Source organism: Pseudomonas sp. 5.2, assembly GCF_059025405.1.
Map to the genome: position 1 here is coordinate 1 of NZ_JBYBHH010000003.1, position 55,076 is coordinate 55,076.

Sequence of the window (55,076 nt, forward strand, 5' to 3'; positions counted from 1 at the left end):
CACACCCCTCAAGCCATGCACCTCCCAGCCCCGCCCCCCTTCACTGCTGCGCCACCTTCTCCGACTTACCGTCATACCGCTTGCGCCACTCGGCCAGAATCTCGTCACGGTGCTTCGAGGCCCAGGCAAAGTCGTTCTTGATCAACCGCTGCTCATAATCAGCCGGCAACTCGGTCTGCGGCTTGGCAATACCCGGCGCGGCAAGCACCGCGAAGTTCTCCTTGTACAACGCCATGGCCGCAGGGCTGGCCGAAAAGTCTGCCAAACGCTTGGCCGCATCGGCCTTTGGCGTGCCTTTGATCACCGCCGTCGCCTCGATCTCCCAGCCCAGGCCCTCCTTGGGCAGCACGATGTCCAGCGGCGCGCCTTGGCGCTTGAGCTGCACAGCGGGGTATTCGAACGAGATACCGATCGGGAACTCGCCCGCCGCCGCCAGCTTGCACGGCTTGGAGCCGGAGTGAACGTACTGGCCGATGTTCTGGTGCAAGGCGTCCATGTAGGCCCAGCCCTGAGGCTCGCCAAAAGTCTGCAGCCAGGCGCTGACATCCAGGAAGCCCGTGCCGGACGAGGCCGGGTTGGGCATGACGATCTTGCCCTTGTACTCGGGCTTGGTCAGGTCTTGCCAGCTCACCGGCTTGCTCAGGCCCTGCTTCTCGGCCTCGATGGTGTTAAAGCAAATGGTCGCGGCCCAGACGTCCATGCCCACCCAAGCCGGTGGGTTGGCTGCGTCGCGGTAGTTTGCCGAGATCTTGCCCAGGTCCTTGGGCGCATAGGCTTCGAGCATGCCGTGCTGGTCAAGCACGGCCAGGCTGGAGGCCGCCAACCCCCACACCGCATCGGCTTGCGGGCGGTCTTTTTCAGCCAGCAGTTTGGCGGTAATGATGCCCGTGGAATCGCGCACCCACTTGATCTCGATGTCTGGGTTGGCCTTTTCGAAGGCCTGCTTGTAGGTCTTGAGCTGTTCGGCTTCCAGCGCGGTGTAAACCGTCAGCTGAGTGCCGGCGGCCGAAGCCTGCAGGCTGAACACGGCAGAAACGGCAGCAGCAAGTGCAAGGTGCTTGAACATGGTGGGGTTCCTTACAGGTCAGGCAGCCGCGGCGCGTTGGCGCCAGGCTTGGGAGCGGCGCAACAGGCCGCGTGAGGCTGCAGCCAGCAGCAATGAGGCGCTGGCGCTGGTCAGCAGAATCAAAGTCGACATGGCGGCGGCACCGCCAACGTTGCCCGCGTCGTCCATGTTCAACACGGCAACGGCGGCGAGGATGGTGTCGGGGCTGTAGAGGAAGATCGCCGCCGACACGGTGGTCATCGCCGAGACGAACAGGTAGCGGATGATGTCCAGCAGCGCCGGTAGGCAGATCGGCACAGTTACCCGCAGGAAGTGCCGATACAGCGGCGCCTTGAGCGACAATGCGGCGGCCTCGAACTCGCCGTCGAGCTGGCGCAGTGCGGTGGTGGCGGTCATCTGCGCAGTGGTCAGGTAATGGGCAATGGTGCAGATGACCAACAAGCCCATGCTGCCGTACAGCACATGCAAGGGGTTGCCGTTGAGGTTGAAGAAGAACACGTAGCCCAGGCCCAGCACGAGGCCCGGCACCGCCATGGGGATGAAGCTGAGCAGGCGCAGCGACTGGTTGAGCAGGCGTTGGCCCTGGGTCTTTTCCATCAGGTAGGCACCGCAGAAAATCACCACGCTGCCGATCAGCGCCGTGCCGATCGCCATGGTCACGCTATTGCGGTACGCCAGCCAGCCTCCGCCGGCGGTGTCCTCGAACAGGTAGTGCTTGAGCGACAGCGACAGGTTGTAGGGCCAGAAGGTGACCAGCGACGAATACACGGCCATGCCGATCACCAGCAACAGCACCGCGCAGACCATCAACACGACCGCCAGGAAGCAGGCATCACGGCGGTGCGAGGGCTTGGGCTCGAACACCTGCGCCCGCCCACTCATGGCCTCGCCCTGGCGGCGACGCAACCAGGCATCGACAGCAAAGCTCAGCAGTGCCGGCACCAGTAAGACCATGCCAATCAGGGCGCCGCGGCCAAATTGCTGCTGGCCAACGACGGCCTTGTAAGCCTCCAGGGCCAGCACCTGATAATCCCCCCCGACCACAACCGGGACGCCGAAGTCAGTGATGGTCAGGGTAAACACCAGGCAAAAGGCGGCGAATACCGCCTGGCGCGTGGCGGGCCAGGTAATGCTGGAGAACGCCCGCCACGGCCCGGCGCCCATGCTCGACGCAGCATCGAACAGGCGCGCATCGGCCAGCGACAGGGCCGACAGCAGAATCATCAATGCATGCGGGAAGGTGTAAATGGCCTCGCCGAGCACGATCCCCCAGAAGCCGTAGATGTTGTCGCTCAGCAGCCCGCGCAACAGGCCCTGGTTACCGAACAGGTAGACCAGCGCGATCGCCGGCAGCATCGACGGCGCCAGCAGGGGCAGCAACGAGATGCCCCGCCACAGGCCCTTGGCCGGGATCAGCGTGCGTTGCAACGCATAGGCGAACAGGTAAGCCAGTGGGATAACGATGGCCGCAACGGTGAACGCCACCGACAAGCTATTGCCGAGCAGCCAGTGGAAGTTCTCGCTGGCGAACAGCGCCCGGGCAGCCGCCAGGCCGCCGCCCTGGCCGGCGTCACCGCTGAAACCACGCCAGAAGATCGCCAGCAGCGGCATCAGCACCGCCAGTACCAGCAGCATCAACAGCAACCACTTCCCACCGACGACGAACAGCCGGTCACCCAAGGCAACGCCGTGGCGCGACGCGGCCTTGGCCGGGTTCAGCGGCAGGGACATTGGCGCGGCCATCTTAGGCGAACACCTGCAGGCTCTGCGGTGGCAGCGCCACCCAGATGTCCTGCGAGCCCAGCCGCGGCATGGCCTCGGGGGCCAGTTCGGCCAGCAAGGCATGGCCCGGCAAGGCTTTGAACTCGAAGCTCATGCGGCAGCGATTGCCGAGGAACGTGATCTCGCGGACCTTGGCCGGAAACAGGTTTTCTTCATGCACCGACGGGTTGACCGTGATCGCCTCGGGGCGGCAGAACAAGCGGCCGCTGCTGGCCCGCGCCGAGCCAGGCGACAAACGCATGCTCATGCCGCCGACCTGGGCCTGGCTGTCACCGCTGCGCTGGAACGGCAGCCAGTTACCCTGGCCAACGAACTCGGCAACGAAGGGCGTGGCTGGCTGGTCGTAGATGGCCTGCGGCGTGGCGTACTGCTCGACCTGGCCGTTGTTCATCACGGCAATGCGGTCGGCCATCAGCATGGCCTCGTCCTGGTTGTGGGTAACCATCAAGGTGGTGATACCCAGCTGGCGTTGCAGCTGGCGCAGCTCGGTGCACAGGTGCTCGCGAACCCGCGCGTCCAGCGCCGACATCGGCTCATCGAGCAACAGCAGCGAAGGCGCCGGCGCCAGCGCGCGGGCCAGGGCCACGCGCTGCTGCTGGCCACCGGAAAGCTGCCCGGGGTACTTTTTTTCGCTACCGGACAAGCCGACCAGCTGGAGCATTTCGGCCACCCGCTGGCGGGCCTGTTCGCGGCCGCTGCCGGTCAGGCCATAGGCGATGTTGGCTTCGACGGTCAGGTTGGGGAACAGCGCGTAGGACTGGAACAGAATGCCGTAGTCGCGGGCCTGGGGTGGCAGCGCCGAGACGTCGCGCTCGCCGATGTACAGCTCACCGCGGTCCTGGCGTTCGAGGCCGGCGATGCAGCGCAACAGCGTGGTCTTGCCGCACCCGGACGGGCCGAGCAAGCACACCAGCTCGCCGGCGGCGATGTCCAGGGAGACATCGTTGAGCGCTGTGAAGGCGCCGAAGCGTTTGTGGATGTTGCGCACTTTCATCTGTGCGCCTGGGGTGGCGTTGTTCATGGCACGGCCTCATCGAAGAGATGGGGCCATGCTAGGAAGGCTGTGCGACGGTTCTGTGGCTTTCAGGCAAAAGCGCGCGATAGTGGTATAGGCAGATTTTGTAGTACCCCACCTGCCACCACGGTTCTTGGTAGGAGCAGCCTTGTGCTGCGAAGAGGCCCTGCTCGGCGATGCACATGTATGAGGCGCACCGGCCTCTTCGCAGCACAAGGCTGCTCCTACAAGGGATGATTCAGAACTGTGAGCCGGCCACTTCCTGCGCAACCCCCAGAAACGCCGCTGGCAAACGCGCCTGGCGCCGCTCCTTCAGGCAATACAGGTACTCATGCATCACCGGTGCAGCCTCCAGCGCCAGCACCCGTAATTCGGGGTTGTGCGGCACTTCATGGCGGGCAATCACACTGATGCCAATGTTGCGCAGGACCGCTTCGCGAATCGACTCACGGCTACCAATTTCCAGCAACGTGCCGGCCTTCACACCGGCCTCCTGCAGCATCTGCTCGGTCAGCTTGCGTGTGGTCGACCCCGGCTCGCGCATCAACAGGCAATGCCCGGCCACCACGTCGATGGACACCACCTGACGATGCGCCAAGGGATGGTTGCGGTGCACAGCCACCACCAACGGGTCGGTGCCCAATACCCGGCGCACCAACCGGGCATCCTCCACCAATTGCGACGAAGCGGCGATATCGACCCGGTAGTCCTCGAGCATTTCCAGCACCTGCTGCGAGTTGCCGATCTCCACTGCAACGTCGACCTGGGGCAGGCGCTCGCGGAAGACCTTCACCAGATCGAGGATGTAGTAAGGCGCGGTGGCCGCAATGCGCAGGCTGCCCTGGGCCTGGCCACTGTTGCGCAGTTCGAACTCGATGTCGGCCTCCTGCTGCAGCAGCGCCTTGACCCTCGGCAGCAGGCGCACGCCCTCCTCGCTCAACACCAGGCGCCGCCCGCCACGGTAGAACAGCTCTACTGCGTACTGGCTTTCCAGGTTGCGGATCTGCGTGGTCACGGTGGGCTGGCTGAGCCCGAGCTTCTTCGCCGCCAGGGTGATGCTGCCCAGGCGGGCCACCATGTAGAAGGCTTTGAGCTCGGAACTCAGCATGCACGTCCTCTATTTGCGCAAAAGGCGCAAGCCGTTGAACACCACCAGCAGGCTCACGCCCATGTCGGCGAACACCGCCATCCACATGGTCGCCATGCCGGCAAAGGTGATCGCCAGGAATATCGCCTTGATGCCCAGGGCCAGAATGATGTTCTGCCTGAGAATCGCCGCACTTTGGCGCGACAGCCTGACGAAGGCCGGGATTTTGCGCAAGTCGTCGTCCATCAACGCCACGTCGGCCGTCTCGATGGCCGTGTCGGTGCCCGCGGCCGCCATGGCAAAGCCGATCTCGGCACGGGCGAGGGCCGGTGCATCGTTGATACCGTCGCCAACCATGCCCACCCGATGGCCTTGGGCATACAGGGCCTCGATGGTCTTCAGCTTGTCGGCCGGCAGCAGGTTGCCTTCGGCGCGATCGATGCCGACCTGGGCGGCGATGGCCTCGGCGGTATGGGGATTGTCGCCGGTAAGCATGACCGTCTTGATACCCAGTTCATGCAATTCGGCAATCGCCTGGCGGCTGCTCTGCTTGAGCGTGTCGGCCACGGCGAACAGGGCCAGCGGGCCACTGCGGTCGAGCAGCAGGACCACGGTTTTGCCTTGACGCTCCAGCGCATCCAGTTGCGCCTCCAACTCAGGCGAGCACAGGCCCAGTTCCTCGACCAGGCGGTGATTGCCCAGGTGGTAAAGCTCACCCTCGATCACCCCCCGCACACCGCGACCGGCCAATGCGGCGAAGTCGTCGACTGCGCTCAAAGCCAAACCTTGCGCCTTGCCGAACTGGGCGATGGCACGTGAGACCGGGTGGTCCGAGCGCTCGGCCAAGCTGGCAGCCAACGCCTGGGCCCGGCCTTCGAACAGGGGGTCCAAGGCCTTCGCATCGGTCTGCACTGGCTTGCCGTGGGTCAGGGTGCCGGTCTTGTCGAGGGCCAGGAAGTCCAGCTTGCGCCCGCCTTCCAGGTACACCCCACCCTTGATCAGGATGCCCTTGCGCGCGGCTGCAGCCAGGCCACTGACGATGGTCACAGGGGTTGAAATGACCAAGGCGCACGGGCAGGCCACCACCAACAGCACCAAGGCGCGGTAGACCCAGTCGAACCAGGCGCCTGCCATGAACAGCGGCGGGATGACCGCTACCGCCAAGGCCACGGCGAACACCACGGGTGTGTAGATGCGCGAGAATCGGTCGACAAAACGCTGAGTCGGCGCACGGGCACCTTGGGCCTCTTCGACGGCCTTGATGATGCGCGCCAGCGTCGATTGCCCAGCGCCGGCAGTGACGCGAAACTCCAGCGCACCGGCCTGGTTGATGGTGCCGGCGAATAGTTTGTCGCCCACGGCTTTTTCCACTGGCAGGCTTTCACCGGTGATCGGCGCCTGATCGACGCTGGATTGGCCACTAGTCACTTCGCCATCCAGGCCGATGCGCTCGCCCGGCCGTACCCGCACCAAGGCACCGATGGCCACCTCCCGCACTTCCACTTCGCGCCACTGGCCATCGGCTTGCAGCACTGTGGCCCTGTCAGGGGTGAGCTGCATCAGGCCGCTGATGGCATTGCGAGCACGGTCCAGGGACCGCGCTTCGATCAGCTCGGCGACCGTGAACAACACCATCACCATGGCCGCTTCCGGCCACTGGCCGATCAGCACAGCGCCAGTCACGGCAATGCTCATCAGCGCGTTGATGTTGAGGTTGCGGTTTTTCAGGGCAATCCAGCCCTTCTTGTAGGTGCCCAGGCCGCAACCCAGGATCGCCGCCAAGGCCAGCGCCGCCACCAGCCATTGGGGTGCAAGCCCGGTGAAATGCACGATTTCGGCGGCGATGGCCGCGACACCGGATAACGCCAGCGGCCACCAGCGGGTTTTGCTGGGCGGGGCAGCGTTCGCGGCGGCCTCGTCCCCTTCGATGAGGGGCTCGGCCTTCATGCCCAGGCTGTCGATAGCCCGCTCGATCTCGGCGGTACCCGCCAGCGTGTGGCGCACGCCAAGCACGCGGTTGATCAGGTTGAACTCCAACTGCTCGATGCCCGCCAGCTTGCCCAGCTTGTCCTGGATCAGCGTTTGCTCGGTGGGGCAGTCCATGGCCTCGATACGGAAGCGGCTGAGCTGTGCGTCGCCGCTGGCTTTTTCGCTCAACTGCACCAACGCCGGGGCGGCCGCGCTGCCGCAGCAGCTGTGGGCGTGGTGGTCATGCTTGTGGTGGGGGCTGGCAGGCTGGTTCATTGGGTCATCCTTAAAGTGAGCCTGTTGCCAAGTGAACACCCTGTAGCCACTATAGGGTCAAGCCATCCGCTGGAGATTTCGCGATGAAGATTGGAGAACTGGCAAAAGCCACCGACTGCGCCGTGGAGACCATCCGCTATTACGAGCGCGAGCAACTGTTGCCGGAGCCGGCGCGCACCGACGGCAACTACCGGCTCTACACCCAGGCCCACGTCGAGCGGCTGACCTTCATCCGCAACTGCCGGACCCTGGACATGACCCTGGACGAAATCCGCAGCCTGCTACGCCTGCGCGACAGCCCCGAAGGGTCGTGCGGCAGCGTCAATGCGTTGATCGACGAGCATATCGTCCATGTACAGGCGCGTATCGATGGTTTGGTGGCGTTGCAGGAGCAGTTGGTGGAGCTGCGACAGAGGTGCAGCGCGCCGGGGAGTGAATGCGCGATCTTGCAGCAACTGGAGGTGAACGGGGCGGTATCTGTACCGGAAGGCGATCATTCGCATGTGGGGCGAAGCCACGGGCATTGAGATTGCTGGGGGGCTGCAAGGCAGCCCCGGCAACCTAGAAAATCACACCGCCATCGGCGCCGTCATCGGCGCATGATGCTCATACCCTTCCAGGCTGAAATCACTCGGCTCGATCTTCTCCAGCCACTCCGGCTCATACTTGCCGGTGTCGGCAAACGCCGGCACGCGATCGCTGATCACCAGCTTCGGCGCCTCGAGCGGTTCGCGCTTGAGCTGCTCGTTGAGCATGTCCAGGTGGTTTTCGTACACATGGGCATCACCAATGAAATACGTGAACCAGCGCGGGGTGTAGCCGGTCAGGCGGCCGAACAGCGACAGCAAGGCCGCCCCCTCGGTGAGGTTGAACGGCGTGCCCAAGCCCAGGTCGTTGGAGCGAATGTACAGGGTCAGGGAAATTTCCCGAGTCTCGGCATTCGGGTGGAACTGGTACAGCAGGTGGCACGGCGGCAGGGCCATTTCATCCAACTGGGCGCAGTTCCAGCCATGGAACAGGATGCGCCGGCTGCCCGGGTCATTGGCGATGGTGTCCAGGCACTGGCGCACCTGGTCGATGGCCTTGTACAGGACGACAAACGCCTGGCCGTCCTCCTGGTCCTGGGCAATCTTGCGGAAACCCTGTTTCTCGGCCATCTCAATGGCCGCCGGGTTGCTCAGCGGGATGCGTTTGTAGCCCGGCCATTGGCGCCACTGAACGCCGTAGATCTCGCCCAGGTCGTCATGCCCCTGGCGGAACGGGTTGGCCAGCCATTGGGCGTTTTCGTTGGCGTTCTGGTCCCAGACCTTGCAGCCCAGCTCACGGAATTCACCCGCGTTTTTCACGCCCCGCAGAAAACCGACCATCTCGCCGATGGCCGACTTGAAGGCCAGCTTGCGCGTGGTGATGGCCGGAAAGCCCTTCTGCAGGTCGAAACGCAGCATGGCGCCCGGCAGGCTGATGGTGCGGATGCCGGTACGGTTTTCCTGAAGGGTGCCGTTTTCGATGACGTCACGGACCAGGTCCAGATACTGTTTCATGGCTTACCTGTAGCAAGAACGGCAGAGGGATCACCCCTGCCGTTGGAAGTCAGATGGCGGGTTTCGCCGTAGGTTTGCGATTATAAGCCCACCAGATCAATCCGAGGCCGGCCAGAATCATCGGGATGCAGAGTATCTGACCCATGGTCAGCCAACCCCAGGCAATGTAGCCCAGCTGGGCATCTGGCACGCGGACGAACTCGACGATGAAGCGGAAGATCCCGTAGAACAGGGCGAACATGCCGGATACCGCCATGGTCGGGCGTGGCTTGCGCGAATACAGCCACAGGATCAGGAACAGCGCCACGCCTTCCAGGGCGAACTGATACAGCTGCGAGGGGTGGCGCGGCAGCTGGGCAGGGTCGCTGAACGGTGGGAACACCATCGCCCACGGCACGTCGGTCGCCTTGCCCCACAGCTCGGCATTGATGAAGTTGCCGATACGCCCGGCACCCAGGCCGATCGGCACCATTGGCGCGACGAAGTCCATCAGCTCGAAGAACGACTTGTTGTTGCGCTTGCCGAACCATACCGCCGCCATCATCACGCCGATGAAGCCGCCGTGGAACGACATGCCGCCCTTCCACACCTCAAAGATCAGCGTCGGGTTGGCCAGGTAGGCGTGCAGGTCGTAAAACAGCACGTAACCCAGGCGGCCCCCGACGATCACCCCCATCGATAGCCAGAACACCAGGTCGGACAGCTTTTCACGGGACCAGGTGGGGTCGAAGCGGTTCAGCCGACGCGAGGCGAGCAGCCAGGCGCCGCCGATGCCGACCAGGTACATCAGGCCGTACCAGTGGATTTTCAGCGGCCCGAGGGCCACGGCCACGGGGTCTATCTGCGGGTAAGGCAGCATGGATATTCCTCTAGTTTCAAATCAGCGAGCTAAATCAAAAAGCTGAGGCCGACGCAGAACAGCAGCGCGGCGAACAAACGCTTGAGCAGGCGTGGCGACAGTTTGTGCGCCAGGCGCGCGCCGAAGCGGGCGAAAAACATGCTGGTCACGGCAATGCCGACCAGCGCAGGCAGGTACACGTAGCCCAGGCTGTGGGCCGGCAAGTGTTCTTCGTGCCAGCCAAGCCACATGAAGCTCAGGGCACTGGCCACGGCAATGGGTAGGCCACAGGCCGAGGACGTTGCCACTGCCTGCTGCATGGGCAAGCTGCGCCAGGTCAGGAACGGCACGGTCAGCGAGCCGCCACCAATACCGAATATCGCCGAAGCCCAGCCAATCACCCCACCTGCTGCGGTCAGCGCGGGCTTGCCAGGGATGCCGCGGCTGGCCTTGGGTTTGAAGTCCAGGGCCATTTGCGCAGCAATGATCAGGGCGAACACACCGATGATCTTCTGCAGCAGCGGGCCCTGGATCAACGAGGCGGTCTTGGCGCCGATACCAGCGCCAATCAGGATGCCCAGGGTCATCCAGGCGAAGATCGGCCACTGCACCGCACCCCGCCGATGGTGTTCGAGCACCGCGTTGATCGAGGTGAAGATGATGGTTGCCAACGACGTGCCGACAGCCAGGTGGGTCAATACCGAGGGGTCGAAGCCCTGCAAGGTGAAACTGAACACCAGCACCGGCACGATGATGATGCCACCGCCAACGCCGAACAGCCCGGCCAGCACGCCGGCACATGCACCTAACAGCAGATAGAGTACGAACTCCATTCGTTGCCCCTGAGAAAATCAATCCGGCATGGTAACGGAAGCCGGCCCTGAGGCTCTAGTGAACTTCGTGACAGGATGGATCAGCACCGCCGCAGTGGGTAGAGTGGCAAAAAACACAGAGGCCCAACCGATGTGCCTGATCGTATTCGCCTGGCGGCCGGGGCATGCCCTGCCGCTGATCGTGGCGGCCAACCGCGACGAGTTCTATGCCCGGCCCACGCAGGCCCTAACCGCCTGGGAGGATGCCCCTGGCGTCTATGCCGGGCGTGACCTGGAGGCTGGCGGTACCTGGCTGGGCGTGGGGCCGCAGGGGCGCTTTGCGGCGCTGACCAACATTCGCGACCCTGGGCAAGCCTTGGGCGTGCGCTCGCGCGGGGAGCTGGTGGCGGGGTTTCTGCAGGGTGAGCTTGGCGTGGAAGCCTATCTTGACCAGGTGGCCAGCCGCAGCCGCCAGTATTCGGGGTTTAACTTGCTGGTGGGTGATGGGGCGCAGTTAGGCTTTCTGCACGCCCGAGACGCCGCGCCGCGCTTGCTGGAGCCTGGGGTCTATGGGTTATCCAATGCCGGGTTGGATACGCCGTGGCCGAAGCTGGTGAAGGCGCGCAGCGGGCTGGAGGGGTTGCTTGAGTCAGCAGACCCGCAGCGCTTGCTAGGGTTGCTGGCCGATGGTGAACCGGCAGCCGAAAGCGAGTTACCGGAAACGGGCGTGGGGTTGGCGACCGAGAAGCTGCTGTCGAGTGTGTTTATTGCCAGCCAGAATTATGGGACGCGGGCGAGTACTGTGCTGATCGTGGATGATCAGGGGAGAAGACGGCTGGTTGAGCGCAGTTTCGGGCCGCTTGGGGGGCATTTGGGAGAAATTGAGATTATGGCTTGAGGGCCAGGGGGCTGCTTTGCAGCCCTTCGCAGCACAAGGCTGCTCCTACAAGGGATTGAACGGCGCGCCTGATGTTGAACACCCGTCCATAATCTGGGGCTCAGCTCAATCGCCTTGTAGGAGCAGCCTTGTGCTGCGAAGAGGCCGGTACAGGTCAGAGGGTCTTGTTCGCCCCAGGCCCGATCATCCGCGCCAACCCTAGGTTCTTCAGCGCCAATTGCAGCGAGCTGTGGATAACCTGCGGGTTGTCATGGCTCATGGCTTCGGCCAGCAGCTCCTTGGCCTTGCTCATGTTGATCTGGCGCAGCATCCACTTCACCTTGGGCAGGTTGGTGGCGTTCATCGACAAGCTGTCGAAGCCCATCGCCATCAACAGCACCGCTGCCGCCGGGTCACCGGCCATCTCGCCGCAAATGCTGACCGGCTTGCCCTCGCCATGGGCATCGCGCACCACCGTGTTCAAGGCTTGAAGCACGGCCGGGTGCAGGTAATCGTATAGGTCGGCGACCCGTGGGTTGTTGCGGTCGACCGCCAGCAGGTACTGGGTCAGGTCGTTGGAACCGACCGACAGGAAGTCCACCTGCCGCGCCAGCTCCTTGGTCTGGTACACCGCCGCAGGGATCTCGACCATCACGCCAACCGGCGGCATCGGCACATCGGTGCCTTCGTCACGCACCTCACCCCACGCGCGGTGGATCAGGTGCAGTGCCTCTTCCAGCTCGTGAATGCCAGAAATCATCGGCAGCAGGATGCGCAGGTTGTTCAAGCCTTCGCTGGCCTTGAGCATGGCGCGGGTCTGGACCAGGAAGATTTCTGGGTGGTCGAGGGTAACGCGAATGCCGCGCCAACCCAGGAAGGGGTTTTCTTCCTTGATCGGGAAGTACGACAGCGCCTTGTCCCCGCCGATATCCAGGGTACGCATGGTCACTGGCAGCGGGTGGAAGGCCGCCAGCTGTTCGCGGTAGATCGCCAGCTGCTCTTTCTCGCTGGGGAAGCGCTGGTTGATCATGAACGGCACTTCGGTGCGGTACAGGCCTACCCCTTCGGCGCCACGCTGCTGGGCACGGGCGACGTCGGCCAGCAGGCCGGTGTTGACCCACAGCGGCATGCGGTGGCCATCCGGGGTGACGCAGGGCAGCTCGCGCAGCGCATCCAGGCCTTGCGCCAGCTGGCGCTCCTCCTCGACCACTTCGCTGTACTGCTTGCGCAACACGTCGCTGGGGTTGGTGAACACCTCGCCCTTGTAGCCGTCGACGATCAGCTCGATGCCATCGACCTTGGAATACGGTAGGTCGACCAGGCCCATCACAGTCGGAATACCCATGGCGCGGGCCAGGATCGCGACGTGGGAGTTGCCCGAACCCAATACCGACACCAGGCCGACCAGCTTGCCCTCCGGCACTTCGCCCAGCATCGCTGGCGTCAGTTCTTCGCTGACCAGGATGGTATTGTCGGCGTACACCAGCGATTGCGAGCGAGCCTCCTGCAGGTAGGCGAGCAGCCGGCGGCCAAGGTCCTTGACGTCCGAAGCGCGCTCGCGCAGGTAGTCATCGTCCATCAGCTCGAAGCGGTTGACGTGCTCGCCGACCACTTGGCGCAAAGCGCCCTGGGCCCACTGGCCGGTCTTGATGACCTCGGTCACCTCGCCGCCCAGGGCGGCGTCTTCGAGCATCATCAGGTACACGTCGAACAACGCGCGCTCTTCGGGCCGCAGCTGGGTGGCCAGCTTGGCCGACAGCTTGCGCATGTCGGCGCGCACGCCTTCAAGGGCGTTCTGGAACAGTTTGAGTTCGGCGTCGATGTCTTCGACAGTCTTGTCCGGCACCACTTCGAGGTCGGCCGGCGGCAACATCACCACTGCGCGGCCAACGGCGGCGCCTGGCGAGCCCGGCACGCCGACGAAGCGAGCCTCCTGAATGCCCTTGCCCTGGCGGCCCAGGCCACGGATCGAGCCGGTCGCCTCGGCGTGGGCGATAACCCCGGCGAGCTGGGCACTCATGGTGACCAGGAAGGCTTCTTCGCCCTCATCGAACTGGCGGCGTTCCTTCTGCTGGATGACCAGCACCCCGACCACCCGACGGTGGTGAATGATCGGTGCACCCAGGAAGGAGGCGAATTTTTCTTCACCGGTTTCGGCAAAGTAGCGATAACGCGGGTGATCGGCGGCGTTTTCCAGGTTCAGCGGCTCTTCCCGGGTACCGACCAGGCCGACCAGGCCCTCGTTGGGGGCCATGCTGACCTTGCCGATCGAACGCTTGTTCAGGCCCTCGGTGGCCATCAGCACGAAGCGGTTGGTTTCCGGGTCAAGCAGGTAGACGGAGCAGACCTGGCTGCCCATGGCCTCCTTGACGCGCAAGACAATGATCCCCAACGCCGTCTTGAGATCTTTGGCGGAGTTCACTTCCTGGACGATCTTGCGCAGCGTATTGAGCATGGCTCGGGGTCGAACTCCGTCGTCAGTCGCGCGTCAGAAGACGCGGTGCTAGCTCTTTCAGGGCGCGACGGTAGACCTCGCGCTTGAATGTCACAACCTGGCCCAGCGGGTACCAATAGCTGACCCAGCGCCAGCCGTCGAACTCCGGCTTGCCCGTCAGGTCCATCCGCACCCTTTGTTCGTTGCTTACCAGACGCAGCAGGAACCACTTCTGCTTCTGGCCAATGCACAGCGGCTGGCTGTGCGTACGCACCAGACGCTGGGGTAAACGATAACGCAACCAGCCACGCGTGCAGGCAAGAATTTCCACATCGTCGCGTTCAAGGCCAACTTCTTCGTTCAGCTCGCGGTACAGGGCATCTTCCGGCGTCTCGTCAGGGTTGATGCCACCCTGGGGAAATTGCCAGGCATCCTGGTTGATCCGTCGAGCCCATAGCACCTGCCCGGCATCATTCGTGAGAATGATCCCGACATTGGGGCGAAAACCATCCGGGTCGATCACGGCAGCAACCTCGCAAACGCATGTCACCGCATTGTTCCACAAAGCCTGCGAGCGCAGCAACGCGCCCGCCAAGCTTATGTGCAGCGAGGTGAAAACTCCGTATTCTGCGGGCCTACCTTGTAGCTGATGCGAGTGAACGCGATGCGCCTGGCTTTATTCGACCTGGACAATACCCTCCTCGGTGGCGACAGCGACCATGCCTGGGGTGACTATCTGTGCGAGCGCGGCATCCTCGACCCGGTCGCCTACAAACAACGCAACGATGCCTTCTACCAGCACTACCTGAACGGCACCCTGGACTTGCAGGCCTACCTGGCCTTTTCCATGGAGATTCTGGCGGCAACGCCTATGGCCCAGCTCGACGCGTGGCACCGCGATTTCATGCGGGACTGCATCGAGCCGATCATCCTGCCTAAGGCCCTGGCGTTGCTGCAGCAGCACCGCGAGGCGGGCGACAAGCTGGTGATCATCACCGCCACCAACCGTTTCGTGACCGCGCCAATCGCCCGCCGTTTGGGCGTGCGTACCCTGCTGGCGACCGAATGCGAGACCGAAGCTGGCCGCTACACCGGGCGTAGTACCGATATAGCGTGTTTCCGTGAAGGGAAAGTGACGAGGTTGCAGCGCTGGATGCTGGAAAACGGCTACGACCTTGAAGACAGCTATTTCTACAGCGATTCGATGAATGACCTGCCGTTGCTGCAGCAGGTGACGCATGCGGTGGCGGTGGACCCGGATCCGAACCTGCGGGCGGAAGCAGAACAGCGTGGGTGGCCGGTGATTTCGCTGAGGGATTGAGATTTTGGGGCCGCTTCGCGCCCCATCGCAGGCAAGCCAGCTCCTACAGGTGCTGCACAGGTTTCAGGCCTTGTGCACGACCTGCCATCAGACTGGCTTGGCACCCATCAAGCCGGCAATGGACAAGAAGCAAACCCCGCTGAACACCGCCAAGGCCAAGGTAAGGCGCAGCCCTACCACCTGCGCCTTGCGCAGCCGGTTCAAGCGCACCAGCAGCCACCACACGGCAAACGCACCCAGCGTATAGATGACGCTGGATGCCAGCACCCAGGTCTGCCCCAGTGGCCAGCCGACCAGGTGCACCAGCCACCAGCCAGTGACCGGCATGCTCACCAGGCACACGCCCATGACCAACCAGACGAACACCAGCGGCCGGCGCAGCAATTTGCCGTAGGCCTCGGCATCGCCCAGCCGGCGGGCGCGAACTGTCCAGATCACCAAGCCCAGCGCGCCCAGAAGCAGCAGCGCAGTGGCGGTGATGTGCAAGGCCTTGAGCATCGTCAGGTGTTCCATGTCTTCATATCCATGCGCGATGAGCCAAGCTTAGTCGCTCAACCCAAAAACAACCGGTAAGCCGGGTTATCGGTCTCGTCCCAGTACGGGTAACCGATCTTGGCCAGCGCCGCTGGCACCAGGTGGCGTTCGTCTTCCGGTACCTGCAAGCCCGCCACCACGCGCCCGTCGGCGGCGCCGTGGTTGCGGTAGTGGAACATCGAGATATTCCAGCGCCCGCCCAGCTTGTTGAGGAAGTTGAACAACGCACCCGGCCGCTCGGGGAACTCGAAGCGCAGCACGATCTCATCACTGGCGCCGGCCGAATGGCCACCCACCATGTGACGAATGTGCAACTTGGCCAGTTCGTTGTCGGTCAGGTCGGTAACCGGGAAGCCCTGCTCGGTCAGTTGCTGCACCAACACCGCACGCGGGTCGTTCTCTGGGTGGGTCTGCACGCCGACGAAGATGTGCGCCTCGTCGGAGGTGTGCTTGCGGTAGTTGAATTCGGTGATCTGGCGCTTGCCGATCGCCTCGCAGAACGCCTTGAAGCTGCCCGGGCGCTCGGGGATGGTGACGGCGATGATGGCTTCGCGTTTTTCACCCAGTTCGGCACGCTCGGCCACATGGCGCAGGCGATCGAAGTTGACGTTGGCACCCGAATCGATGGCAACCAGGGTCTGGCCGGTCACGCCATACAGCTCGACATACTTCTTGATGCCGGCAACCCCCAGCGCGCCAGCAGGTTCGGTGATCGAGCGGGTATCGTCGTAGATATCCTTGATGGCTGCACAGATCTCGTCAGTACTGACAGTGATCACTTCATCCACGTGCAGGCGACAGATGTCGAAGGTGTGCTGGCCAATCTGCGCCACCGCCACACCGTCGGCGAACAGCCCGACCTGCGGCAACACCACGCGCTCACCCGCGGCCATGGCGGCCTGCAGGCAATTGGAGTCGTCCGGCTCGACGCCGATCACTTTGATTTCCGGGCGCAGGTACTTCACGTAGGCCGCGATGCCGGCGATCAGGCCGCCGCCGCCGACCGGCACGAAAATCGCGTCCAGCCGGCCCGGGTGCTGACGCAGGATCTCCATGGCCACCGTGCCTTGCCCAGCGATGGTGTGCGGGTCGTCATAGGGGTGGATATAGACGAAGCCCTTCTCATCGACCAGCTTGAGCGAGTAGGCCAGCGCCTCGGGGAAGGTGTCGCCGTGCAATACCACCTTGCCGCCCCGCGAACGCACGCCTTCGATCTTGATCTCCGGGGTGGTCTTGGGCATCACGATGGTTGCCTTGATACCCAGCTCACGCGCCGCCAGGGCCAGGCCCTGGGCATGGTTGCCGGCCGAGGCGGTGACCACGCCGCGGGCCAGCTCTTCTGGGGTCAGTTGCGCCAGCTTGTTGTACGCCCCGCGAATCTTGAACGAGAACACCGGCTGCAGGTCTTCGCGCTTGAGCAAGATCTGGTTGCCGAGGCGTTTGCTCAGCTGCCCGGCGCTCTGCAGCGGCGTTTCGACGGCGACGTCATAGACGCGCGAGGTGAGGATCTTCTTGACGTACTGTTCGAGCATCGGGAAAGCATCACTGGCCGCGGGACAAGGGCTGCGAGTCTACCCCAGCGCTACGTCGGGCGACCACAGCAAAGCCGCGCAAGCCGCTATACTAAGCCCCTTTGAAACCCAGCCCCTTTGAAAACCTCCCCGCCCCTCTCGGAGCCCGCATGACCCAGGACCAACTCAAACAGGCCGTCGCCCAGGCCGCTGTCGACTTCATTCTGCCCAAGCTGGATGAAAAGAGCGTCGTCGGCGTCGGTACCGGTTCGACCGCCAACTTCTTCATCGACGCCCTGGCTCAGCACAAGACCGCCTTCGATGGCGCAGTCGCCAGCTCCGAGGCTACCGCCCAGCGTCTGAAGGGTCATGGCATCCCGGTCTACGAGCTGAACAGCGTCAGCGAGCTGGAGTTCTATGTGGACGGCGCCGACGAGAGCGACGCGCACCTGAACCTGATCAAGGGCGGCGGCGCGGCCCTGACCCGCGAGAAGATCGTCGCGGCCGTGGCCAAGACCTTCATCTGCATCGCCGATGCCAGCAAGCTGGTACCGGTGCTGGGCGCCTTCCCGCTGCCCGTCGAAGTGATCCCGATGGCCCGCAGCCACGTGGCGCGCCAGCTGGTCAAGCTGGGCGGTGACCCGGTGTACCGCGAGGGTGTGCTGACCGACAACGGTAACGTGATCCTGGACGTGTACAACCTGCAGATCACCAACCCGGTCGAGCTCGAAGCGCAGATCAATGCGATCGTCGGCGTGGTGACCAACGGCCTGTTCGCGGCACGCCCGGCGGACTTGCTGCTGCTCGGCACCGCTGAAGGTGTGAAAACCCTCAAGGCCGAGTAACCCAGGCCTATAAGCGTTGTTCTAGCCCTGCGCTGTCCAGGTAGGAGCAGCCTTGTGCTGCGAAGAGGCCGGTGACTACACAGTGAATCTGCGCTGCTGTTACCGGCCTCTTCGCAGCACAAGGCTGCTCCTACCTGCATCGCGCAGGGCCGCATTTAATCTGCCGGCTGTTTGAACACGTAAAACAGGTTCGGCTCACTGACCAGGTAAATGGTCCCTGCCTCATCCATCGCAATCCCTTCCGCCTGCGGCACCGTCTTCTTCAACCCCTGGTACCCCTTGCGCAGCGACAAGGTACTGAGCGGCTTGCCCTTCACATCCAGTTCCAGCACCAGCCGCGATTCATCCGACAGCGCCAACAAATGGCCGCTGCGCTCGTCGAACTGCAAACTCGACAGGTCCCGCACAAACAAACGCGAGTCACGCTTGCGGTCCTGCACCACATGCACGGCATAAGGCTGCTCGGGGTTGTCATGCGGGAAGCCATGCACCTCGTAGATCAGCATCGGGTCGCGCTCCTTGGCCACGAACAGGCGCTTGCCGGCCGAGTCGTACGCCAGCCCCTCGAACCCCTTGTTGCCGTTCAGGCCAATGCCCAGGGTCAACTGCTCGGCATCGCCGGCATCGAGGAACAGCGTATCGTCGTCCAGGCGCACACGAATCAGCCGTTGCTGGCGCTCATCGGTGATCACATAGCTGTTGGGGCCCACGTATTCCACCGCCTCCGGGTCGCCAAAGCCGGTCAGCGGCACGCGCCGCAGGATGCGCCCGTCCAGCGACAGCTCGATCAGCTCCGAACGTGCATTGGTCACGGTGAACAGGGTCTTGCGGTCTGGGTCGTAGGTCAGCGCCGAAATGTCATCGTCCAGCCCCTCGACAGGCTGCGCCTCGACCACCACACGATAACGGTCCAGGCCGATCCCCTGTTCGGCTGGCTGCCACCAGGTTTTCAGGTTGAACCAGCCGCGCTCGAACAGGCGAAACTCCTGCCCGGCCCAGCCGAGCAAGAGCAAGCCAATAAAGGCAGGAATCAGTGACAGGCGAAGATAGCGACGCATTTGGGGACAGACTCGACGTAAGGGTGGCGAATCTAACCATGAACAACTGAATCAAAGCTTAATGCCAGCATCCGACAAGTCTGATGTTGCTGTCAGTTTTTCTTGAACCGATAGAAAAGCGCCGGCTCACTGACCATGTACAGGTTGCCCTGGTCGTCCATGGCCACGCCTTCGGCACGCGGGATGGTGTGCTCAAGGCCGTTGAAACCGCCCAGCAAGGTCATGAAGCTGACTTGCTGGCCCTGCTCATCCAGCTCCAGCAGCATGTTGGAGTCCGCCGACAATGCCAGCAAGTGCCCGGTACGCGGGTCGACGCCGAGGGCCGACAGGTTGCGCAGGTCGAGTTCATCATTGGGCAACAGCTGTTTGTCGCCCTTGAGCGGGCTACGGCCATCGGTGCTCCAGGTGTACAGCTTGGGCGGGCGCTCTTCGCCGATCACCAGGCGTTGACGCATCGGGTCCCAGGCCACGGCCTCGAAGCCCTTGTTGCTCTTCACCGACTTGCCCAGGTCGTAGCTCGGGAAGTCGCCATGGTTAAGCGACGTGGTGTGCGCATCCACCTTGACAACAGTCAGGTCGTGCAGCCGTTCGTCGACGATTGCCAAGTGCCCGTCATCCATCACGGCCAGCCCTTCCGGGTTGTTCCAGCCATTCAATGGAATCTGGCGCAGCACGTTGCCGTCCAGGCTGAGCTCGACCAGGAACGGGTTCTTGCCCATGACGGCGAACAAGGTGCGGGTTTGCGGGTTGAAGGCCACGTCCGAGGCTTCGTCATCGTCCATGCCGGGCAGCGGTTTGGCGTCGATATCGGCCTGATAGGCCGGAAGCCAGACGCTCTCGCTTTGCTCGGCGGTGCTTTCAAAGCTTTCCTTCACCCACAGTGCCCCGCGGTCATCCCAGTGCATGGCCACGGATACGCCATAGCCGATCACCGCTGCAACCGCCAGGCCGAACGGCCAGCGCAAGTAGAAGCGACGCTTGGGAGTTGCCGGGGCGCTGGAGCGAGATGGCATACGTGGATCCTGGGAAAATGGGCGTAGGTCCGCGCATTATCCAGATAAGGTGTGAAAAATCGGTAAACAGTGCCGGCCTCTTCGCGGGCAAGCCCGCTCCCACAGGCATTTCACAAGCTTCAAGTTTTATGCAGTCCCTGTGGGAACGGGCTTGCCAGCTCCCACAGGTATTTCACAATGTCAGGTCTTGTGCAGCCCCTGTGGGAGCGGGCTTGCCCGCGAAGAAGGCAACGCGGTTCCGGTTCAGAGCACCCGGCTTTCGAAGCGGCTCACACCCGGCAACTCAATCACCAGCTCATCACCCACATTGAACGGCCCTACGCCCGCCGGGGTACCGGTCAAGATCACATCGCCCGCCTGCAGCGAGAAATGCGCCGCCATGTACTGGATCATCGGCACGATCGGGTTGAGCATCAACGCGCTGTTGCCGTCCTGCACCACTTGGCCGTTGAGGGTCAGGCGCACCGGGATGTCGGTCACATCCTCGAAACTGGCCGCCGAAACGAACGGCGGCAGCACGCAGGCGCCGTCAAAGCTCTTGCACAGCTCCCAGGGCAGGCCCTTTTCCTTGAGCTTGGCCTGCACGTCGCGCAGGGTCAGGTCGAGCGCCGGGGCGTAACCGGAGATGGCGTCCAGCACCTCTTCTTTGGTTGGCTTGGTGGACAACGGCTTGCCCAGCAGCACAGCAATCTCGGCCTCGTAATGCACAACGCCACGGTCGGTCGGGATCTTGAAACCACCTTCCAGCGGCACCACACAACTGCCCGGTTTGATGAACAGCAACGGCTCGCTGGGGATCGGGTTGTCCAGTTCCTTGGCATGCTCGGCATAGTTACGGCCGATGCACACCACCTTGCCCAACGGGAAGTGGATGCGCGTGCCGTCTACGTACTGGTGCTGGTAACTCATGGCCGACTCCTCTGCATACTGCTTATTATTCAGGAGCAAAGATCTTACCCGGATTCATGATGCCGTTAGGGTCGAAGACGGCCTTTATTGCCTTCATGCAGGCGATTTCTTCGGCCGAGCGGCTGTAGCCGAGGTAGTCACGCTTGGTCATGCCCACGCCATGCTCGGCCGAGATCGAGCCGTTGTAGCGCTGGACGATTTCGAACACCCACTTGTTGACCTTGGCGCAGGAGGCAAAGAAGTCATCTTTGCTCATGGCGTCGGGCTTGAGGATGTTCAGGTGCAGGTTGCCATCGCCGATATGGCCGTACCAGACCACCTCGTAGTCCGGGTAATGCTCGCCGACGATGGCATCGATGTCGCGCAAAAACGCCGGCACCTTGGAAACGGTGACAGAAATGTCGTTTTTGTACGGGGTCCAGTGGGAGATGGTTTCGGACAGGTACTCACGCAGCTTCCACAGGTTTTTCAGCTGGGTTTCGCTCTGGCTCATCACCCCGTCCAGCACCCAGCCCTGCTCGACACAGTGCTCGAAGGTGGCCAAGGCTTCGTTGGCGACCTCTTCGGTGCTGGCTTCGAACTCCAGCAGGGCATAGAACGGGCAATCGGTCTCGAAAGGCGCCGGCACATCGCCACGGCCCATGATCTTGGCCAGGCCCTTGTCGGAAAAGAACTCGAAGGCCGTCAGGTCGAGCTTGGCCTGGAAGGCATGCAGCACCGGCATGATCGAGTCGAAATCCGGCGTGCCCAGCACCATCGCGGTGAGGTTGCGCGGGGCGCGGTCAAGGCGCATGGTCGCTTCGACCACAAAGCCCAGCGTGCCCTCGGCACCAATGAACAGCTGGCGCAGATCGTAGCCGGTGGCGTTCTTGATCAGGTCTTTGTTCAGCTCCAGCAACTCGCCCTTGCCGGTAACCACTTTCAGCCCGGCAACCCAGTTGCGGGTCATGCCGTAGCGAATCACCTTGATGCCGCCAGCGTTGGTGCCGATGTTACCGCCAATCTGGCTGGAGCCGCTGGAGGCGAAGTCCACCGGGTAATACAGGCCTTGCTCCTCGGCATAGGCCTGCAATTGCCGGGTAATCACCCCCGGCTGGCACACCACCGTGCGGTCGAACGCATTGAAGTCGAGAATCTGGTTCATGTAATCGAACGCGACCACGACCTCGCCATTGGCCGCCACGGCACCGCCCGACAGCCCGGTACGCCCACCGGACGGCACCAGCGCGACCTGATGGCGGTTGGCCCAGGCAACGATGGCCTGCACCTGCGCGATGCTCTTGGGGAACACGATGGCCGTGGGCGCTGGCGGGTAATGCTTGGTCCAGTCCTTGCCGTAGGCTTCGAGGGAAACGGCGTCAGTCAGGACCTTGCCAGGGTCGACAAGGGTCATCAGTTCATCAATAACAGCGGGGTGGGTCATCGCTGGAACTCTCGACTTATTCATAGTCACCCTGAGCACTCTTCACCTGTCGGGATAAGCTCAGATTGTGTCGCGTATGCTAGCATAGCCCTCCCGCTGTTCATGCTAAGGCCGACGCCGCGCCTAGCATCACCCCTCGCCATTTTTTCTCCGGGATACAGGTTTACGCAGATGAGCAAGACTTCTCTCGACAAGAGCAAGATCAGGTTCCTTCTTCTTGAAGGTGTGCACCAGAACGCGGTCGATACCCTCAAGGCTGCCGGCTACACCAACATCGAATACCTCACTGGTTCGTTGCCGGAAGCCGAGCTGAAGGAAAAGATCGCCGATGCCCACTTCATCGGCATCCGCTCGCGCACGCAACTGACTGAAGAGATCTTCGACTGCGCGAAGAAGCTGGTTGCGGTCGGCTGCTTCTGCATCGGTACCAACCAGGTCGACCTGGAAGCGGCCCGCGAGCGCGGTATCGCCGTATTCAACGCCCCGTACTCGAACACCCGTTCGGTCGCCGAACTGGTGCTGGCCGAGGCCATCCTGCTGCTGCGCGGCATCCCCGAGAAGAACGCTTCGTGCCACCGTGGTGGCTGGATCAAGAGCGCGGCCAACTCCTTCGAGATCCGCGGCAAGAAGCTGGGCATCGTCGGCTACGGCTCGATCGGCACCCAACTGTCGGTGCTGGCTGAAAACCTAGGCATGCAGGTGTACTTCTTCGACCCGCTGACCAAGCTGCCATTGGGCAACGCTGTACAGGTCGCCAGCCTGCACGAGCTGCTGGGCCTGGCCGACATCGTCTCGCTGCATGTGCCTGAGCTGCCATCCACCCAGTGGATGATCGGCGAGAAGGAAATCCGTGCGATGAAGAAGGGCTCGATCCTGATCAACGCCGCCCGCGGTACCGTGGTCGAGCTGGATCACCTGGCTGCCGCGATCAAGGACAAGCACCTGATCGGCGCCGCCATCGACGTGTTCCCGGTCGAGCCGCGCTCCAACGACGAAGAGTTCGAAAGCCCGCTGCGCGGCCTGGACAACGTCATCCTGACCCCGCACATCGGTGGCTCCACCGCCGAGGCCCAGGCGAACATCGGCCTGGAAGTTGCCGAGAAGTTGGTCAAGTACAGCGACAACGGTACCTCGGTGTCTTCGGTCAACTTCCCGGAAGTTGCCCTGCCGGCGCACCCAGGCAAACACCGCCTGCTGCACATCCACGAAAACATCCCTGGCGTGCTCAGCGAGATCAACAAGGTCTTCGCCGAGAACGGCATCAACATCTCCGGTCAGTTCCTGCAGACCAACGAGAAAGTGGGTTACGTGGTGATCGACGTTGACGCCGAGTACTCGGACCTGGCGCAAGAGAAACTGCAGCACGTAAAGGGCACTATCCGCTCCCGCGTTCTGTTCTAAGTTTCAGGGCGGCATGAAAAAGGGAGGCCCTGGTGGCCTCCCTTTTTCGTGGGTGCTTACTTCACCTCGACGGTGATCTTTTTCGATTCGACGCTCGGTTTGAACGGCACGTGGTACTTGTCGCCCAATACCAACTGCAAGGTGTGCTTGCCTGGAGTCAGGGTAATGGTCGCCTCGGTTTGTGCCTTGCCGAAGTGCAGCACTTGCGGGCCGGCCGGCAGCGGCACGTTGTTCTCAGGCATCAGGCTGGTTGGCAGGGGCATGTCGGCCACCGGCTCTTTGTCGACGTCCACCAGCAGGTGGTGATGCCCGCTATGCGGGGTCTGGTCACCCGCAGGCTTGAGCGCCATGCCCTCGATGCCGAACTTGACGGTGAAGGTCTTGTCGACCGTTGCGCCATCGGCGGGGGAAACGATGACGACCTTGGCATCCTTGGGCGGCTCCTGGCTCTTCAGGGCATCCGCGGCACTGGCGAACACCGAGGCCCCCATCAGCAGACCGGCTACGGCAGCACGCGAAAATAGGCTGTTCATTCACTTCTCCTGTGATTCACTTAAAGACCACTGCCGTTAAAACGTGCGACAGCGGTAGATCACCATAGCCCACAAAGAGAAATATTTCAGTTAGGGTTAAACCTCGCCAAGGCTTCAAGGTCATAGGCTGCGCTCGACCACGACGAGGAAGAAAGCCGTGGCGAATGAAATTCATCTGCCGAATAAAAAAGGGGCATTCATGCGTTCGACCCTAGGCGTACTGCTTGCAGTACTGATCAGTCCATTGGCCCAAGCCGAGCTGATAGACGACATCAACGACCGCGGCGAACTGCGCATTGCCGTGCAGTCCGATACACCGCCCTATGTATTCAGGGAAAACGACCACCTCACGGGTTTCGAGATCGAGTTCGGGCAAATCCTGGCCAAGGAACTGGACCTGCGGGCTGCATTCATTGAAACGCCAGCTGAAGAAGTTCTGCCGGGCGTGGAGAGTGGCAAGTACGACATCACCTTGAATGAACAGAACACCAGTAAACAGTTGGACGTGAGCCAGCCTTATGGTGAGAAGAAACAGGTCATTCCGTTCCAGAAAGACAACCCGGCGTTCGAGAGCGCGGTGAACAACGCCCTGCAACGGATCAAGGACGATGGGCGCCTGGCAGAGCTGGAGCAGAAGTGGTTCAAGGGTACCCAGGAGACAGCTGCAGGCCAGTAGATGTTTATTGCCTGCCCCGGCCTCTTCGCGGGCAAGCCCGCTCCCACAGGTACTGCACGGCTCTCACGTCCGGTGAAATACCTGTGAGAGACGGCTGCAGGCCAGTAGATGTTTGTTGCCTGCCCCGGCCTCTTCGCGGGCAAGCCCACACACAGGTACTGCACGGCTCTCACGTCCGGTGAAATACCTGTGAGAGACGGCTGCAGGCCAGTAGATGTTTATTGCCTGCCCCGGCCTCTTCGCGGGCAAGCCCGCTCCCACAGGTTTTTCACCGGTCTTGAGAACTGTGCAGTACCTGTGGGAGCGGGCTTGCCCGCGAAAAGGCCGGGGCAGGATTAAGCCGGAAGCCCAGCCAACGCTTGCTGTGCTTCATCCAGCTCAAGCTCGCTGAACACCAGCACCCCTTCCCGACGCAGCAGCGCCGTGGTCACGCCCTCCCCCGGCACCTTCACCCCGCTGAAGGTGCCATCGTAGGTCAGCCGATTACCACACGAAGGGCTGCCAGACTTGAGCACCGCGACGCGAATCCCGTGCCGGCGCACCAGCGCCAACGCCAGCTGAGCACCGGCCAGAAACGCGTCGCTGACGTCCTCACCCGTCACCGTCAGCACCTGTGCCTGGCCATCGAGCACCGCGCTGCCCTGCCCGCCTGGTATCTCCGCAGGCGGTCGCGGTGTAGGCAAGCCACCGGCCACTTCCGGGCACAAGGGCACTACCCGCCCTGCCGCCTGCCAGGCTTGCAACACCCCCGGATGGCCACTGGCGCGGCCGTCATAGCGCACCGGCTGCCCCAGCAGGCATGCGCTGACCAGCACCTTGGGCAACTCAGAACAGGTCATTGCCACGGCGCCGGAACCAGCCAGTCAACGACAGGCGCTCACGCCCGGCCGGCAATACCTCATGGGGCACATCGCCCGACAGGAACACCACCAGGCATCCGGCCACAGGCGGCACATCGTGCTCGACACCCTGCGCCAGGAACATGCGCAGCTGGCCGCCATCCTGTGGCTGCCAGTCTTCGTTCAAATAGAGCACTGCCGAGACCATGCGCCGGTCATCGTCACGAAAGCGATCCAGATGGCGGCGATAGAACGCGCCCGGCGGGTACAGGGCAAAATGGCATTCGAAATCTTCAAGGCCCAGGAACAGCCCCTGGTTGATGGCCAGGCGCAGCTGGTCCATGGCCGCCAGGTACTGGTCGCAGGCAGCGGCCTGGCCGGGGTCGATCCACTGGATCTGATCACCGCGGATCGCCTCGCGGATCTCCTGTGAAGCCCCGCGTCCAACCCCTGCCGGGTTGAGCTCGCCTTCGGCGTCACGGCGCCGGCACTCGGCCGCCAGCGCGCGCACCAGGTCGGCAGGCAAAAAGAGCGCCTGCTGGGACCAGCCATGGGTGGCCAGATCGTCAACGACGGCCGCAAGCATCGGGTGTTCAGGGGAGATGTGCATGGCGCGCATCATATCCATTAGCCTTGCACTCGCACAGCGCCACTTGGCCGAGAAGCGCGCTGATATCTCGACAAACCGACGCTGGGCCAAGGACAATGGCAGCCTGCCGACAGGAGTCCTGAATGCGCCGTCTGTTTTCCCTGATTCTGCTGATGATCTGCACCATGCCTGTCTGGGCAGACAGCCTGGATCAACTGTACAAGGCCGCCGGCTGGCCCGACCAGCGCGCCCACTTCAACGATGCCCTGAGTGCCGCCCAGGAACGCTATCGCAATAGCCTGCCGCCTGCCGTCTACCAAGCGCTGGTCAACAACAGCAATCAGCGCTTCCAGGCCCAGGCCGTGGACCGTCGTGCCCAGGCGAAACTGCGCGCAACCCTGAGCAACCCTGCGCCAGCGCTGGCCTTCTTCCAGTCGCCGCTGGGCCGCAAGGTGGTGGCTGCCGAACTGCAAGCCACGCGCAAGGACCAGTTGGCCAAGAACGCCAAAGGCCTGCCGAAGGTCCAGGCCAGTGACGACCGCCTGTTGCTTATCGGCCACTTGGCCCAGGCGTTGCCCGCCCGCGAGGCCGGTGCAGAGGTCAGCCTGGCGATTGCCGGCGTCGCCGCCGACAGCCTCAGTTCGATGATCCCCGGCCTGTTTGGCGGCGGCCAGGCCCAGAGCCTGCTCGATGGCCAGCGCCAACGCCTGATGGGCCAGATCGGCGAAGACCTCAACAATACGCTGCTGTACGTGTACCGCGACTTGTCCGACGCCGAGCTGGAACAATTCGCCAACTTCGCCGAATCACCCGAAGGCAAGGCGTATTACCAGGCCGCACTGGCTGCCGTGCGCGCGGGGCTGGCGGTCGGCCAGAGTGCTGCCGACCTCAAGTGATCAGCCCAGGCGCTGGTCGATGAAGGTGAAGTAGCGCTGGCGAATGCCGGGCAGTTCATTGGCCAGGTGGTGCCGCGCCTCGGGCAGCATGAGTATTTGCGGCTCAGTGAACTTGGCCTTGAGCACCTCGAGGTTGTAGGGCCAGTCCACCGTGCCGTCCGCCTCACCCTGCACGATCAAGGGCCGCCGTGTGCTGCGTGGCGCGGCTTCTATGCGCTTGACCCAGGCGATCAGTGCGCCGACCCAGGCCGTGGGTAAACGACGCGGTTGCAGGGGGTCGGCCTCCAGAAACGCTAGGAAGGCCGGGTCGTTGGTGTTTTCGCTGAAGCGCCGTTCGATGCCATTGACGAAATGGCGCAGCACGCAATAGCTGAGCTTCGACCAACGCCACGAGCTGGGCCGCACCAGCGGTGCAAGCAGGATCACCTGCCCATCGGCTGGGCTTTGCTCGCCCCGGTGCAACAGGTGGTCGACCACGATGGCGCCGCCCGTGCTTTGCCCGCACAAATGCCAAGGCCGCGGCAGGTCCAGCCTGCGGGCTTGCTCGAAGAGTGCATCGAGCACCTGCTGATACAGCGAAAAGTCGCTGATGCTGGCCCGCTCACCGCTGGAAAGGCCATGGCCGGGCAGGTCACAGCTGATCACTGCATAACCCTGGCCCAGTGCCCACTCGATCACATGCCGATAAAGGCCCATGTGGTCGTAATAGCCATGCAGCAGGAACACCGTGGCCACCGGCTGCGGCGGCAGCCAGACTTGCCCGACCAACTCGAACCCGGCCGCTTGAAAACCACCCAGCCAACTGTGCACGGGCAGGTCCAGGCCATAAAAATGCTGGTAATCGCGCCCCTGCGCCGACAACGGCTGGCGATCGGTCAAGGGCGCGAGGCTGGCACGCAGAAGGTCGGGGAGCAAAGCGGCGGGCATCGGGTACATCCAGAGCGAAGCGAGTATTGATCTGTGATATTCAGCTCTCATCGGCATCATGGCAAGCTTGGACACCTTAACGCGGCTTAACGCAGAACGCTGTGGGAGCGGGCTTGCCCGCGAAGAAGGCGACTCAGAGTATGGCACCGGCTCCGCCGGTGTTCGCGGGCAAGCCCGCTCCCACAGGTCCCTGCCAATTCAATACGTTATGTGTTGCTCTCTCAGAGCGGCAACAAGACCTGCGGACAGTTCATGCATAAGCACATCATAAAGCGCGGGTTGGCAGTGCTTGCCCTGCTGCTCTGCACCCTTACCCTCTGGCAGGCCTACACCACCTTCCAGTCCCGCTACCTGCGCCCGTTCGACAACCAGGCCACCCTGTTCGACGGCAGCCAACTGCGCCTGCCCGCAGAACTGGCCGGCCCCGGGCCGATCCGTGTGGTGCACTTCTGGGACCCGGCCTGCCCGTGCAATGTCGGCAACCAGCAGCACCTGGCCGACCTGGTCAGCCACTTCGCAGGCGACGGCGTCAGCTTCCATGTGCTGCAAAAACCCGGCAGCCACGGCCAGTTGCCCGCGAACCTCAGCGCCCTCAAGCCCCTCGCCAGCCTGCCCGGCAGCGAACACCTACCCGCCTCTCCGGCCGTGGCCATCTGGGACCGACAAGGCCACCTCGCCTACTTCGGGCCTTACAGTGAGGGGGCGGTGTGCAACGCCAGCAACAGTTTCATCGAACCGATCCTCAAGGCGTTGATCGACAACCGCCAGGTGACGGCCTCCAACACCTTGGCGGTGGGTTGCTACTGCCCTTGGGCCGGCTGACGCACGCGCGCCGGGTTACCGACCACCACCGCACCCGCCGGCACATCGCGGGTGACCACACTGCCCGCGCCGACCACCGCGTTGTCGCCAAGGGTCACCCCCGGCAGGATGATCGCCCCGCCACCAATCCACACATTGTTGCCAATACTCACCGGCCTGCCGCTTTCCAGCCCGGTGCGCCGCAGCTCAGGGTCGAGTGGGTGGTCGGCGGTGTAGATCTGCACCGCCGGGCCAATCTGGCAATCGTCGCCGATGCGCACCGGCAGCACGTCGAGGATCACGCAGTTGAAGTTGATGAAGGTGTTGCGGCCAATGCTGATGTTGTAGCCATAGTCGCAATAGAACGGCGGGCGGATCACCGTGCCGTCGCCGGCCTGGCCGAAGTGCTCGGCGAGCAGGCCGTGACGTGCATCGTTGAGCAGCTCGAAACTGCTGTTGTAGCGCTGCATCCAGTGCTTGTTGGCAATTTGCTCGGCCTGCAGCTCGGGGCAGCCGGCATGGTAGAGCTGGCCTGCGAGCATTTTCTGTTTTTCGCTGAGGGACATGGAAACTCCTTTCGAGGGCTATGCTCTGTGCGCGAATCCGTCGATGATCGGACCACAGTTTCCGTTCGAATGCACAAGGAGTCTCGATGAAGCGCAGCCTGACCCTGTTGGCCGTGGTAATCGCCGTGGCCGCTGGCGCCGGATACGGGTACGTGCACGGCAAGCTGCCGCAACGCGAGGGCGAAGTGGCGATCGCCGGCCTGCAGGCGCCGGTCAGCGTGCGCTATGACAGCCGCGGCGTTCCGCACCTGCAGGCACAGAACGAACAGGACCTGTACCGCGCCCTCGGCTATGTGCACGCCCAGGACCGGTTGTTCCAGATGGAGATCATGCGCCGCCTGGCGCGCGGTGAGTTGGCCGAAGTGCTGGGCGAAAAACTCGTGCCCACCGACACCCTATTCCGCAGCTTGCGTATTCGCGACCAAGCGGCGCTGATGGTGCAGCGGCTGGACCGCCAATCACCCGCCTGGCAGGCCCTGCAAGCCTACCTGGAGGGCATCAACAGCTGGCAGGCCAGCCACCCCAAGCCGATCGAGTTCGACCTGCTGGGCATCACCCCCCGCCCGTTCACCGCTGAAGACACCCTGAGCATCGCCGGTTACCTGGCCTACAGCTTCGCCGCCGCGTTCCGCACCGAGCCCGCGCTCACCTATATTCGCGACCAGCTCGGCCCGCAGTACCTGAACATCTTCGACCTTGGCTGGCAACCCGAAGGCGCCCTGGCCGCGCCGTTGGCGGCCGCCGACTGGCGCAGCCTGGAGGCACTTGCCCGGCTTAGCCACGACGCGTTGGGCGACGCGGGTATCCCGCAATTCGAAGGCAGCAACGCCTGGGCCGTCGCCGGCAGCCGCACCCGCAGCGGCAAGCCACTGCTGGCCGGTGACCCACACATCAGCTTCGCGGTACCGGCGGTGTGGTACGAGGCCGAATTGTCGGCTCCTGGGTTCAACTTGTATGGCTACTTCCAGGCGCTGAACCCCTTCGCGCTGCTCGGCCACAACCGCGACTTCGGCTGGAGCCTGACAATGTTCCAGAACGATGACGTCGACCTGATCGCCGAACGGACCAACCCCGAAAACACCGACCAGGTGATGATCGACGGCACCTGGCAAACCTTGGAAAAGACCGAGCAAACCCTCGCCGTCAAAGGCGAGGCGCCCGTCACCCTCAGCCTGCACCGCTCGCCCCACGGCCCGATCGTCAACGAGGTATTGGGCGCTACCGCCGGGACCACGCCGGTGGCCATGTGGTGGGCGTTTCTGGAAACCGAAAACCCGATCCTCGACGGGTTTTACCAGCTCAACCGCGCCGACACCCTGGGCAAGATGCGCGAGGCGGCCGCCAAGGTTCAGGCGCCTGGGCTGAACTTCGTCTGGGCCAATGCCCGTGGTGATATCGGCTGGTGGGCTGCGGCACAACTGCCGATCCGCCCGGCGGGGGTCAACCCGACATTCATCCTCGATGGCGCCAGCCCACAGGCAGACAAGCTCGGTTTTTACCCCTTCAGCGCCAACCCGCAGCAAGAAAACCCCGCACGCGGCTACATCGTGTCGGCCAACTACCAGCCGCCCTCGGCCGTGCCCGTGCCGGGTTACTACAACCTGCCGGACCGTGGCCGCCAGCTCGACCGCCACCTGGCCAACCCTGACGTGAAATGGGATACCCAGAACAGCCAGGCCCTGCAGCTGGACACCGCCAGCGACCATGGCCCACGCACCCTTGCACCGCTGCTGGCGACGCTGCGCTCAGTGGCCGAAGGGGACGAGGAAAAGGAGCTGGTCGAGCAACTGGCAGCCTGGAGCGGTGACTACCCCCTGGACTCGATCAGCGCCACGCTGTTCAACCAGTTCCTGTATGAACTGGCGTTCGCGGCCCTGCATGACGAACTGGGCGACACCTGGTTCCCGGTGCTGATCAGCACCCGCGCCATCGATGCCGCTTTGCCTCGTTTGGCCGCCGATGTCGAGTCGCCATGGTGGAGCACGCGGGGAGCAAACGAACGCACCGACCGCACTGCGATCGTGCGCATCGCCTGGCAAAAAAGCGTGAAGCACCTGCGAGACAACCTGGGCAGCGACCCGGCCAGCTGGCAATGGGGCAAAGCCCATACCCTGACCCATAACCATCCGCTTGGCGTGAAGAAGCCGCTGAACCTGCTGTTCAACGTTGGCCCGTTCGCGGCGCCTGGCACGCATGAGGTGCCCAACAACCTGTCGGCGAAGATCGGACCGGCACCTTGGCCGGTGACGTATGGGCCTTCGACACGCAGGCTGATCGACTTCGCCGATGCCGGGCAAGCCTTGACCAGTAACCCGGTCGGGCAAAGCGGGGTGCCGTTTGATAAGCACTATTCGGATCAGGCTGCGGGGTACATCGAGGGGCAGTACCAACGGGCGCAGATGGGGGTGATTCCGGCGCAGCGTACCTTGCGATTGGTGCCGGCTGAGTAAGGGGCTGCTACGCACCCCATTCGCGGGACAAGCCCGCAGGAATGACGCCACAGTTAGCGACGCGCCTGTGGGAGCGGGCTTGCCCCGCGAATGGGCCGCATAGCGGCCCTCGTTACACGATCAACCCTGCCACTTGCCCCCTTCGACAATCACGCTCTCAGGCTTGGTGTCATCGCTCAGTTCCTTGCGCACATACTGGTCATACAGCTTGAGCAGGAACTTCTCTTCACCCAGCTTGGCCAGCTCGGCATTCACCCAGTCGCGCAACTCGGTGTTGCCCTTCTTCACCGCCGGTGCAATCGGTGCCTCGTCGCCCAGCAGCTCAGGCAACACGCGGTAGCCTGGGTTCTGCTTGGCCCAGCTGAACAGAATCAGGTTGTCCTGGGCATAGGCATCGCCGCGGCCAGTGGCCAGGGCTTGCAGCGACTCGCTGTTTTTCTCGAACTTGAGCAGCTTCCAGTCCGGGTGGGTTTTGGTCAGCCAGATATCGGCCGTGGTGCCAGTGGTAACGATGATGGTCTTGTCGGCCAGGTCGTCGAGCTCCTGCACCGCGCTGCCGTCAGCAACGATGGCTTGCACGGCGACGCGCAGGTTGGGGTTGGTGAAGTCCACCGCTTCCTTGCGCTCTGGCGTTACGGTCATGTTGGCCAGGATAAGGTCGACCTTGTCACTCTGCAGGAACGGAATGCGGCTGGCCGGCTCCACGGCAACGAACTCGACTTTGTTCTCGTCGCCCAGCAGGTCCTTGGCCAGGCGGCGACCGATGTCGGTATCGAACCCGACATAGCGCCCCTTTTCATCGACGAAACCGAAGGGTGGCTTGTCGGTGAATACGCCGACGATCAGTTTGTCGCGGGCCTTGATGGTTTCCAGGTAGCTGGTGGCCGGCGAGGCCGCTGCGGGTTTGGTGGGTTCTTCGGCCTTGTTGCAGCCGGCCAGCAGGGCCAGGCCGAACAGCGGCGCCAGCAGTTTGGTGAGGTTGGCAGTTTTCATGACAGTTCCTTGTGCAGTGTCTTCGGCAGGCTTTCTACAAAGGAGAATTTCTCCAGGAACTGCTGCGCGCGTGCGGTCTGCGGTCGGATGAAGAAGCTCTCGGGCTCGCTCTGTTCAAGGACCCTGCCGGCCTCCATGAACACGATGCGGTCGGCCACCGCGCGGGCGAAGGCCATTTCGTGGGTAACGATGAGCAGGGTCATGCCGTCGCGGGCCAGGCCCTGGATCACCTGCAGCACCTCCTTGACCATTTCCGGGTCGAGGGCCGCCGTGACTTCATCGAACAGCATCACCTCGGGGTTCATGCACAGCGACCGGACGATAGCGATGCGTTGCTGCTGGCCGCCGGACAACTGCCGCGGGTAGGCATCGCGCTTGTCCAGCAGCCCCACCCGCGCCAGCAGCGCCTCGGCCTGGGCCTGGGCTTCGGCGCGCTCGCGCTTTTGCACCTTGAGCGGGCCAAGCAACAGGTTGTCGATCACACTCATGTGGCCGAACAGGTGGTAACTCTGGAACACCATGCCTACCCGCTGGCGCACCTGGCGCCAGTCGGTGCGTGGGTCGAGCAGCTCCTGGCCGTCCAGGCGCAGGTGGCCACTGTGGGCTTGTTCCAGGCCATTCAAGCAGCGCAGCAAGGTGCTCTTGCCGCAACCGCTGGGCCCCAGCACTACCAGCACCTCGCCGGCTTGCACCTTGAGGTCGACGTCCTTGAGCACCTGCTGCTCACCAAAAAACTTGTTGAAACCCTGGAATTCGATCAATGCGCTCATGAGTGTGCCCAACGGCGTTCCAGCACGCGCGAAGCGGCGGACAGCGGATAACAGATGATGAAGAAGAACAGGAACAACGCGCCGTAGATCAGCACCGACTCGTAGGTACGCTCGATGATTTGCTGGCCTGCCTTGATCACCTCGACAACACCGATCAATACCGCCAACGAGCTGGTCTTGATGATCCGCGTATAGAGGTTGATGGTCGGCGGGGTCATGCGCTTGAGTGCCTGGGGCAGCAGCACATAGCCATACAGCTGCCAGCCGGACAGGCCGATCGACAGCCCGGCCTCACGCTGGCCACGTGGCAGCGAACGCAACGCGCCGCGCACCACCTCACCGATTTCGCTGGCACCCCACAGGCCCAGCACCAGCACCGCGCACCAGAAACTGGGGATGCTCACGCCAAAGAAGATCGGCAGGCCGAAAAACACCAGGTACAGCCAGACCAGCACGGGAATGGCACGGAACAGCTCCAGATACACCTGCAGAACGATGTTCAGGCCACGGTTGCCAAGGGTGGCCAACACGCCATACAGCACGCCGCCCCAGGTGGCGAAGAGCATGCCCAACGCCGAAATGGCCAAGGTCTGTGCTGCGCCGCTGGCCAGTTGCGGCAGCGACACCCACAGCAGTTCAGGCGCCGAACTGGCCATGCTGCAGCCTCCTTTCCAGGTACCGCAGCAGCAACGACAGCGGCAGGAACAGCAGCACGCAAAGTAGGGTCAGCACAGCGAGCATTTCGTAGGTTTTGTAGTACAGCGCGATGTAGTTCTTGGTGGTGTAGAGGATCTCGGGAACGGCCACGGCCGAAACGACGGTGGTTTCCTTGAGCAGGAAAATGAAGTTGGCGAACAGCGCTGGCAGGCTGAGGATGCTGGCCTGAGGCAGGATCACATGGCGCAGCAGTTGGCCCTCGGACAGACCGATGGAGCGCCCGGACTCCAGTTGAGCGCGCGGCACTGCTTCGACACCGGCACGCAGCACCTCGGTCAGGTAAGCGCCGCCCATGAACGTCATAGTGATGATCGCTGCAGTGAAGCCGGAGATCTTCAGGCCCACGCTGGGCAAGGCGAAGTACACGAAGAACAGCTGGATCAACAGCGGGGTATTGCGCGCCAGCTCGACGTAGCCTTTGACCAGGCGCGACAGGTAGGGCGTACGCAGCACCAGTAGCGTGGCGTTGACCAGGGCTACCAGCAACGAGGTGGCGATGGCGATCAGGCCCACCTGCAAGGTCACGCCCACGGCGTTGAGAAACGCCGGCAGGGTGCTGAGGATGAAAGGGATATCGAAGGTCATGGGTAGAACAGTCATGCGGGGTGCGAGGAGCACGATCACTAGACTTTAAAGCTATAAAAAACTTTCAATAAATATCTTTATTGCATATCAATAGTACGGACTAACGCACCAACAAAAACGCCGACGCAATGGCGTCGGCGTTTTCAGGCGCGGGGCTACGAACGGATCAGAACGCCGGCAGCACGGCACCGCTGTATTTCTTGGCGATGAACGCTTTCACTTCCGGGCTGGTCAGGGCTTTGGCCAGTTTCTGGATGGCGTCGCTGTCCTTGTTGTCCGGGCGGGCAACCAGGAAGTTGACGTACGGGGAGTCGGCGCCTTCGATCACCAGCGCGTCCTTGGCCGGGTTCAGGCCAGCTTCCAGGGCGTAGTTGGTGTTGATCATGTCCAGGTCAACCTGATCCAGCACACGCGGCAGCATGGCCGATTCCAGCTCGCGGAACTTCAGTTTCTTCGGGTTCTCGGCGATGTCTTTCGGGGTGGCCAGGGCGTTTTTCGGGTCTTTCAGGGTAATCAGGCCAGCCTTCTGCAACAGCAGCAGGGCGCGGCCGCTGTTGCTGCCTTCGTTAGGGATGGCAACGGTGGCGCCTTCTTTGAGCTCGCTCAGGTTCTTGACCTTCTTCGAGTAGCCACCGAACGGTTCGACGTGTACACCGACCACGGTTTCCAGGTGGGTGCCCTTGCCTTCGTTGAAGTTTTGCAGGTACGGCAGGGTCTGGAAGTAGTTGGCGTCCAGGCGTTTCTGGTCAACCTGCACGTTCGGCTGCACGTAGTCGGTGAAGACCTTGATCTGCAGGTCCACACCTTCTTTGGCGAGGGTCGGCTTGATCAGCTCGAGGATCTCGGCATGCGGCACCGGGGTGGCGGCAACCACCAGTTTCTCGGCGGCGTTGGCCAGGCCGGCGAACGACAGGGCAGCGGCCAGGGCGGTGGTCAGCAGGGTCTTCTTCATGGTGGTCCTTATTCTGAATCTGGGCCATCGGCGATGGCGAAGTCGTGTGCCCTGCCCCGTGTCGGGTGAGCGTGAAGCGGACAATACCGAGATTTCTTATGCCGTAACAATATCTTTTAATTCGCTGCTTATTCCAAAAACAAACTGCCATCACCGCCTTTGCTTATGAGCGCTGTCTAGCGCGCAGGGTTGGCCAGGTCGAGGTCTTCCGGCTGGATCTCTTCGCTGTCATTCACCAGCAAGGCGAAGTGGATGACGTTCTCCAGCTCGCGGGTGTTGCCGGGCCAGGCATGGGCTTCCAGCACCTGCTGGGCGGCGTCGCTGATCAGCGGTACCGAGCGCTGCAGGCGGGCGGTGTAGATACCCACGAAGTACTCGGCCAGCGGCAGGATATCGCCACGTCGCTCGCGCAACGGCGGCAGCTCCAACGCGCCCTCACGCAGGTACTGGTACAAGCGCTCATTGAACCTGCCGGCCTTCACCACCCGCGCCAGGTCGATGCTGGTCGCCGCCACCAGGCGTACATCCACAGGCTGGGGCTGCTGCGCGCCGACGCGTGTCACTTCACGGTTTTCCAGCGCGGCCAGCAGCTTGCCCTGGATCTCCAGCGGCAAGTCGGCAATTTCGTCCAGGTACAGCGTGCCGCCGTTGGCCGAGCCGAACCAGCCGGCGCGGCTGCTGGCGGTGCCGCCGTGGGTACCGGCGCTGTAGCCGAACAACTCGGCGTCAGCGTAGGTCGGGCTGATGGCCGCGCAGTTGACCGAGACGAACAGCCCGGCGCGGTCACTGGCGCGGTGAATCTGCCGTGCCAGCAACTCCTTGCCGGTGCCGGTCTCGCCACGAATCAACACCGGCAAGGGCTGCGTCGCCAGGCGTTCGAGGTCTTCGCGCAGCTGTTGCGAGCGCGGGTCGATGAACACCAGGGCCTTGGCACGAATGCTCAGTGGGCTCTTGTCCAGCTCGGGAAAGGTCAGCAGCGGCTGGCCAAACGGGTTTTGAAAAGTCATGAAAAACTCCCGCCCCAGGCCTTCGGTGGCCGGGCGTCAGGCAAACGGTAATCAGTAGGCGATCAGGCGCGGCGCAGTGCGCGTTGCTCCACCCGGCTCTGCAAGCGGTACAGGTAGGCGAAGCCTTGTTCCCAACGCTCGTGCCCGGACTTGACGTTGATGTGCCCGGCGTTGGTCAGCAAGCCCGCTTCGGCCCCCCAGGCCTGGGCCAGGTGCAGCGCGCGCGGCACGCTTACCGCCGGGTCGTTGTCGGAGCTGACCACCTGGCTTGGGAACGGCAACGCCTGCATCGGAATCGGCGCGAAGTTGCGCAGTGCTGGCGCGCAGGTCGGCCGCTCGACATCCGCTGGCGCCACCAGCAATGCGCCACGTACCTGGCGCAGCAACGCCGGGCTGGCCTCGGCGGCCCAGTGAGCGACCGTGACGCAGCCCAGGCTGTGTGCGATGAGAATCACCGGCGAGCGTTCGGCGGCAATCGCCTGCTCCAGGGCCTGCACCCAATCGCGCCGCTGCGGGGTCAGCCAGTCGTGCTGCTCGACCCGGGCGCTGTTGGGCAGGGTGCGTTGCCAGTGACTCTGCCAATGGTTGTCTGGCGATCCTTGCCAACCCGGCACAATCAGGTAACGAATCGACTCATTGCGCATGGGGACGCCTCCAGTAAGTTTGCGTGCTTGGAGACCAGTATAGGGAGGGAGTTATATTCGTAAAGGAATAAGAAGCTATTTGTTAATAACCTAAAGGAATTTTTGTTGGGGGGGTGCGAAGCGATTGTTGCGAGGATGGGGATGGCCACGGGGGGGCCTGGCTTGGGGGGTGTGGTGGGGCATATATCGAGCGCCGCCCGCGCGGCGCATCGCGAGCAACGCTCGCTCCTACGTTTGTTTCGGGCCCGTTATTCCTGGGGCAAACGCGCGCGACCGCCTTGTTTGTTCGACGCGATAACCCGCCATGCGCCAAGGCGGTCGCGCGCGCCTGTCACAGGCGTTACTGGCCAAAAACAAACGTAGGAGCGAGCGTTGCTCGCGATGCGCCGCGCGGGCGGCGCTCGATCTAACAGGCGCTAAACATTCACCGGCGAACACCTTGTAGCCCAATACCTATCCATCAGGCCAAAAAAAAGGGCCAACCCCTGCCAAGAGATGTGGCCCATAAGCTCTCAAAGAGAGTCACTTGCCTGAAGAGGATTGCCGAATCAGCGCGCGGTAATCACCGCCAGTTTGCTGATCCCCGCACGTTCAATCGCCGCCATGGCCCGCGCTACTTCGCCGTAGTTCACGCCATCATCGGCCTGCAACTGCACACGAACTTCCGCGTCCTTGGCCTTGGCCGCCTTGAGGTTGGTCTCCAGCAGGTCCGGCTGGATCTCGTCCTTGTTGATGAACAACTTGCCAGCCCCGTCGATGCTCACCACCAGCGGGTCTTTCTGCTCCACCGGTGCCACCGCCTCGGTCTTGGGCAGGTTGATGGGGATGGCGTTGGTCAGCAGCGGCGCAGTGACGATGAACACCACCAGCAGCACCAGCATGACGTCCACCAACGGCGTGACGTTGATTTCACTGAGGACTTCGTCGCTGTCCTGGGTCGAAAAAGCCATATCAGGACGCCTCCTTCACCGGCTGAGTGAAACCGGCCTGGGCTTTGTGCACGGCAGGGTGCACCAGTACCCGGAAGGCACTCTTCTGCGCCAGGCTGTAGAAGTCATGGGCGAAGTCGTCCAGGTCTGCTGCGGTCAGCTTGAGGCGACGCAGGAAGTAGTTGTAAACCAGTACCGCTGGCACCGCGACGGCGATACCCACCCCCGTGGCCACCAGTGCCGCGCCGATCGGCCCGGCCACAGTTTCAAGGCTGGCGGAACCTGCCGCACTGATGCCCTTGAGCGCTTCCATGATGCCCCACACGGTGCCAAACAAGCCGATGAAGGGCGAGGTACTGCCGATACTGGCGACCACCGCCAGGCCGGTTTCCAGCGAACGGCGCTCGCGGACGATCTGCTGGCGCAGAGCGCGTTCGAGGCGGTCCTGGTGGTTGATGGCGTGGCTCAGGTCGTTGGCCTGGGTGGTATCGCCGACGGCAATAGCGGCATAACCGGACTGCGCAACGCGGGCCGCCGGGCCAGGCAGCTCATGGCTGATTTCGGCGGCCGAATCCAGGCTGGAGGCTGCCCAGAATTGCTGGTGGAAGCGTTTGTCCTGGTTCTTCAGCCGCACGAACTGCACGACCTTGACCAGGGCCAGGCCCCAGGTGACGACAGAGAAACCAACCAGCAGCCAGATGACTGCGCTTTCAACGGATTCGAGGGGGGATGCCAACAGGCTCATGATGATGTCTTCCTATGTTCTGCTGATTCTGTGAAATGCGTTAGCGAAGCTTGAAGTCGATTGGCACGCTGACCCAGCCGGTCTGGGCCACGTCGCCTTGCTTGGCGGGGACGAAGCTCCAGCGCTTGACGGCCGCCAGCGCAGCGGCGTCCAAGGCATCGCGGCCACTGCTCTTCTGCACCTGGATCTGCCCCGGCTTGCCACTGGGCAACACCTCGACGCGCAACAGCACGGTGCCTTCCCAGCCGCGGCGCTGGGCCATCTGCGGGTACTCCGGCGCCGGGTTCTTGAGGTACGCGGCGTTGGCTGAAGCCGGTGTCACCGGCGCCGGCGCGGGTGGCGCAGGGGCTGGCGGTGCCGGGGCTGCAACGGGTGGCGGTGGCGGTGCCTCGACCGGTTTCGGCTGCGGCTTGGGCGCCTGCTTGACCACAGGTTTAGGGATCGGTTTTGGCTTCGGTTTGGGCTTCGCGGCCAGCTCGTCGACTACCGGTGGCGGCGGCGGTGGCTCGACCACCGGCGGCGCGGGTGCCGGGGGTGGCGGCTCGACCACGGGCGGCGCAGGGGCGGCGAACTCGATGGTCATGGGTGGCACCTGCGGCGGCACCACGGGCAGCTCAGGCGTCGGTGCCTGGCTGACCCAGTAGGCGGCGGCGCCGTGCAGCGCCAGTACCAACAGCGCCAACGCCAGCTTGTCGCGGCGCTTGAGGCCGCTGGCAGGCGTGCGTTGCAGGCGCTGCTGGCCAAGCGGAAGACGAAGCGTGCGTCCAAGCTCGACCAGGTCGCCCGGTGCCGGGCGCCATGGCTGGTCGTAGGCTCTGACGGCCGTCTGGACATTACCCATTGATCAAACTCCTGGGGTCTCGATTCAGGTGTGTGGCTGAATCATCGGGGCCAGAGGCTTATCTCTTAAAGTAATGTTTAAAATTATGGTTAGAACTTAATTGAATATTGTTTTTGAGCGATCGTGTGAAGGCCACGGATTTCGCGGGCTGTGGGCTGGAGGGCGATTAGCGATGCTTTGTGGGCATGCAAAATATTCGCGTAAGGCATGAGATTGCTGCGAGGGCTGCGCCCTCGATTCGCAGCACAAGGCTGCTCCTACAGGGGATCGCGGTGCAGCATTGTGCGGCGAAGGGGTGGGAAGCAGCCTCAGCAATCCACCCGGCAATAAAAACCCGGGACAGAGCCCGGGTTCCATACGCTGGGGTAGCTTAGATATCCGCCACCTTCTGCCACACCTTCGGCCTGAAGAACAGCGTCTCGCCGCGCGCCAGGCCGGTCAGGCTGTCGTGGTCCTTGACCACTTCGGCCTCGATCAGCTCGCTCTGCCCTTCCACCTTCAAGGTCACCCGGGTGGTCGCGCCCAGCGGGCGGATATCGCGCACCTCGGCGGCATGGTGGCCTTCGGTTTCATGGCGCGACAGCGACACTTCATGCGGGCGGAACAGCACGTGGTGGCCTTCGCTCAAGGCCAGGCGGTTGGAGTCGCCGAGGAAGTGGTAGACGAAGTCGTTGGCCGGCTGCTCGTACACTTCACCCGGCGAGCCGATCTGCTCGATCACACCCTTGTTCATCACCACGATACGGTCTGCGACTTCCATGGCCTCTTCCTGGTCATGGGTGACGAACACCGACGTCAGGTTGATATCTTCGTGCAGGCGCGCCAGCCAGCGGCGCAGCTCTTTACGCACCTTGGCATCCAGGGCACCGAACGGCTCGTCGAGCAACAGCACCTTGGGCTCTACCGCCAAGGCGCGGGCCAGGGCGATACGCTGGCGCTGGCCACCGGAAAGCTGCTCGGGGTAGCGGTCGGAGAGCCAGTCGAGCTGGACCATGTTCAGCAGCTCATGCACCTTTTCGGCAATCTTGCTTTCGCTCGGGCGCTCGCCCTTGGGCTTCATGCGCAGGCCGAAGGCGACGTTGTCGAACACGCTCATGTGGCGGAACAACGCGTAGTGCTGGAACACGAAGCCGACGTTGCGATCACGCACGTCGTGGCCAGACACATCCTCGCCATGGAACACGATGCTGCCGTCATCCGGTGTTTCCAGGCCGGCAATGATGCGCAGCAGGGTGGTCTTGCCGCAGCCGGACGGGCCGAGCAAGGCCACCAGCTCACCGCTGTGGATATCCAGGTTGATGTTGTCCAGGGCCTGGAAGCTGTTGAAGCGCTTGCTGACGTTACGAACTTCGATCGACATGAATTATTCCTCCGCAGCGCTATGGCGCAGGCGGTTAATACGGTTCTCGCTCCACTGCTTGAGCAGCAGGATGAAGAGCGCCAGGATCAGCAACAGGCTGGCCACGCTGAAGGCCGCGACGTGGTTGTACTCGTTGTAGAGGATCTCCACGTGCAGCGGCAAGGTGTTGGTGACGCCGCGGATATGGCCGGACACCACCGAGACCGCGCCGAACTCACCCATCGCCCGCGCCGTACACAGCACCACGCCGTAGATCAGGCCCCATTTGATGTTGGGCAGGGTCACATGCCAGAACATCTGCCAGCCATTGGCGCCCAGCAGGCGCGCGGCCTCTTCTTCCTGGGTGCCCTGCTCTTGCATCAGCGGGATCAGTTCACGGGCAACGAATGGTACGGTAACGAAGATCGTCGCCAGGACGATGCCCGGCAGCGCGAACACAATTTGGATGTCATGGTCCTGCAGCCAGGGGCCGAACAGGCCTTGCGCGCCGAACATCAGCACGTAGACCAGGCCCGCGATCACCGGCGAGACCGAGAACGGCAGGTCGATCAGGGTCACCAGCACGCTCTTGCCACGGAAGGTGTACTTGCTCACGCACCACGCCGCGCTGACGCCAAACACCAGGTTCAGCGGCACCGAGATGGCCACGGCAAACAGGGTGAGCTTGAGCGCCGACAAGGCGTCGGGCTCGAAGATCGCCTCGAAGAAAGTGCCGAAACCGTTTTTCAGCGCCTGCGATACCACGATCACCAGCGGCAGCAGCAAGAACAGCGCGAACACCAACCAGCCAAGGCCGATCAGGATGCGCCGCGAGGTGGCGCTGCCACGGCGGGCGGCATTGGCGGCGGCGGTAGCGCTCAGGGATGAACTAGACATAGCCGGCCTCCTTCAAGGGGTTTCGATGCGGCGCTGCAGCAGGTTGATCAGCAGCAGCAGGATGAAGGAAACCACCAGCATCAGCACGCCGATGGCAGTCGCGCCGGTGTAGTCGTATTGGTCGAGCTTGACCATGATCAGCAGCGGCAGGATCTCGGTCTTCATCGGCATGTTGCCGGCAATGAAGATCACCGAACCATACTCACCCACCCCACGGGCGAAGGCCAGGGCAAAGCCGGTCAGCCAGGCAGGCAGCAGTGCCGGGGCCAGGATGTGGCGGAACACCTGCAGCGGCTTTGCGCCCAGGCAGGCGGCGGCTTCTTCGACTTCACGCGGGATGTCGGCCAACACCGGCTGCACAGTGCGCACCACGAACGGCAGGGTCACGAAGGTCAGCGCCAAGGTGATGCCAAGCGGCGTGTAGGCGATCTTGAAGCCCAGGTCGGTGGCGAACTGGCCAACCCAGCCCGCCGGGGCGTACAGGGCCGTCAGGGCGATACCGGCCACGGCGGTAGGCAGGGCGAACGGCAGGTCGATCATCGCGTCGATGATCTTGCGCCCGGGGAAGGTGTAGCGCACCAGTACCCAGGCCAGCAGCGTACCGATCACACCGTTGATGATGGCGGCGAACAGGGCGGTGCCGAAACTCAGCTTGAGCGCGGCGATGACCCGCGGCGCGCTGATGATGTTCCAGAACTGCTCCCAGGTCAGCTGCGAGGCATGGATGAACATGGCCGCCAGCGGAATCAGCACAATCAGGCTGAGGTACACCAAGGTGTAACCCAGCGTCAGCCCGAAGCCGGGTATGACGGGGGAAATACGACGTGACATAAGTATCCCTGGTTAAACGCACGAAGCCCGGAATTAATCCCGGGCCAGTGCAGGCTTCTGAATCTTGGGGCTGCTGTGCAGCCCATTCGCGGCACAAGGCCGCTCCCACAGGGGAGCGCGGTTCCTTGTGGGAGCGGCCTTGTGCCGCGAATGGGCCGCACAGCGGCCCCGTTTTTCCATAACCGCTTACTGTGCCTGATAGATCTGGTCGAACACACCGCCATCATTGAAGAATTTGGGTTGTGCAGTCTTCCAGCCACCGAAGTCCTTGTCGATGGTGACCAGGTCCAGTTTCGGGAATTGCTTGCCGAATTCGGCAGCGACCTTCTCGTCACGTGGGCGGTAGAAGTTCTCGGCAGCGATCTTCTGGCCAGCCGGGCTGTACAGGTGCTTGAGGTATTCGGTGGCAATCGCAGTATTGCCCTTCTTCTCGGCGTTCTTGTCGACCACGGCCACCGGTGGCTCGGCCAGGATCGACAGCGACGGCACGACGATTTCGAACTTGTCTGCGCCACCGTCTTCCTTCAGCGCCAGGAAGGCTTCGTTTTCCCAGGCCAGCAGGACGTCGCCCTGGCCGTTGTTGACGAAGGTGATGGTCGAGCCACGGGCGCCGGTATCGAGCACCGGCACGTGCTTGAACAGCTCCTGCACGTAAGCCTTGGCCTTGTCTTCGCTACCACCGGTCTTCAGGCCATAGGCCCAGGCGGCGAGGAAGTTCCAGCGGGCGCCGCCAGAGGTTTTCGGGTTCGGTGTGATGACCGAGACGTCTTTCTTGATCAGGTCGCCCCAGTCCTTGATGCCTTTCGGGTTGCCCTTGCGCACCAGGAACACGATGGTCGAGGTGTACGGGGTGCTGGCGTCCGGCAGGCGGGTCTGCCAGTTGTCCGGCAGGGTCTTGCCGAGCTTGGCGATTTCGTCGATGTCGCCGGCCAGGGCCAGGGTCACCACGTCGGCGCGCAGGCCATCGATCACGGCGCGGCCCTGTTTGCCCGAGCCACCGTGGGATTGCTGGATCTTCACCTTGTCGTCCGGGTGGGACTGCTGCCAGTGCTTGATGAATTCGGCGTTGTACTGTTGGTACAACTCACGGGTCGGGTCATAGGACACGTTCAGCAGTTCGTAGTCCTTGGCGATTGCGGAACCGGCAAAAACAGCACTGGCCAGGGCGGCGAGCGCATAACGGCGGATGGACATGGTGAAGCTCCCGATTGGCATTTTTCTAGTTTTAGAGGTGTGGCGCGATCAGCCGGTCTTGTTGCCGGGCTGTTGCAGGCGGAACTTCTCCTTGCGCTCGATCTGGACGACCTGAGCGTTGTGCACGGTAATCTCCACCGCACCGAAACGCAGATCGCGCAGGGCGCTCTGGATCTCACGCAGAATGGTGGCTTCGTCCTGACCGTCGATGCTACGCAGAGATGCACTCATGCTCGTTCTCCTTGGAGTGAGGGTGCCGGGCAGAGGTTTGAAGGGGATTTGCGCCTGGCTTGAGGGCAATAGTAGTGAGGCGGGGATATTCTTAAAAATACTGTTTAAGAATGTTTATATAACCGTTTTTACAAGCCACACATTTCCCCTGTAGGAGCAGCCTTGTGCTGCGAAGAGGCCGGTACAGCCATCCGTGTTTGAGGGTGAATGTACCGGCCTCTTCGCAGCACAAGGCTGCTCCTACAACGGAAGGTGTTGTCAGGATGATTGTTTTTCTGGCTCGCGGATTTTGTACCAGGCCACATACAGCGCCGGCAAAAACAGCAGCGTCAGCAAGGTGGCCACGATGATCCCGCCAATCATGGCGTAGGCCATCGGCCCCCAGAACACCTCGCGGGCAATCGGGATCATGCCCAAGCTGGCCGCGGCCGCCGTCAGCAAGATCGGCCGCCGCCGGTGGTTGGTGGCCTCCACCACCGCATCCCACGGTGACAGCCCCTGCGCCTCGAACTCATCGATCTGGGTCACCAGGATCACCGAGTTACGAATGATGATACCGGCCAGGGCCAGAATCCCGAGAATGGCCACAAAGCCCATCGGCGTACCCGTAGGCACCAACGCCAGCACCACTCCGATCAAGCCCAACGGCGCCACGCTGACCACCAGGAACAGCTTCTGCACGCTGTGCAGCTGGATCATCAGGAAGGTCGCCATGAGGAACAGCATCAACGGAATGACCTTGCGGATCGGCCCTTGCGCCTTGGCGCTCTCCTCCACCGTACCGCCGGTCGCCACCTCGAAGCCGACCGGCAGTTTGCTGGCGAACTCGTCGATCTTGGGCTTGAGCTGAGCCACCAGGTCGGTGGGCTGGATGTCACCATTGACCGACGCCTTGATGGTGATGGTCGGCTTGCGATCACGCCGCCAGACCAACGGCTGTTCCAGCTCGTAACGCACCGTGGCGAAGGACAGCAGCGGAATCGAGGTGCCATTGGGGGTCAGGATCTGCAGGTTCTGCAAGGTATCGGGCGAGCCACGCTCGCTGTCTTCGGCGCGGGCAACCACGTTGACCAGGTAGATGTTGTCGTTGACCTGGGTAATCGGCACGCCGGTGACGATGCTGTTCATCACGTTGGCCACGTCTTCGGACGACAGCCCCAGCTGACGCGCTTTGTCTTGGGCAATCTCGATGCGCAGCACTTTGCCCGGCTCGTTCCAGTCGTAGATCATCTCGCCGATGTGCTCGTTGGCATCAAGCAAGGTGGCGAGCTCGATGGCGTGCTTGCGCACCTGGTCGATGTCCTGGCCGCTGACCCGGTACTGGATCGGCCGGCCCACCGGCGGGCCCATCTCCAGCGATTGCACGTTGGTGCCGATGCCGACGAACTCTTCGCGCAGCAGTTTCTGCAGGCGATCCATCATGCCCTGGCGCTCTTCGAAGCCTTTGCTGACGATCACCAATTGCGCGTAGTAGGGGTTCTGCAATTGTTGGTCGAGGGGCAGGTAGAAGCGAATCGCGCCCTGGCCAATGTAGGTGCTCCAGCGCACCAGGTCCGGGTCGTCCTTGATCCTGGCCTCCAGCCGGTCGACGACTTTACGGGTCTCTTCGATCGAGGCGTTTTGCGGCAGGTTGAGGTCGACCAGGATTTCGGGGCGGTCGGATGATGGGAAGAACTGGTTCTGCACGAAGCGCTCGCAGAATATCGCCAGCGCGAACAGCAGCACGGTGCCGATGATGGTCAGCCAGCGGTTGCGCATGCACCACAGCAGGCCGCCCTCGAATGCCCGGCCAACGCGCCCGGGTTCGGCCTCGTGGGCTTTGACCTTGCTGCTGAGGATATGCACGCCCAGCACCGGGGCGAAGAACACCGCCACCACCCACGACACGATCAACGCCACGGCGATCACCGCGAACAGTGTGTAGGTGTACTCACCTGCCGAACTGGCGTTGAGCCCGATCGGCACGAAGCCGGCCACCGTCACCAGGGTACCGGTCAGCATCGGGAACGCCGTCGAGGTGTAGGCAAAGGTCGCGGCCTGCTCTTTGCTCTCGCCCATTTCCAGGCGTGTGACCATCACCTCCACGGTGATCATCGCATCGTCCACCAGCAGGCCCAGGGCGATGATCAACGCGCCCAGCGAAATCCGTTGCATGGTGATGCCGCTGTACTCCATGAACACGAAGACCATGGCCAGCACCAGCGGGATCGAGCAGGCCACCACCAGCCCGGCGCGCACGCCGAGGCTGACGAAGCTCACCGCCAGCACGATCACCACGGCCTCGAAGAGTGCGCTGGTAAAGCCACCCACCGCCTGCTTGACCACCACGGCCTGGTCGGACACGGTGTGCACACCCACCCCCACCGGCAAGTCGGCGATCACGCTGTCCATTTTCTTCTTCAGGGCGGCGCCGAACACCTGAATGTTACCGCCCGCCTTCATGCCGATGGCCAGGCCAATGGCGGTCTGGCCGTTGTAGCGGAACATCGGTGACGGCGGGTCGACGTAGCCGCGCTCGATATCGGCAATGTCGGCAAGGCGGAAGAAGCGGTCATTGATCCTCAGGTTGACCGTTTCCAGGTCCTTTTCAGAGGCGAACTGGCCGGTGGTGCGCACCGAAATACGTTCGGGGCCCGCCTCGATCACCCCTGCCGGGGTCACCGCGTTCTGCGATTGCAGCGCCTGCATGACCTGGCGCTGGTCGATACCCAAGGCTGCCAGTTTGCGGGTGGAGAAGTTCAGGTACAGCACTTCGTCCTGGGTGCCGACCAGCTCGATCTTGCCGATGTTGGGCACTTCGCGCACTTCGGCGCGGGCCTGCTCCACGTAGTCCCGCAGTTGCCGCAAGGTCAGGCCATCGGAGGTGAAGGCGTAGATCGAACCGAACACATCACCGAATTCATCGTTGAATGCCGGGCCCTGGATGCCCTCGGGGAACTGGCCGCGGATGTCCTGGATCTTCTTGCGCACCTGGTACCAGATGTCCGGGATGTCCTTGGCCTTGGTGGTGTCGCGCAGGTACACGTAGACCGTTGACTCGCCCGGGCGGGTGTAGCTTTTGGTGTAGTCGAGCGAGTCCAGCTCTTCGAGCTTCTTCTCGATGCGGTCGGTGACCTGGTACAGGGTTTCGTCCTGGGTCGCACCGGGCCAGCGGGTCTGGATGACCATGGTCTTGATGGTGAACGACGGGTCTTCCTCACGGCCCAGGTTGAAGTAGGAAAAAATCCCCATCAGCAAGCCGACGAACATCAGGTACCAGACGAACGATTGATGCTTGAGCGCCCATTCGGACAGGTTGAAGCTTCCTTTCATTGCGCATCCTCGTCGAAGGTGACCTTCTGGCCAGGCTTGAGGCTGTTGACGCCGGCAGTCACCACGCGCTCGCCTGGCTGTACGCCGGAGGCGATGACGATGTGTTCGCGGGTGCGGTCGATCAAGGCGACATCCCGGGTCGCCACGGTTTTCTGCTGCGTGTCGATCACCCACACCTGGGTCTTGCCGTCACGCTCGAGCAAGGCGCTCAGGGGCAGCTCACTGCGCGGCGTGACCGCAGAGCTCAGGCTCACGCTGATCGCGGTGCCAAGGTGGAAGGCGGCCGGTGTGCTGGCCAGAGTCAGGCGTGCACGCCGGGTGCGCGTGGTGGCGTCGGCTTGCGGCTCCAGCTCGCGCAACGAGGCCGTGGTGTTGATGCTGGGGTCGAGCTGCGAGGCCACGGTGAAGGTGAGGCCCTTGTCGAGTTGCTCGCCCAGGCCGATCGGCAGGTCGATCACGGCTTCCTTGACGTCTGGCCGGGCCAGGGTCACCACAGCCTGGCCCGCCGTTACCGTTTGCCCTGCTTCGGCCTGCCAGGCAGTGATCACCGCCGCGTGGTCGGTGCGCAGGGTGCTGTAGTCAAGCTGGTCTCGCGCTTGGCTGACCGCCGAGCGTGCCTGTTCAAGCGCCGCACCGGTGGTTTTCAGGTTGGTCTGGGCAATGTCCAGCTGGGCCTGGGCACCGACACCGCGGTCGTACAGCTGCTGCTGACGGCGCGCGTCGGCCTGGGCGTTTATCCACTGCGCCTGGACCTTGGCCAAGTCGCCTTCGGCGGCACGCAACTGGTTCTGCTGGTCGGTGGGGTCGAGGGTAGCCAGTGTGTCTCCAGGCTTCACCTGCGCCCCCACATCAAGCCAACGCCGGGCAATACGCCCGGACACGCGAAAGCCCAAGGTGCTCTCGAAGCGCGCCTGAATGCTGCCGGCAAAGCGCCCAAGTTGCGCTTGCACCTGCGGTTCGACCTTCACCGAAAGCACCGGCCGAACGGGCTCGACCGCTTCTTCTTCAGAGCTGCAAGCAACCAGCAACAGCCCAACCGGGAGCAATAACAGCAAGCGCTTCATGGCGCATCCCCCGCAGCCTTTTCATCGATTTTTTCCACCTGCATGCCGGGGTGTAGCAACTGCCCGCCATTGACCACCACGGTCTCGCCGCCTTTGAGGCCGTTGGCGACCACGACCTTGCCGGTGAGGTAGCGCGCTACTTCAACCTTGCGCAGTTCGACCTTGTCGCCCTCGCCCACCACCCAGACGGCAGGCTCATGCAAGGCCTTGGTCAAAGCCGACCAGGGCAGCTCAATGCTGGAACGCCCCTGGGTATTGGCAGTGGCCGTCACCGGTGAGCCCAGCCGCATGCCGGGCGGCACGTTGCGCAGGCCAACCTTGACCTGCACCGTGCCACTTTGGGCTGAAACGGTTGGCGTCACTTCGCGAACGAAGCCTTGAGCCTGGACGTTGGGGTCATCGAGCAGCTTCACGATCACCCCCTCATCGCTTGGCGGTGCCACCAGCAACGATTCATACACGTTGAACACTGCATCACGGTCGCCATCGCGGGCGAAGCCGAAGATCGGCATGGTGGCCTGCACCACTTGGCCGACCTCGGCCTGGCGCTCGGTGATCACGCCGGCGGCTTCGGACACCAGCGCGGTGTAGCTCAGCTGTTCATTGGCATTGGCCAGCTGCGCCTGGGCGGCCTTGAGCGCGCTCTGGTTGCTGCGCAACGCGGCTTCGGCGGAGTCGTACTCGCTCTGGCTGGTATAGCCTTTGGGCAGCAGCTTTTGCTGACGCACGAAAGCCGCGGCCGTCTGCGTCACGCGCGCTTGGGCGGCGAACACCTCGGCCTTGGCCGAGTCGACGTTGTTCTGCAGGTCTTTCGGGTCTAGCCGTGCCAGTACCTGGTTGGCCTTGACGTGATCGCCCACATCGACGCTGCGCGAAATAATCTTGCCGCCCACACGGAACGACAAGTCGGTTTGCACCCGCGCTTGTACGTCGCCGGTCAGGGTCACCCTGGCAGCGAAATCGGTAGGCTGGACCTGTTGCACACCGACCCGAGGCAGCGTCTCGGGGGTTTCTTCCTTGCTACAGCCGGTGAGCATGTACAGCACACTCAGGCCTGCCAGCACCAGTGGACGCGTCACCCTCATGCAGGCTCCTAGCTTGCGCACAAATGATTTGTGAGATGCGACTGTCAGCGTAGTTCAGGGTTCAGCAAACATCACTGATGGAGATCACTCGAGTATTTCCGGCGCTGGTGCGGGCCTCTTCGCGGGTGAACCCGCTCCCACAGGGACTGTGCAAATGCTGAATCCTGCGTAGCACCTGTGGGAGCGGGTTCACCCGCGAAAGGGCCGGTACAGACAACCACAAGCCCCCTGCCATATCCCGAAACCATCCAGCGCACTTTTGCGGTTTCACATCCACTACCTTGGAGAGGTCACTCTTCAAGGAAGAAACCAATGCCTCGGGCTCAATCACACCTGCTTCGACGTGGTCGCTATTCAGAACTCGGCAGGCTGTACCTGCTTACTACTGTTACCCATCAACGCAAGCCGCTGTTCAATGACTTCCAACATGCCCGATTAGTTATCCATCAACTGCGACAGTCCGATCACGACCACGCCTGCCGGTCATTGGCCTGGGTACTGATGCCGGACCATCTGCATTGGCTGATCGAGTTGAAAGGCACGACGCTGGGTACATTGATGCGCAGATTCAAATCCAGATCCAGTCTGGTTTTGCATCAGGCGGGGGTTGAGCATGATCCGGTGTGGCAGCCTGGGTATCAGGACCGGGCATTGAGAAGGGAGGAAAGCATGGTGCATGTAGCCCGGTACATTGTTGCCAATCCGTTGAGGGCTGGATTGGTCAGAAGTGTCCGGGACTATCCACACTGGGATGCGGTATGGCTTTGAATCGGTGCTGGGGTTTTCGCGGGTAAACCCGCTCCCACAGGATGTGTGCAGTTTCTAGAACTGCACTTGCCTGTAGAAGCGGGCTTGCCCGCGAAGAGCTGGGTCAGACCGGCGCAGCTGCTGCCGTCGGGCGCTTGACTTGTGGCTGCGACACGTTCGCCGCAGCCCCTTCTTCGATGGCCTGCTGAATCGCCTTGCGACGGTGCTCTTCAGCGCGGCGGCTGAAGTACCAGACCATGAAGGTCACCAGCGACACCGACAACAGGATCAGGCTGGCCACGGCGTTGATCTCTGGCTTCACGCCCAGGCGCACCGCCGAGAACACTTCCATCGGCAAGGTGGTCGAGCCCGGTCCGGACACGAAGCTGGCCAGCACCAGGTCATCCAGCGACAGGGCAAACGACATCATGCCGCCCGCCGCGAGCGATGGCGCGATCATCGGGATGGTGATCAGGAAGAACACCTTCCACGGCTTGGCACCCAGGTCCATCGCCGCTTCCTCGATCGACAGGTCCAGCTCACGCAAGCGTGCCGACACCACCACCGCCACGTACGCCGCACAGAACGTGGTGTGGGCGATCCAGATGGTGACGATGCCACGCTCTTGCGGCCAGCCGATCATCTGCGCCATGGCCACGAACAGCAGCAACAGCGACAGACCGGTGATCACTTCGGGCATCACCAGCGGCGCGGTGACCAGGCCGCCGAACAGCGTGCGGCCTTTGAAGCGGGTGACCCGGGTCAGCACGAAGGCCGCCAGGGTACCCAGCGCCACCGCTGCCACCGCCGTGTAGCAGGCGATTTCCAGCGAGCGCATCACCGACCCCATCAGCTGGGTGTTGTCGAGCAGGCCGACGTACCACTTGACCGACCAGCCTCCCCACACTGTCACCAGCTTCGAGGCGTTGAACGAGTAGATCACCAGGATCAGCATCGGCAGGTAGATGAACAGCAAGCCGAGCACCAGCATCAGCTTGGAAAAACTGAAGCGCTTCATGCCCTGCCCTCCATTTCTTTGGCCTGGCTGCGGTTGAACAGCAGGATCGGCACGATCAGGATCGCCAGCATCACTACCGCCAGCGCGGACGCTACCGGCCAGTCACGGTTGTTGAAGAACTCTTGCCATAGCACCTTACCGATCATCAGGGTTTCCGGGCCGCCCAGCAGTTCTGGGATCACGAACTCGCCCACCACCGGGATGAACACCAGCATGCAGCCCGCGATGATGCCGTTTTTCGACAGCGGCACGGTGATCTTCCAGAAGCTGTTGAAGGTGCTCGAACCCAGGTCCGATGCGGCTTCCAACAGGCTCGGGTCGTGCTTCACCAAGTTCGCGTACAGCGGCAGGATCATGAACGGCAGGTACGAATAGACCACGCCGATGTACACCGCCAGGTTGGTGTTGAGAATCTGCAGTGGCTGGTCGATCAGCCCCAGCCACAGCAGGAAGCTGTTAAGCAGCCCGTTGTTGCTGAGGATGCCCATCCAGGCGTAGACGCGGATCAGGATCGCCGTCCAGGTCGGCATCATGATCAGCAACAGCAGCACGGTCTGCGACTCTTTGCGGGCGTTGGCGATGGCATAGGCCATCGGGTAGCCGATCAGCAGGCACAGCAAGGTGCTGAAGAAGGCCATCTTCAACGAGCCCAGGTAGGCCGAGATGTACAGCTCGTCTTCGGTCAACAGGCCATAGTTGGCCAGGTTGAGCACCAACTGGATCTTGTCTTCGACGTAGCTGTAGATCTCGGTATACGGCGGGATCGCCACGTCGGCTTCAGCAAAGCTGATCTTCAACACGATGAAGAACGGCAGCATGAAGAACAGGAACAGCCAGATGAACGGCACGCCGATCACCAGGTGCCGCCCCTCCGGGGTCAAGCGCTGGAAGGCTCGCTTGAGCTTGCGCAGTTTCATGACCGCAGTACCACGCCGCTGTCGTCTTCCCACCACACGTACACTTCATCGCCCCAGGTCGGACGTGTGCCCTGGCGCTCGGCGTTGGCCACGAACGACTGGACGATCTTGCCGCTCGGCAGCTCGACGTAGAACACCGAGTGGCCGCCCAGGTAGGCGATGTCGTGCACCTTGCCGCGCGACCAGTTGTGCTCGCAGGTCGGTTGCTGGGTAGTGACCAGCATCTTCTCCGGGCGCAGCGCGTAGGTGATGTGCTTGTCTTCGACCGACGTGGTGATGCCGTGGCCAACGTAGATCTTGCGCTCCAGTTCAGGGCTGGCAATGATCGCGTGGCCTTCGGCGTCGTCGACCACTTCACCTTCGAACAGGTTGACGTTGCCGATGAACTCGCACACCAGGCGGCTGGTCGGGGTCTCGTAGATGTCCACAGGCGAGCCGATCTGGGCGATCCAGCCCAGGTGCATGATGGCGATGCGCTGGGCCATGGTCATGGCCTCTTCCTGGTCGTGGGTCACCATCACGCAGGTCACGCCCACGCGCTCGATGATTTCCACCAGCTCAAGTTGCATCTGCGAACGCAGCTTCTTGTCCAGGGCGCCCATCGGCTCATCGAGCAACAGCAGTTTCGGGCGCTTGGCCAGCGAACGCGCCAGGGCCACACGCTGGCGCTGGCCACCCGACAGCTGGTGCGGCTTGCGCTTGGCGTACTGGGTCATGTGCACCAGCTTGAGCATCTCGGCCACACGGGCGTCGATGTCCGCCTTGGGCAGCTTGTCCTGCTGCAGGCCGAAGGCGATGTTCTGCGCCACGGTCATGTGCGGGAACAGCGCGTAGGACTGGAACATCATGTTGATCGGCCGCTCGTAGGGCGGCATCTCGGTGATGTCGACGCCATCGAGCAAGATCCGCCCTTCGGTGGGGCGCTCGAAGCCAGCCAGCATACGCAGCAAGGTCGATTTGCCGGAACCGGAGCCACCCAGCAGGGCAAAAATCTCACCCTTGCGGATTTCCAGGGACACATCGTCCACCGCTACCGTTTCGTCGAACTTTTTCGTGACCCGGTCGATCTTGACCAGCACCTGCTTGGGTTGCTGGCCACCCTCGAGGGCTTTCTTATAGGCTCCGGAGGCAACTGCCATGAGTGAAACTCCCAACAAGATTTTTGTGCCCGCGCGGCCTGTTCTGCAGGGGCCGCGGCGGGTCTGGATTGTTACTTGCCCGACTTGACCTTGGTCCAGCTACGGGTCATCAAGCGTTGCACCTTGGGTGGCAACTCACTGTTGACGAACATCTTGTCCAGCACTTCCTGCGGTGGGTAAACCGCGGCGTCAGTCCTCACGGCCTGGTCCATCAGGTCGCCAGCCTTGGGGTTCGGGTTGGCGTAACCGACGTAATCACTGACCTGGGCGATAACCTCAGGTTTCAGCAAATAGTTGATGAAGGCATGGGCCTCTTTGACGTTCTTGGCGTCCTTGGGGATCGCCAGCACGTCGAACCAGAGGTTGCCGCCTTCTTTGGGAATCGCATACGCCAGGTTCACGCCCTTCTTGGCTTCTTCGGCGCGGGCCTTGGCCTGGAAGATGTCGCCAGAGAAGCCCGCCGCGACGCAGATGTCGCCGTTGGCAAGGTCGGTGATGTACTTGGACGAGTGGAAGTAGGTGACGTAAGGGCGCACCGCCAGCAGCTTCTGCTCGGCAGCCTGGTAGTCCTTGGGGTTGCTGCTGTTGGGGTCCAGCCCCATGTAGTTGAGCACCGCCGGGAGCATTTCGTCCGCCGAGTCGAGGAAGGCCACACCACACTTGGAGAGCTTCTTCATGTTCTCGGGTTCGAACAGCACCGCCCAGGAATCGATGGTGTCGACGCCCAGCGCAGCCTTGACCTTTTCAACGTTGTAACCAATGCCGTTGGTGCCCCACAGGTAAGGCACGGCGTACTGGTTGCCCGGATCGTTCTTCTCCAGGCGTTTCATCAGCGCCGGATCCAGGTTGGCATAATTGGGCAGCAGGCTTTTGTCGAGCTTCTGGAACGCGCCCGCCTTGATCTGCTTGCCGAGGAAATGGTTGGACGGCACTACCACGTCATAGCCGGTGTTGCCGGCCAGCAGCTTGCCTTCCAGGGTTTCGTTGGAATCGAACACGTCCTGCACGGGCTTGATACCCGTTGCCTTCTCGAAGTCCGCGAGTGTGGTCGGGCCGATATAGTCGGACCAGTTGTAGAAATGCACCGTAGGCGCCGCTTGGACGCTGCATGCCAGCGTCAGGCCCGCTCCA

53 protein-coding genes (1 of these 53 running past the window's edge) are annotated in these 55,076 nt (G+C 62.7%); 10 read left to right on the forward strand and 43 right to left on the reverse strand.

The window, feature by feature from the left end:
- Window positions 1-40 precede the first annotated feature (40 nt).
- From AC5PZ0_RS05780 to AC5PZ0_RS05800, 5 genes are all read right to left on the reverse strand, one after another.
- Window positions 41-1,066: a putative 2-aminoethylphosphonate ABC transporter substrate-binding protein gene (locus AC5PZ0_RS05780; protein ID WP_085272223.1), complete on the reverse strand. Its 1,026-nt coding sequence runs from the start codon at window positions 1,064-1,066 to the stop codon at window positions 41-43.
- 18 nt (window positions 1,067-1,084) lie between these two features.
- Window positions 1,085-2,809 (reverse strand): putative 2-aminoethylphosphonate ABC transporter permease subunit, encoded by a 1,725-nt coding sequence (locus AC5PZ0_RS05785; protein ID WP_493854517.1) that lies wholly within the window; start codon window positions 2,807-2,809, stop codon window positions 1,085-1,087.
- A 1-nt stretch (window position 2,810) separates the two neighbouring features.
- The gene (locus AC5PZ0_RS05790; protein WP_493854518.1) at window positions 2,811-3,869 is read right to left on the reverse strand and encodes a putative 2-aminoethylphosphonate ABC transporter ATP-binding protein; all 1,059 of its coding nucleotides are present in this window, start codon (window positions 3,867-3,869) and stop codon (window positions 2,811-2,813) included.
- Window positions 3,870-4,101: 232 nt separating this feature from the next.
- Window positions 4,102-4,971 (reverse strand): LysR family transcriptional regulator, encoded by an 870-nt coding sequence (locus tag AC5PZ0_RS05795; protein WP_454242798.1) that lies wholly within the window; start codon window positions 4,969-4,971, stop codon window positions 4,102-4,104.
- Between the two features lie 9 nt (window positions 4,972-4,980).
- Window positions 4,981-7,194 carry a heavy metal translocating P-type ATPase gene (locus tag AC5PZ0_RS05800; RefSeq protein WP_493854519.1) on the reverse strand — a complete coding sequence of 738 codons (2,214 nt, stop codon included), beginning with the start codon at window positions 7,192-7,194 and terminating at the stop codon, window positions 4,981-4,983.
- 83 nt (window positions 7,195-7,277) lie between these two features.
- Here AC5PZ0_RS05800 and cadR point away from each other — a divergent pair, with 83 nt between their 5' ends.
- Window positions 7,278-7,721 (forward strand): cadmium resistance transcriptional regulator CadR, encoded by a 444-nt coding sequence (cadR, locus tag AC5PZ0_RS05805; protein WP_099430714.1) that lies wholly within the window; start codon window positions 7,278-7,280, stop codon window positions 7,719-7,721.
- A 42-nt stretch (window positions 7,722-7,763) separates the two neighbouring features.
- Here cadR and AC5PZ0_RS05810 read toward each other — a convergent pair whose 3' ends face one another.
- The 3 genes from AC5PZ0_RS05810 to AC5PZ0_RS05820 are packed head-to-tail and all read right to left on the reverse strand — an operon-like array spanning window position 7,764 to window position 10,406.
- Complete coding sequence (locus tag AC5PZ0_RS05810) at window positions 7,764-8,735, reverse strand: thymidylate synthase (protein ID WP_027592297.1); 972 nt, start codon at window positions 8,733-8,735, stop codon at window positions 7,764-7,766.
- Between the two features lie 49 nt (window positions 8,736-8,784).
- Window positions 8,785-9,594 carry a prolipoprotein diacylglyceryl transferase gene (lgt, locus tag AC5PZ0_RS05815; RefSeq protein WP_493854520.1) on the reverse strand — a complete coding sequence of 270 codons (810 nt, stop codon included), beginning with the start codon at window positions 9,592-9,594 and terminating at the stop codon, window positions 8,785-8,787.
- Between the two features lie 29 nt (window positions 9,595-9,623).
- Entirely contained in the window at window positions 9,624-10,406 is a 783-nt protein-coding gene (locus tag AC5PZ0_RS05820; RefSeq protein ID WP_099430715.1) for a sulfite exporter TauE/SafE family protein, read from the reverse strand.
- A gap of 130 nt (window positions 10,407-10,536) precedes the next feature.
- Between AC5PZ0_RS05820 and AC5PZ0_RS05825 the strand changes: the two genes are divergently transcribed.
- Window positions 10,537-11,283, forward strand: a complete 747-nt coding sequence (locus tag AC5PZ0_RS05825; protein WP_493854521.1) for an NRDE family protein — start codon at window positions 10,537-10,539, stop codon at window positions 11,281-11,283.
- A 154-nt stretch (window positions 11,284-11,437) separates the two neighbouring features.
- On the opposite strand, the gene ptsP is transcribed toward AC5PZ0_RS05825, so the two are convergent.
- Both ptsP and AC5PZ0_RS05835 read right to left on the reverse strand, forming a co-directional pair.
- A complete protein-coding gene (ptsP, locus tag AC5PZ0_RS05830) occupies window positions 11,438-13,717 on the reverse strand; it encodes a phosphoenolpyruvate--protein phosphotransferase (RefSeq protein WP_099455649.1) in 2,280 nt (759 codons plus the stop codon).
- Window positions 13,718-13,739: 22 nt separating this feature from the next.
- Complete coding sequence (locus tag AC5PZ0_RS05835) at window positions 13,740-14,219, reverse strand: RNA pyrophosphohydrolase (RefSeq protein ID WP_003249017.1); 480 nt, start codon at window positions 14,217-14,219, stop codon at window positions 13,740-13,742.
- A 141-nt stretch (window positions 14,220-14,360) separates the two neighbouring features.
- On the opposite strand from AC5PZ0_RS05835, the gene AC5PZ0_RS05840 reads away from it, so the two are divergent.
- Window positions 14,361-15,017, forward strand: coding sequence for a histidinol-phosphatase (locus AC5PZ0_RS05840; protein WP_265969211.1), 657 nt, complete (start codon window positions 14,361-14,363; stop codon window positions 15,015-15,017).
- A gap of 87 nt (window positions 15,018-15,104) precedes the next feature.
- On the opposite strand, the gene AC5PZ0_RS05845 is transcribed toward AC5PZ0_RS05840, so the two are convergent.
- Together AC5PZ0_RS05845 and ilvA are read right to left on the reverse strand one after the other, a co-directional pair.
- Window positions 15,105-15,530, reverse strand: a complete 426-nt coding sequence (locus AC5PZ0_RS05845; protein WP_265969210.1) for a DUF2269 family protein — start codon at window positions 15,528-15,530, stop codon at window positions 15,105-15,107.
- Window positions 15,531-15,568: 38 nt separating this feature from the next.
- Window positions 15,569-17,083 (reverse strand): threonine ammonia-lyase, biosynthetic, encoded by a 1,515-nt coding sequence (gene ilvA, locus AC5PZ0_RS05850; RefSeq protein WP_027592290.1) that lies wholly within the window; start codon window positions 17,081-17,083, stop codon window positions 15,569-15,571.
- A 149-nt stretch (window positions 17,084-17,232) separates the two neighbouring features.
- Here ilvA and rpiA point away from each other — a divergent pair, with 149 nt between their 5' ends.
- The gene (gene rpiA, locus AC5PZ0_RS05855) at window positions 17,233-17,907 is read left to right on the forward strand and encodes a ribose-5-phosphate isomerase RpiA (protein WP_027592289.1); all 675 of its coding nucleotides are present in this window, start codon (window positions 17,233-17,235) and stop codon (window positions 17,905-17,907) included.
- A gap of 155 nt (window positions 17,908-18,062) precedes the next feature.
- On the opposite strand, the gene AC5PZ0_RS05860 is transcribed toward rpiA, so the two are convergent.
- The 4 genes from AC5PZ0_RS05860 to AC5PZ0_RS05875 form a co-directional block, all read right to left on the reverse strand.
- Window positions 18,063-18,965 carry an SdiA-regulated domain-containing protein gene (locus AC5PZ0_RS05860; RefSeq protein ID WP_027592288.1) on the reverse strand — a complete coding sequence of 301 codons (903 nt, stop codon included), beginning with the start codon at window positions 18,963-18,965 and terminating at the stop codon, window positions 18,063-18,065.
- A gap of 92 nt (window positions 18,966-19,057) precedes the next feature.
- Complete coding sequence (locus AC5PZ0_RS05865) at window positions 19,058-19,978, reverse strand: SdiA-regulated domain-containing protein (RefSeq protein WP_493854522.1); 921 nt, start codon at window positions 19,976-19,978, stop codon at window positions 19,058-19,060.
- A 243-nt stretch (window positions 19,979-20,221) separates the two neighbouring features.
- On the reverse strand, window positions 20,222-20,887 hold the full coding sequence (locus tag AC5PZ0_RS05870; protein ID WP_493854523.1) for a fumarylacetoacetate hydrolase family protein: 666 nt from the start codon (window positions 20,885-20,887) through the stop codon (window positions 20,222-20,224).
- Between the two features lie 25 nt (window positions 20,888-20,912).
- Window positions 20,913-22,310: an FAD-binding oxidoreductase gene (locus AC5PZ0_RS05875; RefSeq protein WP_493854524.1), complete on the reverse strand. Its 1,398-nt coding sequence runs from the start codon at window positions 22,308-22,310 to the stop codon at window positions 20,913-20,915.
- A 171-nt stretch (window positions 22,311-22,481) separates the two neighbouring features.
- Here AC5PZ0_RS05875 and serA point away from each other — a divergent pair, with 171 nt between their 5' ends.
- Window positions 22,482-23,711: a phosphoglycerate dehydrogenase gene (gene serA, locus AC5PZ0_RS05880; RefSeq protein ID WP_027592284.1), complete on the forward strand. Its 1,230-nt coding sequence runs from the start codon at window positions 22,482-22,484 to the stop codon at window positions 23,709-23,711.
- Window positions 23,712-23,767: 56 nt separating this feature from the next.
- On the opposite strand, the gene AC5PZ0_RS05885 is transcribed toward serA, so the two are convergent.
- On the reverse strand, window positions 23,768-24,244 hold the full coding sequence (locus tag AC5PZ0_RS05885) for a DUF4399 domain-containing protein (RefSeq protein WP_493854525.1): 477 nt from the start codon (window positions 24,242-24,244) through the stop codon (window positions 23,768-23,770).
- A gap of 199 nt (window positions 24,245-24,443) precedes the next feature.
- On the opposite strand from AC5PZ0_RS05885, the gene AC5PZ0_RS05890 reads away from it, so the two are divergent.
- A complete protein-coding gene (locus AC5PZ0_RS05890) occupies window positions 24,444-24,920 on the forward strand; it encodes a transporter substrate-binding domain-containing protein (protein WP_493854526.1) in 477 nt (158 codons plus the stop codon).
- A gap of 335 nt (window positions 24,921-25,255) precedes the next feature.
- On the opposite strand, the gene AC5PZ0_RS05895 is transcribed toward AC5PZ0_RS05890, so the two are convergent.
- Window positions 25,256-25,759, reverse strand: coding sequence for a 2-thiouracil desulfurase family protein (locus AC5PZ0_RS05895; protein ID WP_493854527.1), 504 nt, complete (start codon window positions 25,757-25,759; stop codon window positions 25,256-25,258).
- Complete coding sequence (locus AC5PZ0_RS05900; RefSeq protein WP_099430980.1) at window positions 25,746-26,378, reverse strand: 2OG-Fe(II) oxygenase; 633 nt, start codon at window positions 26,376-26,378, stop codon at window positions 25,746-25,748. Before AC5PZ0_RS05900 ends, AC5PZ0_RS05895 begins: the two co-directional genes overlap by 14 nt.
- 113 nt (window positions 26,379-26,491) lie before the next feature.
- Between AC5PZ0_RS05900 and AC5PZ0_RS05905 the strand changes: the two genes are divergently transcribed.
- Window positions 26,492-27,244, forward strand: a complete 753-nt coding sequence (locus tag AC5PZ0_RS05905; RefSeq protein WP_027592279.1) for a DUF2059 domain-containing protein — start codon at window positions 26,492-26,494, stop codon at window positions 27,242-27,244.
- On the opposite strand, the gene bipL is transcribed toward AC5PZ0_RS05905, so the two are convergent.
- Complete coding sequence (gene bipL / locus AC5PZ0_RS05910) at window positions 27,245-28,171, reverse strand: phospholipase BipL (protein WP_099430725.1); 927 nt, start codon at window positions 28,169-28,171, stop codon at window positions 27,245-27,247.
- 252 nt (window positions 28,172-28,423) lie between these two features.
- On the opposite strand from bipL, the gene AC5PZ0_RS05915 reads away from it, so the two are divergent.
- Window positions 28,424-28,993, forward strand: coding sequence for a DUF6436 domain-containing protein (locus tag AC5PZ0_RS05915; protein WP_099430726.1), 570 nt, complete (start codon window positions 28,424-28,426; stop codon window positions 28,991-28,993).
- Here the strand turns inward: AC5PZ0_RS05915 and AC5PZ0_RS05920 are convergent.
- Complete coding sequence (locus AC5PZ0_RS05920; RefSeq protein ID WP_238217596.1) at window positions 28,972-29,538, reverse strand: sugar O-acetyltransferase; 567 nt, start codon at window positions 29,536-29,538, stop codon at window positions 28,972-28,974. The genes AC5PZ0_RS05915 and AC5PZ0_RS05920 overlap by 22 nt on opposite strands.
- An 86-nt stretch (window positions 29,539-29,624) precedes the next feature.
- On the opposite strand from AC5PZ0_RS05920, the gene AC5PZ0_RS05925 reads away from it, so the two are divergent.
- A complete protein-coding gene (locus AC5PZ0_RS05925; RefSeq protein ID WP_493854528.1) occupies window positions 29,625-31,988 on the forward strand; it encodes a penicillin acylase family protein in 2,364 nt (787 codons plus the stop codon).
- Between the two features lie 120 nt (window positions 31,989-32,108).
- Here AC5PZ0_RS05925 and AC5PZ0_RS05930 read toward each other — a convergent pair whose 3' ends face one another.
- The 18 genes from AC5PZ0_RS05930 to AC5PZ0_RS06015 form a co-directional block, all read right to left on the reverse strand.
- Window positions 32,109-32,981: a transporter substrate-binding domain-containing protein gene (locus AC5PZ0_RS05930; RefSeq protein ID WP_493854529.1), complete on the reverse strand. Its 873-nt coding sequence runs from the start codon at window positions 32,979-32,981 to the stop codon at window positions 32,109-32,111.
- Window positions 32,978-33,751 (reverse strand): amino acid ABC transporter ATP-binding protein, encoded by a 774-nt coding sequence (locus tag AC5PZ0_RS05935; RefSeq protein ID WP_493854530.1) that lies wholly within the window; start codon window positions 33,749-33,751, stop codon window positions 32,978-32,980. The genes AC5PZ0_RS05930 and AC5PZ0_RS05935 overlap by 4 nt, the downstream gene beginning before the upstream one ends.
- The gene (locus AC5PZ0_RS05940; RefSeq protein WP_493854531.1) at window positions 33,748-34,407 is read right to left on the reverse strand and encodes an amino acid ABC transporter permease; all 660 of its coding nucleotides are present in this window, start codon (window positions 34,405-34,407) and stop codon (window positions 33,748-33,750) included. The genes AC5PZ0_RS05935 and AC5PZ0_RS05940 overlap by 4 nt, the downstream gene beginning before the upstream one ends.
- A complete protein-coding gene (locus AC5PZ0_RS05945) occupies window positions 34,388-35,053 on the reverse strand; it encodes an amino acid ABC transporter permease (RefSeq protein ID WP_027592271.1) in 666 nt (221 codons plus the stop codon). Before AC5PZ0_RS05945 ends, AC5PZ0_RS05940 begins: the two co-directional genes overlap by 20 nt.
- A 166-nt stretch (window positions 35,054-35,219) precedes the next feature.
- Window positions 35,220-36,005 (reverse strand): MetQ/NlpA family ABC transporter substrate-binding protein, encoded by a 786-nt coding sequence (locus AC5PZ0_RS05950; protein ID WP_099430729.1) that lies wholly within the window; start codon window positions 36,003-36,005, stop codon window positions 35,220-35,222.
- Window positions 36,006-36,181: 176 nt separating this feature from the next.
- Entirely contained in the window at window positions 36,182-37,012 is an 831-nt protein-coding gene (locus tag AC5PZ0_RS05955) for a sigma 54-interacting transcriptional regulator (RefSeq protein ID WP_493854532.1), read from the reverse strand.
- 62 nt (window positions 37,013-37,074) lie between these two features.
- Window positions 37,075-37,656: an alpha/beta hydrolase gene (locus AC5PZ0_RS05960; RefSeq protein WP_027592268.1), complete on the reverse strand. Its 582-nt coding sequence runs from the start codon at window positions 37,654-37,656 to the stop codon at window positions 37,075-37,077.
- A 548-nt stretch (window positions 37,657-38,204) separates the two neighbouring features.
- The gene (locus AC5PZ0_RS05965) at window positions 38,205-38,606 is read right to left on the reverse strand and encodes an ExbD/TolR family protein (RefSeq protein WP_027592267.1); all 402 of its coding nucleotides are present in this window, start codon (window positions 38,604-38,606) and stop codon (window positions 38,205-38,207) included.
- Window position 38,607: 1 nt separating this feature from the next.
- A complete protein-coding gene (locus AC5PZ0_RS05970; protein ID WP_099430730.1) occupies window positions 38,608-39,330 on the reverse strand; it encodes a MotA/TolQ/ExbB proton channel family protein in 723 nt (240 codons plus the stop codon).
- Window positions 39,331-39,370: 40 nt separating this feature from the next.
- Complete coding sequence (locus AC5PZ0_RS05975; RefSeq protein ID WP_186703101.1) at window positions 39,371-40,171, reverse strand: energy transducer TonB; 801 nt, start codon at window positions 40,169-40,171, stop codon at window positions 39,371-39,373.
- A gap of 370 nt (window positions 40,172-40,541) precedes the next feature.
- Window positions 40,542-41,531 carry a sulfate/molybdate ABC transporter ATP-binding protein gene (locus AC5PZ0_RS05980; protein WP_027592264.1) on the reverse strand — a complete coding sequence of 330 codons (990 nt, stop codon included), beginning with the start codon at window positions 41,529-41,531 and terminating at the stop codon, window positions 40,542-40,544.
- Window positions 41,532-41,534: 3 nt separating this feature from the next.
- Window positions 41,535-42,407, reverse strand: coding sequence for a sulfate ABC transporter permease subunit CysW (cysW, locus tag AC5PZ0_RS05985; RefSeq protein WP_027592263.1), 873 nt, complete (start codon window positions 42,405-42,407; stop codon window positions 41,535-41,537).
- 12 nt (window positions 42,408-42,419) lie between these two features.
- Entirely contained in the window at window positions 42,420-43,238 is an 819-nt protein-coding gene (gene cysT, locus AC5PZ0_RS05990) for a sulfate ABC transporter permease subunit CysT (protein WP_012274724.1), read from the reverse strand.
- Between the two features lie 186 nt (window positions 43,239-43,424).
- Window positions 43,425-44,432 carry a sulfate ABC transporter substrate-binding protein gene (locus AC5PZ0_RS05995; protein ID WP_033702118.1) on the reverse strand — a complete coding sequence of 336 codons (1,008 nt, stop codon included), beginning with the start codon at window positions 44,430-44,432 and terminating at the stop codon, window positions 43,425-43,427.
- A gap of 48 nt (window positions 44,433-44,480) precedes the next feature.
- Complete coding sequence (oscA, locus tag AC5PZ0_RS06000) at window positions 44,481-44,663, reverse strand: sulfur starvation response protein OscA (RefSeq protein ID WP_003258557.1); 183 nt, start codon at window positions 44,661-44,663, stop codon at window positions 44,481-44,483.
- A gap of 258 nt (window positions 44,664-44,921) precedes the next feature.
- The gene (locus AC5PZ0_RS06005; protein WP_099430732.1) at window positions 44,922-47,975 is read right to left on the reverse strand and encodes an efflux RND transporter permease subunit; all 3,054 of its coding nucleotides are present in this window, start codon (window positions 47,973-47,975) and stop codon (window positions 44,922-44,924) included.
- Entirely contained in the window at window positions 47,972-49,039 is a 1,068-nt protein-coding gene (locus AC5PZ0_RS06010; protein WP_099430733.1) for an efflux RND transporter periplasmic adaptor subunit, read from the reverse strand. The genes AC5PZ0_RS06005 and AC5PZ0_RS06010 overlap by 4 nt, the downstream gene beginning before the upstream one ends.
- Window positions 49,036-50,124 carry an efflux RND transporter periplasmic adaptor subunit gene (locus AC5PZ0_RS06015; RefSeq protein WP_493854533.1) on the reverse strand — a complete coding sequence of 363 codons (1,089 nt, stop codon included), beginning with the start codon at window positions 50,122-50,124 and terminating at the stop codon, window positions 49,036-49,038. The genes AC5PZ0_RS06010 and AC5PZ0_RS06015 overlap by 4 nt, the downstream gene beginning before the upstream one ends.
- Window positions 50,125-50,436: 312 nt before the next feature.
- Between AC5PZ0_RS06015 and AC5PZ0_RS06020 the strand changes: the two genes are divergently transcribed.
- Complete coding sequence (locus AC5PZ0_RS06020) at window positions 50,437-50,892, forward strand: REP-associated tyrosine transposase (RefSeq protein WP_085272204.1); 456 nt, start codon at window positions 50,437-50,439, stop codon at window positions 50,890-50,892.
- Between the two features lie 103 nt (window positions 50,893-50,995).
- On the opposite strand, the gene AC5PZ0_RS06025 is transcribed toward AC5PZ0_RS06020, so the two are convergent.
- The 4 genes from AC5PZ0_RS06025 to AC5PZ0_RS06040 all read right to left on the reverse strand — a co-directional run.
- A complete protein-coding gene (locus tag AC5PZ0_RS06025) occupies window positions 50,996-51,889 on the reverse strand; it encodes an ABC transporter permease subunit (protein WP_099430734.1) in 894 nt (297 codons plus the stop codon).
- Window positions 51,886-52,806, reverse strand: a complete 921-nt coding sequence (locus AC5PZ0_RS06030; protein ID WP_027592257.1) for an ABC transporter permease subunit — start codon at window positions 52,804-52,806, stop codon at window positions 51,886-51,888. The genes AC5PZ0_RS06025 and AC5PZ0_RS06030 overlap by 4 nt, the downstream gene beginning before the upstream one ends.
- On the reverse strand, window positions 52,803-53,945 hold the full coding sequence (gene potA, locus AC5PZ0_RS06035) for a polyamine ABC transporter ATP-binding protein (RefSeq protein WP_027592256.1): 1,143 nt from the start codon (window positions 53,943-53,945) through the stop codon (window positions 52,803-52,805). Before potA ends, AC5PZ0_RS06030 begins: the two co-directional genes overlap by 4 nt.
- Window positions 53,946-54,016: 71 nt before the next feature.
- On the reverse strand, window positions 54,017-55,076 hold the 3' portion of the coding sequence (locus AC5PZ0_RS06040) for a polyamine ABC transporter substrate-binding protein (RefSeq protein ID WP_099455669.1). Its footprint extends 35 nt past the window's final position; only the last 1,060 of its 1,095 coding nucleotides appear in the window; the start codon falls outside the window, past its right edge; it ends in the stop codon at window positions 54,017-54,019.

What these genes read in the sequence shown, in the direction of transcription:
- cysT (WP_012274724.1), bottom strand. Translation starts at nt 43,238, where the DNA reads ATGTCACGTCGTATTTCCCCCGTCATACCCGGCTTCGGGCTGACGCTG.
- AC5PZ0_RS05940 (WP_493854531.1), bottom strand. Translation starts at nt 34,407, where the DNA reads ATGGCCAGTTCGGCGCCTGAACTGCTGTGGGTGTCGCTGCCGCAACTG.
- AC5PZ0_RS06030 (WP_027592257.1), bottom strand. Translation starts at nt 52,806, where the DNA reads ATGAAACTGCGCAAGCTCAAGCGAGCCTTCCAGCGCTTGACCCCGGAG.
- AC5PZ0_RS06005 (WP_099430732.1), bottom strand. Translation starts at nt 47,975, where the DNA reads ATGAAAGGAAGCTTCAACCTGTCCGAATGGGCGCTCAAGCATCAATCG.
- AC5PZ0_RS05890 (WP_493854526.1), top strand. Translation starts at nt 24,444, where the DNA reads ATGCGTTCGACCCTAGGCGTACTGCTTGCAGTACTGATCAGTCCATTG.
- lgt (WP_493854520.1), bottom strand. Translation starts at nt 9,594, where the DNA reads ATGCTGCCTTACCCGCAGATAGACCCCGTGGCCGTGGCCCTCGGGCCG.
- AC5PZ0_RS05785 (WP_493854517.1), bottom strand. Translation starts at nt 2,809, where the DNA reads ATGGCCGCGCCAATGTCCCTGCCGCTGAACCCGGCCAAGGCCGCGTCG.
- AC5PZ0_RS05945 (WP_027592271.1), bottom strand. Translation starts at nt 35,053, where the DNA reads ATGACCTTCGATATCCCTTTCATCCTCAGCACCCTGCCGGCGTTTCTC.
- AC5PZ0_RS05920 (WP_238217596.1), bottom strand. Translation starts at nt 29,538, where the DNA reads ATGTCCCTCAGCGAAAAACAGAAAATGCTCGCAGGCCAGCTCTACCAT.
- AC5PZ0_RS05875 (WP_493854524.1), bottom strand. Translation starts at nt 22,310, where the DNA reads ATGACCCACCCCGCTGTTATTGATGAACTGATGACCCTTGTCGACCCT.
- AC5PZ0_RS06010 (WP_099430733.1), bottom strand. Translation starts at nt 49,039, where the DNA reads ATGAAGCGCTTGCTGTTATTGCTCCCGGTTGGGCTGTTGCTGGTTGCT.
- ilvA (WP_027592290.1), bottom strand. Translation starts at nt 17,083, where the DNA reads ATGCTCGAACAGTACGTCAAGAAGATCCTCACCTCGCGCGTCTATGAC.
- ptsP (WP_099455649.1), bottom strand. Translation starts at nt 13,717, where the DNA reads ATGCTCAATACGCTGCGCAAGATCGTCCAGGAAGTGAACTCCGCCAAA.
- AC5PZ0_RS05795 (WP_454242798.1), bottom strand. Translation starts at nt 4,971, where the DNA reads ATGCTGAGTTCCGAGCTCAAAGCCTTCTACATGGTGGCCCGCCTGGGC.
- AC5PZ0_RS05800 (WP_493854519.1), bottom strand. Translation starts at nt 7,194, where the DNA reads ATGAACCAGCCTGCCAGCCCCCACCACAAGCATGACCACCACGCCCAC.
- AC5PZ0_RS05960 (WP_027592268.1), bottom strand. Translation starts at nt 37,656, where the DNA reads ATGCGCAATGAGTCGATTCGTTACCTGATTGTGCCGGGTTGGCAAGGA.
- AC5PZ0_RS05865 (WP_493854522.1), bottom strand. Translation starts at nt 19,978, where the DNA reads ATGCCATCTCGCTCCAGCGCCCCGGCAACTCCCAAGCGTCGCTTCTAC.
- AC5PZ0_RS05915 (WP_099430726.1), top strand. Translation starts at nt 28,424, where the DNA reads ATGCATAAGCACATCATAAAGCGCGGGTTGGCAGTGCTTGCCCTGCTG.
- AC5PZ0_RS05895 (WP_493854527.1), bottom strand. Translation starts at nt 25,759, where the DNA reads ATGACCTGTTCTGAGTTGCCCAAGGTGCTGGTCAGCGCATGCCTGCTG.
- AC5PZ0_RS05885 (WP_493854525.1), bottom strand. Translation starts at nt 24,244, where the DNA reads ATGAACAGCCTATTTTCGCGTGCTGCCGTAGCCGGTCTGCTGATGGGG.
- AC5PZ0_RS05780 (WP_085272223.1), bottom strand. Translation starts at nt 1,066, where the DNA reads ATGTTCAAGCACCTTGCACTTGCTGCTGCCGTTTCTGCCGTGTTCAGC.
- AC5PZ0_RS06025 (WP_099430734.1), bottom strand. Translation starts at nt 51,889, where the DNA reads ATGAAGCGCTTCAGTTTTTCCAAGCTGATGCTGGTGCTCGGCTTGCTG.
- potA (WP_027592256.1), bottom strand. Translation starts at nt 53,945, where the DNA reads ATGGCAGTTGCCTCCGGAGCCTATAAGAAAGCCCTCGAGGGTGGCCAG.
- AC5PZ0_RS05845 (WP_265969210.1), bottom strand. Translation starts at nt 15,530, where the DNA reads ATGGAACACCTGACGATGCTCAAGGCCTTGCACATCACCGCCACTGCG.
- AC5PZ0_RS05790 (WP_493854518.1), bottom strand. Translation starts at nt 3,869, where the DNA reads ATGAACAACGCCACCCCAGGCGCACAGATGAAAGTGCGCAACATCCAC.
- AC5PZ0_RS05860 (WP_027592288.1), bottom strand. Translation starts at nt 18,965, where the DNA reads ATGCGTCGCTATCTTCGCCTGTCACTGATTCCTGCCTTTATTGGCTTG.
- cysW (WP_027592263.1), bottom strand. Translation starts at nt 42,407, where the DNA reads ATGTCTAGTTCATCCCTGAGCGCTACCGCCGCCGCCAATGCCGCCCGC.
- rpiA (WP_027592289.1), top strand. Translation starts at nt 17,233, where the DNA reads ATGACCCAGGACCAACTCAAACAGGCCGTCGCCCAGGCCGCTGTCGAC.
- AC5PZ0_RS05965 (WP_027592267.1), bottom strand. Translation starts at nt 38,606, where the DNA reads ATGGCTTTTTCGACCCAGGACAGCGACGAAGTCCTCAGTGAAATCAAC.
- bipL (WP_099430725.1), bottom strand. Translation starts at nt 28,171, where the DNA reads ATGCCCGCCGCTTTGCTCCCCGACCTTCTGCGTGCCAGCCTCGCGCCC.
- AC5PZ0_RS06020 (WP_085272204.1), top strand. Translation starts at nt 50,437, where the DNA reads ATGCCTCGGGCTCAATCACACCTGCTTCGACGTGGTCGCTATTCAGAA.
- AC5PZ0_RS05825 (WP_493854521.1), top strand. Translation starts at nt 10,537, where the DNA reads ATGTGCCTGATCGTATTCGCCTGGCGGCCGGGGCATGCCCTGCCGCTG.
- cadR (WP_099430714.1), top strand. Translation starts at nt 7,278, where the DNA reads ATGAAGATTGGAGAACTGGCAAAAGCCACCGACTGCGCCGTGGAGACC.
- AC5PZ0_RS05970 (WP_099430730.1), bottom strand. Translation starts at nt 39,330, where the DNA reads ATGAGCCTGTTGGCATCCCCCCTCGAATCCGTTGAAAGCGCAGTCATC.
- AC5PZ0_RS05930 (WP_493854529.1), bottom strand. Translation starts at nt 32,981, where the DNA reads ATGAAAACTGCCAACCTCACCAAACTGCTGGCGCCGCTGTTCGGCCTG.
- AC5PZ0_RS05955 (WP_493854532.1), bottom strand. Translation starts at nt 37,012, where the DNA reads ATGACTTTTCAAAACCCGTTTGGCCAGCCGCTGCTGACCTTTCCCGAG.
- AC5PZ0_RS05925 (WP_493854528.1), top strand. Translation starts at nt 29,625, where the DNA reads ATGAAGCGCAGCCTGACCCTGTTGGCCGTGGTAATCGCCGTGGCCGCT.
- oscA (WP_003258557.1), bottom strand. Translation starts at nt 44,663, where the DNA reads ATGAGTGCATCTCTGCGTAGCATCGACGGTCAGGACGAAGCCACCATT.
- AC5PZ0_RS05935 (WP_493854530.1), bottom strand. Translation starts at nt 33,751, where the DNA reads ATGAGCGCATTGATCGAATTCCAGGGTTTCAACAAGTTTTTTGGTGAG.
- AC5PZ0_RS05975 (WP_186703101.1), bottom strand. Translation starts at nt 40,171, where the DNA reads ATGGGTAATGTCCAGACGGCCGTCAGAGCCTACGACCAGCCATGGCGC.
- AC5PZ0_RS05950 (WP_099430729.1), bottom strand. Translation starts at nt 36,005, where the DNA reads ATGAAGAAGACCCTGCTGACCACCGCCCTGGCCGCTGCCCTGTCGTTC.
- AC5PZ0_RS05980 (WP_027592264.1), bottom strand. Translation starts at nt 41,531, where the DNA reads ATGTCGATCGAAGTTCGTAACGTCAGCAAGCGCTTCAACAGCTTCCAG.
- AC5PZ0_RS05905 (WP_027592279.1), top strand. Translation starts at nt 26,492, where the DNA reads ATGCGCCGTCTGTTTTCCCTGATTCTGCTGATGATCTGCACCATGCCT.
- serA (WP_027592284.1), top strand. Translation starts at nt 22,482, where the DNA reads ATGAGCAAGACTTCTCTCGACAAGAGCAAGATCAGGTTCCTTCTTCTT.
- AC5PZ0_RS05995 (WP_033702118.1), bottom strand. Translation starts at nt 44,432, where the DNA reads ATGTCCATCCGCCGTTATGCGCTCGCCGCCCTGGCCAGTGCTGTTTTT.
- AC5PZ0_RS05820 (WP_099430715.1), bottom strand. Translation starts at nt 10,406, where the DNA reads ATGGAGTTCGTACTCTATCTGCTGTTAGGTGCATGTGCCGGCGTGCTG.
- AC5PZ0_RS05840 (WP_265969211.1), top strand. Translation starts at nt 14,361, where the DNA reads ATGCGCCTGGCTTTATTCGACCTGGACAATACCCTCCTCGGTGGCGAC.
- AC5PZ0_RS06015 (WP_493854533.1), bottom strand. Translation starts at nt 50,124, where the DNA reads ATGAGGGTGACGCGTCCACTGGTGCTGGCAGGCCTGAGTGTGCTGTAC.
- AC5PZ0_RS05870 (WP_493854523.1), bottom strand. Translation starts at nt 20,887, where the DNA reads ATGAGTTACCAGCACCAGTACGTAGACGGCACGCGCATCCACTTCCCG.
- AC5PZ0_RS05810 (WP_027592297.1), bottom strand. Translation starts at nt 8,735, where the DNA reads ATGAAACAGTATCTGGACCTGGTCCGTGACGTCATCGAAAACGGCACC.
- AC5PZ0_RS05900 (WP_099430980.1), bottom strand. Translation starts at nt 26,378, where the DNA reads ATGCGCGCCATGCACATCTCCCCTGAACACCCGATGCTTGCGGCCGTC.